The following is a 57671-nucleotide window of genomic DNA, read 5'->3' on the forward strand; positions in this document are numbered from 1 at the left end:
TTACCGTAAACAAAGGGTACATCTTTTTATCGTATATTACTTCGGGAAGTTCTTGGATTACGTTTCCATCCTGTATCTCTTTTGCCAGTGACTTATTGAGAGGAATGTTTCCTTTAGTCATACATATAGTAATTATTTGCTTTATATTCTAATTTATCTGTACTGTATGCTGATCAATACAAATAAAGAAGAAAGGCTAAGGGGTAAAACAGAAAATAATAAAAAGTCTCTTAATTATTGGTGGGATAAAAACAAAGTTATAAAACAAGAGCACTGATTTTCAGTCTTACAAATCAAGCTTAAAAAAGTAAGTCTGCGACTACTTCAAAATCACTTTTCTGAGTAAAGTCGTAATTAACCCATGTTTGGAAACGGTTGTATTCTTACTTTTTCTCGATAAAATCATCAAAGAAGTCTTCATTCTCTGTGTGAATCGGGATCAATATCTCCGCACTGATCTCCCTGATCATCTCCCTCAGCTCCTCACCATTTGCATGACCGGATGCATGTGTACTTTCATGCCTTATTTTAAAATGTCTTATCCAGTTCTGCTTTCTTTCCTCATCAAGTTCCATTTCATCACAGAAAGGATCACACGATGACTTTATCCAGAGAGCATTTGAGGGTTTGATATCTGCAAGCTGTCCTATTTCCCACATGCTCATGGAAACAACATAGTCTGCAGGTGAATCTTTAAGCTCATCACAGGTAATAGAATTGGGGCGCTGGATGTATTCACGCTCCCACGTAGCATAATCTTTCTCAACCTGTTCCTGCATCATACCTGTTTTAGTAACCAGACCCCAGCTTTTTCTTGGAACGAGTATCTTTACTTCATCCAGGCAGAATGGACAATGTGAACCTAGTTTCTCTACAAGATAGGCAAGTTTCAGAGGCACTACAAACTGTCTTCCGTTTGCTTTTGCAGCATTAAAGATGCTGTTGGTCCTGTCAATATCCCTTATAGGATGCTCAACAAAGACAATCCCTTCTGATTGGGAGAGCAGGCCAGTGATCTTATCCCTGACATCTGCTTCGCTATCTCTTTCATTGCTGTCGATACGCGTCCCTTCGCACAGTAACCATTTAGGTCTGGCTTCACGTGCCTTCTCAACAAATCTCCTGCTGAGATGTCCATTTGAACCATGGAACCTGATATCACCGGTGTAAACAATGTTACCTTCATCAGTATAGATGATAAATCCGCAGGCACCTGGAAGGGAGTGATCTACAGGGATCATTTCAACTTCAAGACTTCCGATGGATATTCTTCTGCCTGTTTCCATTACACAAAAATCCCTTTTGTGAATATAATCCTCTTTCTTTCGGTCAACTCTGGAGAGACCACCATTTCTGTTAGTATAGAACCGGAAAGCCTCACAGGCATCAATAAGATCTGAAAATGTATTGCTTCCGGTGTCCTGAAGACATTCAAGTATTATCTTAGTAGCATCAGTACAGTATATCGGAATATCCCACCTCAGAAAATGAATGTACTGTGCATGGTCTGCATGGGCATGTGACAGGAACACCGCATCAACTGACCTCTCCTCAGGAAATCTGCCCATATGGCACAAATAATCCTCCCTATAGATCCCTTCAATATCAGGCAGCAAGCCAAACTCAAAGAAATCCCCAAGAGCCGAACATTTCCTGGGATTCAGGAATTCCGAGAAGAACATCCCATTCTGCTTAAAGCTCATTCCAAAATCCAGGAATATCCTTGTACCTTTATGCTCAACAAGTATCTTGTTACCACCGATCTCTCCATCTCCACCCAGAACCTTGATCGATACCATCATTGCACCATTATAACATGATCTATTGTTGTCCTATGCCTTTAACGTTGAAAATATCTCTGATATTATTCAGAATGTGATCTGCTTCTGCTTTACAGAGCTCATGTATGTTGCGATCACCATACAGAGCATGTGCTGTCATCATACCTGCTTTCTTTGCAGGCTCTATATCCCTTCGAAGGCTGTCCCCTACAAAAAGCACTTCTTCAGCCCTGAGTCCTGTTCTGGACAAGGCATGATGAAAAACCTTTATGTCCGGTTTGCTTGAACCTGTCATATCAGAGGTGATTATATGATCGAACATCTCTGATAAACTCAGTTTTTCAAGACGAGCCCTGGCGTTAGCATGACTGGCATCCGTAACAATGAACAAACCTATTCGACGTTCCCTTAAAAGTGCAAGCGTCTCAAGAACATGCGGATAGAGCTTGATAGTATCGATTTTAGTATCATGATATATCTTACAGCAATTTTCAAAGGCAAATTCATTATAGACCTTTATATCCTTCAGATAATCGCGTATGTTCTCCGGACTCTCAAAGCCATGCTCAGACCTCAGGAAATACATCAGCAGCTCTTCAGGATCTCCTGTGCCAATGTGATCAACAATAGCATTACAGGATGCTGTCTTAGCCTCAACAAGATCAAAGAGCGTATTGTCCATATCAAACATTATGCCTTTTATTTTGCGATCTTCAGTTCCATCAGTCTTCTGCATATTCCAAGTTCCCGTGTAAAAATCTCAAATAATTTCCTGTCCTGGAACATAAGTTTCAGGGAGTCGTCGTCCCTGCCTTTATGTCCGAACTCACCACAAACGATAACAGAATTACATTTTATGAACCCGTTTACAATCGCAAGCCAGTAAACGAGCTTTACAAACTGGTCAGAACTGCATTCTCTGGCATCCAGAGTGGAAGGATATGTGAAATGGAAAAAGTCAGGCCCCTTCCCCTCGCACAGATTTGATGCATTTGTATCAGCGGTAAGGAATACAGGATAGGCATAATTGTTCTCTTCATCAAAACGACGTATCGCGTTGACAATTATTCTGTCGTTCTTCTCACTGTGGTTTGTTGAAGGTAGCTCGGCCTTGACCTCCTGGATATATTCCCTGATATAGTGGTATTCCTTCATTGCCACATGAGCAGCTTTTCTGGCCTTTTTCATTTTCCTGTTCTCAAGGTTTTCCAGCAGTTCTGCATGATAGTGGGCACACTCCTGCATCTCATGTATATGGAAAGGTTTGTACTTGTAATTGACAGAGCTTTCTATCTCGTCATAAACAGTATCAACAATAAGGTAACGAGGAGCTTTAATGTAACTGGCCTTTGAAGGGAAACCCTGATACAGCATATTGGTGTCAAGGGCAAGATAAACTATCTTACCAAGCTTTTCATAGGCTTTGAGCATATCTTTGAAATCATCTATATTGTCGTACTGAATGATCTCGCTCAAAAGCATGCAGTACCTTATATCATCAAAGGATGGCAGTTCATTGACATAAGTGCTATAATCCGCATATAGCTCTTCAAAATCTTCCTCATCAGACAGAACACGTATCCTGTACCCATCACCCGAGGTCTTTGCCTGTATAAGTTTAAGGTCAAAAAGCGGGTAATCGACCACAACTGACTGGTCACCAAAAAGGTTCAGCAGTATCTGCAATTCATCTCTCTGGATGACCACACTGTTCTCAACCAGTTCACTGTCCATTCATGGCCCTCACAACCTGTTCTTTGAAATCGTTCAACTGCTGTATCTGATACGGTATCATCATGTAGGGTCTGGGAACCGTCTCTTTGATGGATAGATAGAAAATATGGTCCACATCTGAAAGGTTAATGGGCAGAAGAGTGCCTGCAACCAGTGTCTTTTTTCCAGGAGTGATGTCAATTGCTATCACATCACCATCCTTTTTCCTTTTCTTGATCAGACCAAGAATGTGCTGGACCATCTTTACAAAATCAGCATCGAAACTTATCTCACATTCACTCTCGGAGATAACTTCGTATTTGATGGCCGGAGATATATGGAATTCTTCTGACAGAATAGCCAGACCTCTGACAGTTGCATCTATCTCTTTTAGAAGCTTCTCACTGGCTTTACCTTCTGCAAAGAGGACTATCTCATCCGGGAAGAACTCTTTTTCACGTAAAACTGCATGGTATGAGTTCAGAACTGCCCACACCGAACGTCCCAGCATGGTTATATAGACTTTCTTAGGGGAAGATTCCGTCATGTGATCACTTAATCCGAAGATGCTCAAATCCACTTATATTGATAGTATTGATATGATGATCCTATAAACAAAAACACTCACACGTCCAGCTCAACAACACCTACATCCGGCACAATGCTCCTGAACATCTCAACAGTCCCCGGATGGCAGGTGAAATAGAGCACCTGATTCGATTGACTAAGTTCATGGATAGAAACGATAGCATTTCTGCTCCTAACAGGATCGAAGTTGACCAGGATATCATCGAATATGATGGGCAGTGGTTCAGAGTGCTTGCCAAGCTCTTTGATGAAACCAAACCTAAGTGCTAGATAGAGCTGTTCAGCCGTTCCCCGGCTTAGCTCATCAATGTTTTTACGCTTTCCGCTTTTATCTTCAACAAAGATGTCCGAAGAACCCAAGGGGGAGTATATCCTTTCATATTTCCCGCCAGTGATATTGGAAAAGAAGTTCTGAGCTTCAGTAATAACAGCCGGCTGTCTTTCTTTCTCATATTTGTCCATGGCCTTTGAGAGAATATGCTGTGCAATTGAATATGTAGCCCACTCTCTGGACTTCTCATTGATCTCCTCTTTGAGAGTTTCAAGTTCCAGCCGCAGCTTAGAGCCTTCACTGTAACCCTCAAGCTGCCTTATCTGATTTCTGATGCGTCCCTTCTCATCGTTCAGGGATTCAAGGGCACTTTCTATTTCACTTATCCTTTCAGCAATTTCAGTTTCCTGTGTCTTCAGCATTTCAGGTTTTGAATTTTTCAGTTCATTAATGATCTTAAGATGATCGTCGTTATTTCCGGAAAGTTTCCTCACATGTGATTCTGCGATCTCGTATCCACTTCTTGCCAGGACAATCTCATCCCATATCTTTGCGTTCTTAACAAAATCTTCTTCACTACCCACATTTGCTTCATGAAGGAGGGCAGTCATGTCGCCGGAACAGCCAGATAGTTTATCTTCAGCTCCCCTGAGACTGAAAAGAAGTCTATTATTCTCTGAAACGAGGTTATCGAGCTGATTCTTTTTACTGAGCGTCTTTTCCAGATCCCCGCGGAGAATCTCAAGTTCAGTATCAGATCCAAGTCCTGTACTCTTTCTTTCACAAGCATCAAGGACAGATTTTATTCTGTTCCCATATAGCTCAATAGAACGGCCGTATATGCCGATCTTTTCAGTCAGTTCCTCTGTTTTATCCTGGATCTCATAGCAGCTTTTGATACCTGCAAATATATCAATAATACTTTCAGGTGTCATCTCAGAGGAGAGGTCGTACTTTGCAAGCCATTCGTGCCACTTTTCCAATACCACGCCTCTTTCTGCTTCCTTTTCCTTGAGATAAGCATCAAGCACTTCTAACTGCTTTTCAAGATCTTCACGATCTCTTTTCACCTGCTCAGCCTTACCAGATTTGGCATACTCAGCATCGGCCTCATCACGCAACTTTATAACAGCCTGGTCAAGAGAACGCTCCGACGCATCATAGTTACAAATTTCAAGGAGTTTCTTTGAATCCTCTTCAAACTCACCTATGGATATCTCACATGAAAGTATCTGAGAATTAAGCTCTGCTATAACAGCCTGTCTGTCCTTTGCTTCTCTAATAAGGGCAAGCTTATCATGAACATTCTCAGGCACTATATCAGCATCCAGGTTGCATGAAGTAAGCCAGTTCTTCCATTCATTTTTGGCTTTTCGAGAAGTAGATCTCATCTCACTCTGTTCTGTTTCAAGCTGAGCATACTTTTCTTTTGATGCAGCCCTGTCCTTTTCAAGTTCCTTCCTCTGCAAGGTGAGCTCTGAAACAGACTTAAGGCTAAGAGCGTATTCCTTAAGCTCGTCATATCTGTCCTCAAGCACAGATATCTCAGGTATGTCTTCAAAACCACATGAACTAGCATCTTTCATAATCTTTTCCTTAATGGCCAGGATATCATTCTCTATCTGTTCCTTTGCATTGCCAGATCGAGCAGAACCTGTGTTGTGCACAGGAAGATGTGTATTCTTAGCAGAGTTCTTCACAGATACTGAATAGACCACCGCTATAATGAACATCCCTGCACATGCGATAATGCCTCCCTGTAGGTTATCGTAGACATAGCCGGTTGCAAGGGCCGCAATACCTATTATCCCAAAAGCTCCTGCCGGCCACATGGGCATACGCTGGCCAACTGCAACAGGTTTCTGCGTTATCATAGAAGCAAACGTCTCATCCCTCTCCAAAGACCTGAGCTCCAGCTCCTTTTCCTTAAGAGATGGGTATCGTGCCCTAAGGTTCTTCAAACAAGCAAGCATCTCACGGTTTTTGTTTTCAGGGACCTGTACATCTATAGCACTGATCTTAGAATTGATACCATTGATACTATGACCTATCTTCTCAATTTCACTTTTCGACCATTCAAGCTGTGTTTCAAGTTTATGGATGTTTAATTCCGTCTCCTTTAAGGTAGATATTATGGAATTTAAGTGGCCTTTCAGACTGCCGGACAGATCAAAGCTTTCCAGCATGTTTTCATCCCACTCCTTGCCAATATCCTGCAATACTTGAGCAAGCTCTTTCTCCTTATTATCCAGTTTTATCTTATCAGAACTTACTCTCTCAATATTTTCTTTATAACCTGCGACCCTGTCTGCTATATTCAGGATTGAAGGCCTTTGTTCCAGTAACGCTCCAGAAATGTTTTCCGGGCCCTGGCTTTTGCTTGAAATGGAATCTCTGACAAACTCGATTCTCTGGCATAGCTCCGTGATCTCACCATCAATGCTCTGTAGCTCACCATGGCGTTTGCGTACACCATCAATTGCAGGTATCGACCTGTCAAAATTATTCAGTTTCTCTTCATCCCAGTCCGGTCCAAGTTCATTAAGTTTTGCCTCAAGTCTTTTCTTTTCAGCCTTTAATGAGGACTTCAGCTTTGGAAGTTCCTCTCTTTCTGCGTTGTATTTCTCGATCCCGTTACCAAGTTCAAATATAATGTCCTTCCGGGCCAGAAGGAGTTCATCTATCTCAATGCTGCTTTGTTCCTCACTGTTCCTTTCAATAGAATTTTTGAGATCCTCAATACTTTCATCAAGAATCTGGATCTTCTCCCTGATGCTGTTGTATCTGTTTAATCCGTTCTCAGGAAAACTGTCGATCAATGGAAGCTCTTCAAGTTTACTGCTATGGATCTGAAGGTCCACCCAGTCGTCCCAGACTGACAAAAGGGCCTTAATATGTTCCTGATCTTTCAGGAGAGCTGACTTCTCATCCTTAAGGTCAGCTATCTCTTTTTCTTTTCTCCTGATATCGCTGTGGAGCTGATCATATACATGCTGCCCGTCTTCAATTTCCTTTATCTGCGTCTCTAGTTCCTTTATTTGATTGAAAAGATCATTTATTGGTGGCTTTCTCCCGGATGGTTTGAATAAAGCTCCTTTCTTATTATCAAATAAATCGTTTATTTCCGGGATAGAGACTGCACCGATGCCAGTTCCTGCACTGTATAGTTTCCCACTGACGGAATTGCCGTTCAGTTTATTGAAATCCTGCAGTTCGTCCAGACCAAAGGCATAAACATTCTCAAAGACATCCTTGTCTGCACTACCAAGTATTTTCCGGAGTTCTTCTTCTCCTTTAAAAGTACCATCCGGGAGATACAGTTTCAACTCCTTGCTTACGTACCTTTCAATCGTATAACTGTCCCCGTCAGTTGTATTTATCAACAGCCTGCCACCATGGAGACCCCCGTTAAAAGGCGGATATTGATTATGATTACTTCTTTTGTTGGGAAAATCGAAAAACATTCTTCGGATGAATGAGAGCAAAGTAGACTTCCCTGCTTCGTTCTTACCATACAGTACGGTTAGACCTTCGCCTAAGTCTTGGATTGGAAAATCATTGAACTTACCAAAACCGTCTATGTTCAGATCAGTTATTCTCATGCTCAGTCTCCGGAATAAGTTTGTCCAGAAGCAGCTCTTCTGCAGTCTTTAGGATCCTTGTCCTCTCTTCTTCATCAAGAGACTTTAGTATGTGTCTTATTTTTCCTTTTCCAAAAAGATCATGTAAAGAACCGTCGAGTTCCATTAGGCAATCACTGTCAGAACATATCTGGTCGGTTATGCTCAAAAGATCAGAGATGAAGTCCTGTCTGCTTAAAAGGCCTGCGCGCTCAAAGGGAAAAGATGTTTCGTCCTTCAGCCGTTCTAACCAAACAGAACCAGGCCCCACATCATAGTTATCCCTTAAGTGTTGAACAAGATCGGGCAAAAAGCCATCTTTTATCAGAAGCCTTTTCAATGGGCTTCGGCCTGTGAGAACGAATCTGCAAATTAAATGCCTGCCATCTGAGATCTCAAAGAGCTTATCCATCTTTTCTTCAAGCTGTTCTATAAGATCAGCCTCTGTTTCCAATTCGCTGACAGATAACTCTTCAACACACCATCGAACAGAATCAACCGGGACAAAATCGACATTTGTGTTACCTTTTTTGTCTACTTCCACTACCATACATCCCCTCTCTCCCGGTTCACCCGGGTCTCTGCCCTGTGGATTACCGGAATAGACTATGAAAGGTTCTGTTTCGACGAACTGCGGTTGATGTATGTGCCCAAGGGCCCAATAATCATAATTTGTTTCTTTAAGGTCCTGGACACTGCAGGGTGCATAAGGATAATGCCCTTCTGCTGAGCCAACCGTACAATGAAGCATGCCTATTGCATATGGAGAATCGGGATCTTTTTTCTGAAAACCTTTTGCGAGGTTTTCTTTGATGTGTGTTGTCCGATAACTAATCCCGCTGATATTTGCTATCACTCTGCCATTCCTGCTAACTGAAAAGGTTTCTACATAATCACCACTGAATACTTTCACATTATCGGGCCATTCAAGACTTGCAGACCATCCATTAAGAGGATCATGATTCCCATGTGTGATGTATGTTGCAATACCTGCATCAGATAGTCTTTTAAGACCATCAAGGAATTTCAGCTGGGCATAAAGGCTTTTGTCAGCGCTGTCGTAAATATCGCCAGCTATCAGAAGAAAGTCTGCATTTTTCTCGATGCAAAGGTCAATGATCTTATTGTAGGCTGCAAACGTAGCCTTTGTCATTACATCACTTAACAGGGGATTGATATCAGAAAGTCCATGGAAAGAACTGTCCAGGTGAAGGTCTGCTGTATGCACAAAGATAAAATCAGTATCATTATTGCTTTTTGATCTTTTTTTAGCAGCCATGTGAAGAAGACCTTTTACTTTGTTCTAGTTACACAATATAAAAGTTAATATTTATACATTGTGTTTATTTTATAATTTTGACTGATATTTTTCTCATGTATTATAAAGCAAATGACTTCTACTTATAATTTAAGAATAGATTGGCTCTATAGAAAAACTGTAACTATTCAGTCTGGCTTCTTTCCACAAGCCGTTTTCCTCATTGTTGCGAATATTAACTAAGAAATAGTAGAACACTTTCACTTAACATTCTGAAGGCTTTTATAGTAGTTAATACAAAAAACGGTATGAAAATAATGATAGGTGATAGGTTTGGAGATTATAAACGAACCAGAAATAAAAGAAATAGAAGAAAGGACTGTAGCATATGTTTCATTTGTTGGAAACTATTTAGGAAACGCCAAGGTATTTGAAAATTTGTTTGGTAAACTTTGTGGCTGGGCAGGGCCTAAACAACTGATGGGAACAGATACTATTTTGATGTCTGCCTATTATGATGATCCAAGTGCTACACCACCGGAAGAACTCAAGCTGGATGTATGCATGGCCATTGAAGATGACATTGATGTTGAAGGAGAGATCAAAAAGAAAAAGCTTCCCGGAGGAAAGTATGTAGTAATGCGTGCAGAACTAACAGGAGCAGAAGAATATGGACCTGCATGGGAGAAGATAGTTCAGTGGCTAATAGAAAACAATCTTGAAATTGATATGTCCAGGGCAAGTTATGAAATATACTTAAACTCTCCCGATGAACACCCAGAAAAGCATCATATTGTTGAGTTAAACATCCCTATTTTGGCATGATAATTATTTTTTATCTACAAATACCTATCTTTTGTAGTATTTATAAGTAATAAGGCTACAAAATAAGCAATTCCAAGTGGGTACTTTATGGAGGAAGATGGTACATAACCCAATTCATGAGCTAAACATCAATTGTACTTCAAAATACGAATCATAAACATCTATACAGTATAAATATTATCTATCGAAATGTCGTCAAAAGTACCCATAATATAGTTATAGGTACTTTTCGGCAATTGAAAAAATAATTAATTTTAAATGTCAAAATGATACTTAAATTTTGGAAGAAAATAATTGAGATAATAAGTATTTCCTGATTTATTATCGAAACCAGGGATGACATACATCATTGATTAAATGAGGAAATAATTCTGCTAAGCAAACTTTTATGTGGTTATATCTTCAGTTAAAAAAGGTTAATTAAATAATTGTTAAATGTTAAAAGCACGAACAGATTCTGTAAATATTCCAATTCGACTATTAATCGAAAGATTTATGAATTTGTAGTCTTTCTAAGAAGTGAGTGTTTCGATTTGTTTTATGATTGTTTAATTGGAGGAGAAGATTTGCAGAATAACAAAGTAATGCCACCTAAATATTGGCTTTATATATGGGGGATATTGGTTGCTTTCTTTGCATTTTCATATGTAGCATATACGCCAAGTGAAGTTATTGCTGGAATTATAACTAGCATAATGGTTGCAGCAGTTTTCACCCTTTGGCTAGCGGTTATACACACGCTATGGTATGCAGGTCACATTATATACAAAATACTAGCAGTGCTTCTTGCCGGAATAGCTGCTTTAATTGTAGTTCTTTTAATTCAATTTGCATATGAAAATCTGATATGGAAGAAAAAGGCAATTAATGAGGTCTGAATATGAATTATTTCAAAAAGAAAAATATACAGTTACAATATTTCTTTAATAGATTCGTTTAAATCATGGAGGATTTTCAATGCAGAAATATGAATATAAATGTGTTTCTATATTTGGTATGGGTGGAAGAACTACAAGAGTATTAAATGAATATGGCCAACAGGGATGGGAGCTTGTTGATGTTGTATGGAATTGGCACTACTTTAAGAGACCGATTGAATAATTTAAAGTGCATTACCATCTCAGCAAATAGCAGCGCAGCAACCAAAAAAGGTTGGTTGGTATTTTTTGATATTGGTCGGGGTGCTGCGCCACGCTTCATCAAATATTCATATACTTATTTAGTCTTTTCTAAATAGATTCAATAATGACATAAAATAATTACTGCATATTACATCCCACATTATCCGATGCCCTCTTTATATATCAAACCGCATATAGAAACACATTATCTCAAGGGGATGAGAATATGAAAGCAAAACAAATACTCGCACTTACACTAATATTCTTGATATATGTATGCCTGTTAAGTGAATGAAAAATATGACCTTCTGAACTATTAGAACTTATCTTTACAACATGTAAGGGAGTCAGGAGGGAAAGGCAGATTAATCTTTATTTGGTTTTGGTAAGTATATATAGTTACATATTATGAGGACCTATATTTCACTATGAACTGTCCGGTATAAGAGCTCCAACCACAAAAAGAACGGTAAAATAGGTGAACACCAACGCTACAAATGCCATCATTGCGGATATAACTATACAGTCTGGATAAAATCAACAGCTAGTTCTAATTATGTTAAAAGACAGGCTTTGGAACTCTATCTCGACGGATTAGGATTTCGCTCAATTGGAAGGTTTTTGGGAGTAAGTCATGACCGATCACTGGAGGGCATATGCAGAGTTTCTTCCAGCGGCTATACATACTCAATCCAAAGCTGAAACATATACGTTGGAAGGATACAATAGCATATTTAGGCATTTCCTGGCAAGATTGAGAAAAAAGTCAAAGTGTTATACGAAGAGTCTTGAAATGGTGAAGTACTCTGTTCTTCTTTTGATGAAATATAGAAATAAAGAGTTCACTATATTGAGTTTATAATGCCAAGAAACATATACCACTGTACTTAAAACCAATTAATAATGATACAGTCTCATGGACACCTTTATGCAAATAGCCATAGATGAAGCACGTTATGGGATGAAACACAATCATGGAGGACCATTTGGGGCGATTGTTGTAAAAGATGGAAACATAATATCGAGGACTCATAACAATGTACTGAGAACCAATGACCCTACTGCCCATGCAGAGATCCTCGCCATCCGGGAGGCATCTGCTATCCTGGGAAAGTTCGACCTGTCAGATTGCGAGATATACACAAGTTCTGAGCCATGTCCTATGTGTCTTGCAGCCATCTACTGGGCACGTATAAAGACTGTATATTATGGTTCCGATAAAGATGATGTAGCTGCTATTGGTTTTGATGACAGTCTTTTTTACAGGCATATTCAGGGTGAAACACATGATATGACTCTGAAATTAATTAATACTGAAAGAGAGGAATGCCTTAAACTCCTTAGGGAATGGTCTGAAAAGAGCGACAAACAGATGTATTGACCTAAACTTATATGAAACACAACCATCTCATTTATGTATATACTTTATAAGATAGTCATTTTAAGCATAATAAAATATCAGTCAGGAGAAAGGACGTGGCTATAGAGCAATTCATACCAAGCACAATAACATTACTGGTTACCCTCTTCCTAATAATAATATTTGATTTCCTTTTCAGGAAAAGGAATGTATTCTCAAGGGATAAGATAATACAGCAACTGATCTTTTTTTCAATTCTTGTCACCGGAATACTTTTTACCGTTTTTACCCTACCGATAAATGTTGAAGATAAAAACCTGATACTTACTTTTGTGAGTATAGTCATTGGTGCCATACTCGCATTCTCGTCAACCACCTTCGTGGCGAACGCCATGGCAGGGATCATGCTCCGCTGGATACATCCATTCAGGGTAGGAGACTTCATAAAGACTGATGATACTTTTGGAAGGGTTACGGAAATGTATTTCCTTCACACACAGGTACAGTCCATGGACAGGGATTTGATCACCATCCCCAACCTTACCCTGAGTTCAAAACCACTCAAAACCATAAGATCTTCAGGAACGATCATCACAGTAAGCGTATCACTTGGCTATAATATACCCAGAAAGGATATTGAGAAAAGCATGTTCATGGCAGCAGAGCTTACAGGTCTTGAAAATCCGTTTGTTCATGTTGAAAAGCTTGGGGATTTCTCCATCACCTATAAAGTAGGTGGCCTTCTGAAGAATATTGAGGGCATGATAACCGCAAGATCTGAATTTAAAAAGAACGTTATTGATTCTCTTCACAGCTCTGATATCGAGATCGTTTCTCCTACGTTCATGAATCAGCGTGTATTCAGCGAGGATTATGTATGTATGCCGCCAAAAGAGATAGAGAAGGAAAAAACAGAAGAACAAGAAAAGGAGCCGGAGGTCAGGACTGAAGATATAATCTTTGACAAGGCCATCCTGGCACAAATGCTTGACAGGATCTATACTACTGCAGAAAGTCTGAACCCTCGCAGGAAGGAACTGGAAGAACAAATAAAGGAGATAAAGGACGAAAATATACACAACCGACTGAAAGAACAACTTGCTCTGATTGCTCAGAAAGAGAATAAGCTCAAACCTGTTGTCCAGGATCTCAGGAATCTGCCCGATATCACTTCCCTGCCTGCTGAGCAGCATGATATGTATGTTAAGACACTTGTTGATGCGGAAAAGGATGTTACATTGCTGGATAACAGACTTGCAGACATGGGGAAAAAAATCGGAACTAAGCTGGAAAAACAGCAATGAAAAGATTTTTTTAATTTGCAGTCATTGAGGAACAGAATGATAACCGGTGTACTTGGCCTTAAAGGATCCTACTCTGAGAAAGCTGCAAAGCAGTGGATAGCGAAAAATAATAATGCAGGAGAACAAGTTCTTGAATACTGCGGTGACATTCAGGACGTATTCACCCTGCTGGAAAGTGGTGCGTGTGATATAGGGGTCGTACCTCTGGAAAACTCTATCGAAGGTTCTGTGGGAGTTACACTGGACCTGCTTCTGGAACATGATGTGCACATCATAGGAGAAAGTATTGTTACAATAGAACACTGCCTGTTGTCCAGAGGGAAGAAAGAAGAGATCAGAGTGATACTTTCACATCCACAGGGCCTTGGACAATGCCGGCAATTCCTCAAAGAGCATTTTCCTGCTGCTGAGCTGAGGTCCACCGGAAGTACATCCCATGCGGCAAAACTTGCCACTGAGTTTGAGGAAATGGCAGCCATCGCATCACCTGAAACTGCTGATGTGTATGATCTGAATATAATCATGCCAAATATCCAGGACAGAAAACATAACCATACCCGGTTTATAGTGATCACACGACCCGATGCTCTGGAAAATGTCATGGAACATGTAAGGGATAACAAACAGGACATCCTTTACAAAACATCTATAATAGTCTATCTTGACCGTGACCGTCCGGGTGCCCTGTATGCAATACTGGGAGATTTTGCAAAGAATAATATCAATCTGACAAGAATAGAGTCAAGACCTTCTAAGAAAGTGCTTGGAGACTATGTTTTCTACATTGACTTGGAAGGAAATATAAGCGATACAATTATAAAAGATGCACTATATAATATGAAGTCTAATGTCGGGATGTTAAAAATTCTTGGTTCATACCCTAAATTCGATCATTATTGTGAATCTAATTGAATGTGTTTGAAAAGCAGATAATTTTTACAGGATAAAACCAACGGTGCCAAAATGGATATCAGGGATTTCATAAAAAAACAGGAAGCTTCCCTCAAAAAGTACCGGAGGACATATAAACTTGTAGATTTCCTGACAATAACATTGGTACTTTATACCTTGATGTTCCTGTTAAATTTCGACCAGGCATTTGCCTATATGAGCACTTTTGAAGTAAGGGCAGGAACAAGTTATGAAATAGCAGGCATGAGCGTTGCTTTTGAAACTGTTGCACTGGCACTAATAGCTGCTTTTTTTTCATTGATATTGACCTTAATGATCCACAGGCATGATGATAAGACCAAAGCTATCCTTTTAGTGGAACAGAAATATCCCAACCTATATGAAAAACTGCGTACTGCATACGATAATGAAAATACTGAAAACCTGATAGTCAATGACCTGTTAAGAGTCGTCTCTTCCAGTATTTCAAAAGTACAGTCTTCTGCTTTTCTTAAAAGAAGAAGGCTTACATTAGGAATAGTACTGATACTCCTCTCTGCATCAACGCTTGGCTATATCGTATCGAACAACATACGTACAGATGTCGACCCTGGAGAGATCATAAAAACAATAGAAGACCTCCCATTTATGCCACAGAGTGAAGATACTTCAGGTGACCTTTTTGATATTGAGGATACGAGCGGCGATTCGGAGAGTTCGGGTAATGAGGACCTGACAGGAGATACTGCGATCATTGTTGTGGAAGGAACTGAAGTTGACCTGACACTACCACCAGGATCAGGCGTGGGTTTTGGAAACCCGGAAGATGCTGCAGAGTCTGATGAGGACTTTGACCAGTCGTCACCTTATGAAATTAGTGTTATTTCATCACAGGCATATTATGAAGAGCTTCCTCAGGGCTATGAGACTGTAATCAAGTCGTATTTTGAGGAAATGGCTAAAAACTGACTTATTATATTCATCATTTACATTCATAGGACAAAGATAAAGGAGATAATAGATGGCTAGCGACCTTAATTCAAGGGACCTGTCGCAAACATACAAAATGGCCGGCGATATGTTTGCAACGCTTTTCAATGAGATTGGAAAGGTAGTTGTCGGCCAGAAAGCTTCAGTGGAACAGATAATCATTGCAGTGCTTTGTAACGGGCATGCATTGGTAGAAAGTAACCCGGGTCTTGGAAAGACACTCACCATTTCAACCATATCAAAAGCACTGGACCTTAACTTCAGCAGGATACAGTGTACACCTGACCTGATGCCTGCAGATATCACAGGAACACAGATAATTGAAGAAAGTGACGGACACAAGGAATTCAAATTCGAACCCGGACCCATATTTGCCAACATAGTACTTGCCGATGAGATCAACCGTGCATCACCAAAAACCCAGTCCGCATTACTTGAAGCAATGCAGGAGAAGCAGATAACTGTAGGTAATGATACTTACCTCCTTGAACAACCATTTTTTATCCTGGCAACCCAGAACCCTATTGAGATGGAAGGGACATTCCCTCTCCCGGAAGCACAGCTTGACAGGTTCCTGCTTAAGGTCCTTGTAGACTATCCTAACTACGAGGATGAAATAGAGATCGTGAACCGTTACACCAAATCCATTATGCCTGCCGTTGGCAAGGTGGTCAATAAGAACACATTGCTTGACCTGCAGAAACTGACAAGGGATGTACCGGTTGCCGACGATATCAGGAACAGGGCTATCAAGGTCGTCATGTCAACACGTATCAAGAGCGAATTCATCGAATACGGCGCATCTCCAAGGGCATCAATAGGAATTATCCTTGCAGCTAAAGCACGGGCTCTGCTACACGGAAGAAATTATGTCAGTGTGGAAGACATTGATGCCATGGCATATCCGGTACTAAGACACAGGATCGTGCTCACCTTTGATGCTGAAAGAAGGGGAATAAGCACTGACCAGGTAATCAAGAGCGTACTTGAGAAAATAAAGTAGAAATAGAATAGAAAAGCAGCTTTGCAGGGAAACTCAGGCAGAGTACTGGCAATGAGCGACAAGAGACATAATATCGATGTTGAATTTTTCAGGCAGCTTGACCGTTTTACCTTCATGGTGAGGAAAAGAATATCAACTGCCTATGCCGGTAGCAGACGCTCTATCCACAGCGGAAGGGGGCTGGATACCGTTGGTTACAGGGAATACAACCAGGGAGATGAACTCAAATCCATAGACTGGAAAGCTTATGCCAGGTCAGAGAAACTCTATATACGCCAGTTCGAGGAAGACAAATCCCTGACCACACACATCCTGCTGGATTCCAGTAAAAGTATGGACTATACCGGCGGAAGCGCTACAAGCAAGTTCGAGTATGCAACTATGCTTGCAGCCGGGTTTGCCTATCTTGTTACCAAGGACAACGACAAGTTCGCCATATCTACCTTCGCAGAAGATGTGGATATTACAAAACCCAGAAGAGGCAGGAAATACCTGCTCAATACCATTGAGAGGCTTGAGACAGCTAAGATCGGCGGGAAGACTGCCATTGATGAATGTACCATCCAGTATGGCAAAGCCATTCGTTCACGTTCACTTGTCATTATTATCTCTGATTTCCTTCAGGACCCGAAAGAAATCGAATCTGCAATTTATCGCTTTTCAGACCATGACCTGATGCTTGTCCAGGTGCTTGACAGAACTGAAAGCACCCTTACCATTCATGGCCACAGCCGGCTCATTGATCTTGAATCCGGGGTTAAGCTGGACACATACATTAGTGAGGAACTGAAAAGTGAATATCAGGAAAAACTCACAGAACACCTCAACCACATCAAGGACACATGCAGCAGGGTGGGTGCTGACTTCTATACATTCACAACCGATATCCCGATATTTGATGCGTTCTTCCATACCATTAGCAGGAGGAGATGGTAATGCCTTTTGAGAGTCCTCTTGCACTGGCAGCCCTTGCAAGTGTCATACCGCTGATTATTCTTTATCTTCTCAGGCCAAAACCATTACAGATCCAGGTTCCATCCCTTATGTTCCTTATGAACATCAAGGAAGAGAAGAAACGTTTCTACACATCGATCACAAAACTCATCAAGGACCCTCTGTTCCTCATACAGTTACTTGTACTGATACTCCTTGCACTGGCAGCAGCCGCACCTTACCTTGAAACACAGGAAGCACTTAGCGGTGAACATACAGTACTTATTATAGATGCATCGGCAAGTATGCAGACCGACAGCAGATTCAGCGATGCAATAGCAAAAGCAGAGGACTACGTGAGCAAGAAGAACAGCATCATACTTGCAGAAAGTACCCCTGTAACCGTACTTGAAGGAGAAAACTCACAGGCAACCTATGACACACTTAATTCTCTTAAAGCAAAAGCAACTGTTGCAGATCTGTCAAGCGCCATTTCAGCAGGCATGAGATTGCTATCAAATGAGGGTGGTAATATTGTTGTAATTTCTGATTTTACCAACTGGAATGGTGATGACCCTGTCAATGCCATGAAACTTGCAGAATCATACGGACTAACAGTCCAGTTTGTACTTGTTGGAAGGGAAGCTGACAACGCGGGGTTCATTCAGGGCGGCATTGAGGCTGTGGATGGGAGTTACACCTATACAGGGGTTGTGAAGAACTACCAGAACAGCAGGCAGATAGTAGATCTTGAGATCGAGAATCTTGACAGTGGCAAGAAAAATACCGTTTCACTTACAATTCCTGCACGTTCCACAAAACAATTCCAGCTTACAAATCTTGGAACCGGCATCACGGAAGTCAAGATTACCGATGATGATAGCCTGGTGGTGGATAATATCGCTTACATATCCATTCCAAAGGTATCTGACAGGCAGCTGCTCTTTGTAACTGATGTTGATGATCTTCCTTCACAGGTAGCACTCTCACTGATACCGAACATTAACCTTAACCAGCTTGAAGGAGTGCCTGAGGACCTATCAAAATACAGCATGGTCGTCGTTGCGAACAAGGAAAGAACACTTGCAAGTAATGAGATATCAACCCTTCAAAGCTTCCTCAATAGCGGCGGAAGAGCTGTTTTCATTGCCAGTGAGGCATTGTCATCAGAAAACACAAAGATAGAATTGCAGCAACTGCTTCCCGTAATACCCGGTTCAGTTGAAGAGACCGATGATGGCGTGACCCTTGAGGTTGTCCAGGACACAAGACTTAGCGAGGATATAAAATACGAAGAGGTTGCCGTTTATAGCTACCTTAATGTAACATCAAGAATTGATTCCACGACCCTTGTAGCTACTGAAGATGGCATACCTGTACTGGCTTATGGTTCTGTGGGTGACGGAACTGTTGTGTACTTTGGCATCAATGATATAACAGGCGAGGGTGCCTGGAATAACTTCCACAATCTTCCTGAGTATCCTGTATTCTGGTTCAAGCTGGCAGGATGGCTTGGCGGTACCGGCAGTGTGCAGGACTACAACCTTAAGACCGGAACGATCTCTGCACTGGCAAAGGAACAGGACATTAAAACTCCCGGCGGCATCCAGACCGTAAGCCGTGTCTTTTATGATGAGACAGGAATTTATCAGGTGGCCGGAAAAGAAATAGCTGTGAACCTTTACAACGACAGGGAATCTGATACCACTCTTGACGGAAGTGATGTCATTGAACGCTCACAGGCAGATGGTGAGCCAAATATTGTACGTGCCAGTTCCTATACTGCAAAGGACTATCTGGACACTTATATGATAATCATTGTTTTCATCCTGGTCATACTCGAACTGCTGGTTATAAGGAAGAGAGGTGAACTCTGATGGTCAACCTCGAGAAACCGGAGATGCTCTGGCTGATAATACCTGCTCTTGTTGCAGGTATTTATTTGTTGAAGAAAGGAAGAAAAAAAGGACTTATATTCTCACGCATAATTGTAGCTATACTGCTTATCGTTGCTCTTGCATCACCTTTTACACTGATATCAAGGATCACGACAGATGATAGCCCCGACCTTGTGATAATCTCAGATGAGACTGACAGTATGGCACTATTTGAGAACGGTACGGCATCTACGCTTTATGAGGCTATGACCGCGAAAACGTCCGCATCACTTGTCCGGCTCACCGGGGACAGTACTGCCCTTGGTGATGCCATTGTGCAGTATTCCACAGGTGACAACCAGATAGTGCTGGTCACTGATGGTAACAGCAATACCGGAGAGGATGTTGAGAATGCCCTGAAGTTTGCAAAGGAGACAGGAACTACGGTCTATCTGGTTCAGCCTGAAATGAAACTCAACGACCTGAGCGTGCAGATAGAAGGCGATAAAACTGTAATTTTCAAGAATGAAAACCAGTTTGATATTGTAGTATCCCAGGCAATGGAACAAACAGTAACATACAGCTACGAACTTTACAGTGATGATACCCTTATCAGGAGCGGAAAGGTTACACAAACCGAACGTGAGAAAGTAATACCTGTGACACAGGTCAAATTCTCCAAACTAGGGGCACATACGTTAAAAGCTATTATAACGCCCTCCGGCTCTGATGTTGACCCGATCAACAATGTATATTACAAAGCTGTGTACACCGTCCCGAAACCAAAGATACGTGCAATAGGACTTGAAACCGGCTCACCACTTGCTGATGTATTATTAAACCTCTATGAAGTTTCAACTACAGGGGAACTTAACAATATCGACACTAGGAAAGCAATCATTATCGATAATACTCATGCTAACTCTTTTACCGAAGCTGAGGTTGAAGAGCTTAAAAGTTACCTGAATGACGGAAAGGGCATTGTTGTTGTGGGAGGAGAACGTTCCTACAACTTTGGCGATTATCTTGACTCACCAATCGAAGAGATCCTTCCGGTAACCTCAAAACCCACAGACTGGAGTGGAGGAAGGAACGTAGTGCTTCTGCTGGATATATCGCAGAGTACATCTGCCCACGGAACACTTGGCGATATACTGGGAAATGCCATTAATATAATTTATAATGAAAACCTGAGGGATGCTTACCTTGGAGTCATTGCTTTTGGTACAGAAGGTAAAGACGTATCCGGGGGAATGTTATTCCTTGGAACAGCTTCTAATCTTGAATATCTGGAATCCGAAATAAAAACACTTACACCAGGCTCAACCAGTGAAACATCACTTGATCAGGGACTTGCAATAGCAGAAGAATGGCTGGATAGTGAAATTGGAGAACTTGAGATCATCGTCATTTCTGATGGTGGCATCGAAAAATCATATGATGACAGTCTGCAGATAGCAGAAAAGATTGTGGGCGAAGGTGTGAACCTGTATTACATACATATCAGCTCAAGTGCACCATCACAATATGATAAATACAGCAATAGATATGCTGAAATGTTGATGAGTGAAATTGGAGGTACTTACTTCTATCTTGAGCAGGGAGAAAGGGCGAACATAAATTTCGAAGACCTTCAGCAGACCCCGGATGAAGAGACTGCTGACCTTGGAATTTATCCACTTATAGAACTCAATACCAAGCATTTCATCACAAAGAACATTGACATAGAAGGTAGCATCACAGGTTACAACGACGTTACTCCCAAAGCCGGAGCTGACAGGCTTATTATTACAAGCACCGGAAAGCCCGTATTGACAACGTGGAGATACGGACTTGGAAGGGTCGCAGCCCTGACAACGGACAACGGACGAGGGGGAACTAATATGTGGGCCACACAGATGTATTCAGGCAACAATTCAAAGCTCATATCCTCAACCGTGAACTGGGTCATCGGAAACCCACGGGAAGAGACGGGAGCTGTTGTGGAAGCTGAGGACACATGGTATGGTACACCTGTAACCATTGAACTGACAATGTATGATGAAGGTATACCAACCCTTAAACTGGATGGTGATGCACTTGATCTGTCACTTACAGGAAACAATGTCTATGAATCTGTAATCAATCCCAGCCCCATCGGTATCCACGATCTTTCAGGATACCCGATAGCTGTGAACTATGCTCTGGAGTACCGTGATGTCGGGCTTAATGAGGAACTTCCGGCACTTATCAAAGCATACGGCGGCAGTACATATTCTGTAAATGAAGCAAGAGCTCAACTGTTTGAGGAAGCAAAGGGGAAATCCGAAAAGATTGTGCGTGACAGTGTTAGCCAGAAGATATATTTCTTGCTTGCCGCTCTTATTATCTTCCTCGGTGAAGTCATTCTGAGGAGAATAAAAGAGATCAGGGAAATGAAGAAACTACAGCAGGAAATTGGGGCATGAATGTTACATCTGATATATTCTGATAAGATGCCAACCTCTTATTAAGCGGGCAAGAAGGACCTATAGAATAATCTCCTTTTAATTTTATTTTCTCTGAATTTTTCTTTGGGATTATGTTATTGATTATCAATACCTGTAAGTATATTAATAAGCAGAACATAATAATAGAATAAGCTTTATTGTAAAATAAATTATGCAGTTTTTTTGCACTGTGGGGGTACTGGAAGACTGCAAAATAGAACATCTGACTCTAAATCTAAAGGCAGCAGGAACGATCAGATGAGGACATTTGATATGGGGTATTTAAATGACAGAAAATCAGGTATTGAAGATTTTGTTTATTGATGACATGCCTGAAGACTTGGAACTTGCCAAAAGGATAATAAGTCGTTGTAAAATTCCATTTGAATCATACATGGCACAGAATGAAGATGAATTCTTAAAAGGATTATATGAATTCAAACCTGATATAATATTCTCTGATCATTTGCTTCCTGAGTTTGACGGAATGCGGGCACTTAAGATCTCACTTACATATAACAACACAATCCCATTTATCATCCTGACTGGAGCTATGAATGAGGAAATTGCTGTCGATGCTATGAAGGCAGGAGCAACTGACTACATACTAAAAGAACACATCAGCAGATTGCCTTTTGTTATAAAAGAAGCGATCCGGAAGAAAAAGATACTCCTGGAAAATAAGCAGGGTAGAAAATCCCTGGAACTGACCTCTGAAATATTGGAACATTATCCCTTTTCCATAATTTCTACTGACATGGAAGGAATTATAATAAACTGGAACAAGGGAGCTGAAAAGATTTTTGGATATACTTCCAGGGAAGCTTTAGGTCAGCATATATCCCTTATTTATAGTGACAGTGACCTTGAAAATCTCAACAGTGACATCATAAAACCTCTTCTTGAAAAAGGAGATCATCAGGAACAGGTACGATTAAAACGAAAGAACGGAGAATTATTCATTAGCTCTTTATCCCTGCGGATAATCAAAGATAAGAACGGACAGGCTTGCGGGATGGCAGGATATACGCTTGACATAACTAAAACAGTAAAAGCAGAAGAGGAACTTTTTATAAGAAACCAGGCCATCGAATCCAGCGTAGATGGTATTGTCCTTCTTGATCTTGAGGGCAGGATCACTTATACAAATAAAGCTGCCTTAGAAATATGGGGATATGGGACAAAGGACGATGTGATTGGAAAGTGTGCTGAAGATTTATTTTATACGGATTATGAAAGAACCGAAATCCTGGAAATACTAAAAGATCAGGGGTTCAAAAGTGAACGTAAGGCCCGGAGAAAAGATGGATCTATGGTTTCTGTGTGGTTATCTACAACCATCATTAAGGACATTGCAGGCAAACCGATCGCATACATGGGCTCATTTATGGACATTACTGAAAGAAAGAAGGCTGAAGAAGAGTTAGAGGAAAGCGAAGAGAGACTTAGGCTTGCAATGAAGGTTTCAGAACATGGTTTTTGGGCATGGGACCTGCAAAATGATAAATTCTACTTTAATCTGAGTCTGTTAGGCTATAATGAAAAAAAGTTTCCAATGGGCCTTGATACATTGAGCAGTTTGATGCATCCACAAGACAGGAATAACATAATGCCAGAGATTATAAGATCTGCAAAAGAAAGTAAACCCTTCAATTATGAGATAAGGATGCTTTCAAGCTCTGGGGAATGGAAATGGGTACTGGCAAAAGGAAATACATTCGATGCAAAAGTAGGAACTAGAAGAACGATTGGTACTCTTGTAGATATTACCGATAGGAAGATAACTGAGGAACAGATGTTTCTTGCACGTTTAGCTGCGGAGGAGGCAAACCGGTGCAAAAATGAGCTGCTTGCAAACATGAATCACGAGTTAAGAACTCCTCTTAATTCAGTTATTGGCTATTCAGATGTTCTGATAGAACAGAACATGGGAGAACTTAATGATGAACAAAAGAAATATCTGCAAATTGTCAATGATGCAGGACACACGCTACTGGAACTAATTAATCGTGTGCTGGATCTGGCAATAATGGAATCTAATGGAATGGAACTGAGGTTTTCAGCTTTTGACCCGGTTAAGAGTATTGAAGAAGTCATAAAATCAACAAAAATGATGACTCTCAAAAAGAACATAATGATAAGTGTCAATATTCATCAAAATGTTGTAGAAATAACTGCGGACGCTGACAAGTTCAAGGAAATACTCTACAATCTGATAGAGAATGCTGTAAAGTTCACACCATCCAGAGGAACCATTACCATCGATGCAGAGATTAAAGATGAACACATTGTGGTATCTGTAGAGGATAACGGTATTGGAATTGCAGAAAATGACAAGGAAAAAATATTTAATTCATTTGTACAGGTCGATAGTTCCAATACCAGGAGATTTGGAGGAGCAGGCCTTGGACTTGCACTTGTCAGGGAATGCCTGAAACTGCAAAGTGGAAATATACAGTTGGAAAGTGACTTGGGAAAAGGTAGCAAATTCACATTCCGTATTCCTGTTTACCCAAAAGGCAGAGGTACCGATATATACTGATTGGGAAAAAGATTATATGGAAGTTTCAAGGATTCCCGATAATAGAAGGAGTGTATAGAATGAGAGTCAGCATCATAGGTGGAGCAACGGGCAGTGGTAAGACAACAATGATCCTTGATATTGCAAAATATCTCAACTTAAAAGGAGAAAAGATAGGAGTTATCGTGCAGGAAACAGGAGAAGTGGACTATGATGAAAAGACACTTTCAAAACTGGGCATCAAGACAAAAGAAGTAAACAGTGTTTGTATACCTTGTTCCCTTGATACCGACATAAGGAGCAATTTGTTAACGATACAGAAAGAGTTTGATCCGGATACTGTATTCATTGAAACTGAGGAAACTGTGCTTCCCCACAAACTAAAAGCGGATCTTGAAAGAATGGCACTTGCAGATACAGAATTGCTTCCATCTGTAGTGCTTATCAATCCAAAAGAATTTGAAATGTCAGCAGACCAGCTTATAGAATATACAAAAAAGCAGATAGAAGGTGCAGAGATTATCTGCATCAACAAGACGGAACTCGATACTAAGGAGCATATCACTAACGTGCGAAAACTGGTGCACGCGCTAAATCCATCTGCAAAGATACTTGAAAATCCGAATTTCAGAGACGGAAAGTTCTTAGAAATGATTGTGGCTTAACTCTTATATTTTTGTATTTATCTTTAAACCAACTTGGAGTAAGGGCTTCTTTTCTGCCCCTAAAATGGGGAAGTTACACAGGGATATATGAGATTACAATAACCTAAAACAAAAACATATAATATAACCGCGGGTTATCTTCACAAAGTGAATTATGCAAATATTTATATCAAAAAACGCCAATTAGGTAATATCACAACTGAGTTCTGTTGAGGAAATACAAGAGGAAACAACATGGATAAGAAGAAATACGGATTTAACACACTTGCCTTGCACGCAGGACAGGAACCTGACCCTGTGACAGGGTCGCGTGCCGTACCGATATACCAGACAGCATCATATACTTTCAAGGATGCAGAACATGCAGCAAATCTTTTCGGGCTGAAAGAGTTCGGAAATATTTACACAAGACTCATGAACCCTACAACCGATGTCCTTGAGAAAAGAGTAGCTGCAATTGAAGGAGGCACTGGTGCACTTGCTGTTTCTTCCGGAATGTCCGCTATCACTCTTGCAACCCTTGGGGTCACATGCCTGGGAGATGAGATAGTAGCAGCCAATAATCTCTATGGAGGGACATACCAGTTATTCAACAACACATTTCCTGGACTTGGAAGAAAAGTACATTTTGTAGACTCCACAAAACCTGAAGAGTTCAAAAAAGCCATCACCCCAAAAACAAAAGCTATCTACGCAGAAATAATCGGGAACCCCAAACTTGATGTACCGAATCTTGAGGAGATCTCAAAGATCGCACATGATGCCGGAATACCACTCATTGTGGATAATACAGTAGGAATTGGTATTACCAGACCAATTGATCTTGGAGCTGATATTGTTGTACTCTCTGCAACCAAGTTCCTTGGAGGACACGGCACTTCCATCGGCGGAATAATTGTAGATTCCGGCAAGTTCAATTGGGGTAACGGGAAATTCCCGGGACTGACAGAACCGGACCCTGGATATCACGGACTGAAATACTGGGAAACTTTCGGTGATTTCCCCGGACTCGGGAACATTGCTTTCATTATCAAAATGAGAGTTCACCTCCTTCGTGACCTTGGACCTGCACTGAGTCCATTCAATTCATTCCTGTTCCTGCAGGGCCTGGAAACATTGCCTCTGAGAGTTGAACGGCATAGCAGCAACGCACTGAAGGTCGCAGAATTCCTTAATGGACATCCTGATGTTAAGTGGGTGAACTATCCGGGACTTAAGGACCATCCAAGCCATGAACTTGCTACAAGATACCTCAACGGCAAATACGGGGCAATTCTCGGCTTTGGAATAAAAGGCGGTCTGGAAGCCGGAAAGAAATTCATTGATAGCGTTGAACTGCTCTCGCATCTTGCAAACATCGGTGATGCAAAGACACTGGTTATACATCCGGCTTCAACAACACACCAGCAACTGACGGTCGAGGAGAGAAAATCCACAGGAGTGACTGATGATTTCATCAGAATATCAGTGGGACTTGAAGACGCAGAAGACATTATAGCAGACATAGACCAGGCATTGAAGAGGTCACAGATACAATGAAAAAAGAAAACATCGGCATTGTTGAAACACAGCTCTTCAGCCTGCCTGACGGACTGGTACTGGAGAATGGTAAAAAGCTTCGGGATGTGAAGCTGGCCTATGAAACCTACGGAAAGCTGAACCCTGAAAAAAGTAATGCTATTCTCATCTGCCATGCACTCACAGGTGATGCACATGCAGCAGGATTGCATAAAGGAGAAAGCAAATCAGGATGGTGGGACATACTCATCGGACCGGGGAAGGTCATTGATACGGATCGGTACTTCGTTATTTGCTCCAATGTCCTTGGGGGATGTAAGGGTTCTACCGGACCTTCATCCATAAACCCTGAAACCGGCAAACCGTATGGGAAGGATTTTCCTTTCATAACCATTGCAGACATGGTGAAAGCCCAGAAAGAGCTTGTGGACCATTTAGGGATACGCAAGCTTTTTGCGGTTATCGGAGGGTCCATGGGAGGTGTACAGGTGCTCCAGTGGACGGTCTCATACCCGGACTATGTGACAAAAGCAATAGCTATAGCAACCACAGCCCGTTCATCGCCTCAGCAGATAGCATTCAACGAGGTTGCAAGGATAGCCATATTATCCGACCCGAAATGGAATAACGGGGACTATTACTGCGGGCCTGCCCCAGTACACGGACTGGCGCTGGCAAGAATGATAGGGCATATTACATACCTGAGCGACGCTTCAATGCACCAGAAATTCGGCAGGAAACTGCAGGACAAAGAAGAATATGATTACAAACTTGGATTTGATTTTGAGGTTGAAAGCTACCTGCACTATCAGGGACAATCATTTACCAGACGGTTTGATGCTAATTCATACCTCTACATAACCAAAGCACTGGATTACTTCGACCTATCCATAAAAAGCTCCCTTATAGAAGGCATGAAAGCTGCAAAAGCAAAGTTTCTTGTTGTTGCTGTCAGTTCTGACTGGCTGTACCCGCCCTACCAGTCCAGAGAAATAGTGGCTGCATTAAGTGCAAACGATATAGATGTAACTTACAGGGAAATAGAATCCAATTACGGACACGATGCATTCCTGCTGGAATCCGGGCAGTTGGGCTACCTGATCGGTAATTTCCTTTCACATACTGTTGTTTCTGATGTGATGAGAACTGACATCGTATCTATCAGGCAGGGTATCAGCATCGAGGAAACAGCCAGGGTAATGTTTGAAAAAGGAATAACACACTTACCGGTTGTTACTGATAACAATGAACTGATGGGCATTGTTACCTCATGGGATATTTCCAAGGCAGTGGCATTGAAATGCAAAACCCTGGATGGTATAATAACAAAAAATGTCCTCACGGCAAAAGGGGATGAAGAGATTGGAAGTGCTGCAAAGAAGATGGAACAGAATAACATATCTGCCCTTCCGGTGATTGATGATGAAAAAAGGATAATGGGCATCATAGGCAGTGAAGAAATTAACAGGCTGATAGGCGGATACAGATAATTCCGTTTTCATTTTAATTACTTTTTTTTTAGTACTTCTGTTTTCATGCAGTAATCAACAGTACTCACAATTCTTTATATACTGTTGGTACTTTAGTGCAGTACTGTCGAATACGAGAGGTAGTATAATGGTTGATTTTGCCTGCAAAGAATTTGAAATTGAAGCTGTCATCAAGTGTGGCCTGAACCTTACAAAAGCTGAACTTCAGATATTGAAATACTTCCTGCAATACGGCCAGGACTGGCTTACAACAGAAACTATAGCTGAAGAACTTGATCTCAACCTTTCAACTGTCCAGAGAAGTGTGAAAAAGCTCTACGAAAGGAAGATACTCATCCGTTCCCAGAACAATATGGATGGTGGAGGATATTTCTTTGTCTACAAGATCCGCAGCAAGAAAGACATCCATGAATTAATTATGGATACGGTGAACAATTGGGTTAAAAGAGTAGACAGCGAGCTTCGTTCGTGGGCAGATGAAAATCAGTGAATGATCAAAATCACATATACAATACCGATTTCAGTTCATCAAATAAAAAATCATAGATAAAGGGTGATAATAGTGCTAAAAATTACTCCGCACCTTGGAATTCTTGTCATTATCGTATCAATCGCAGGACTGTGGTTCCCATTGCTGGGGTATTTCCTCCTATTTGTATTTGCAACACTGATGATAACAAGCTTGTTCAGAGGAAGATGGTTCTGTGGGAACCTCTGTCCAAGAGGAAGTTTTAACGACTTCTGGGTTGGAAAAATAACCCGTAAGAAAAAGATACCTGCAATTCTCAGGAGCTACTGGGTAAGAATACCACTGTTCCTGATGATGATGGGATTTATGGGTTACAGACTGCTTAACACACAGGGAATCATCAACCAGATAGGGATGGTATTTGTAATAATGTGTCTTATAACAACAAGCATTGCACTGGTCGCAGGTGCCACTGTCAGCCCCCGCACATGGTGCACATTCTGTCCTATGGGAACTGTCCAGAACCTCATAGGCGGTCACAAATACCAGCTAAAAGTCGATGATTCAAAGTGCATCAGTTGCAAGAAGTGCGATAAGAGCTGTCCAATGCAACTTGAAGTTCACACCAACAGCAAGAAGCCTGATTGTATCAAGTGCGGAAGATGTATAACTGCATGCCCCGTAAATGCACTGGCATTTGAAGCCTGAAGTGAGATTCAGGCACTACATCTTTTTTTTGAATGTTTGGCATATTGGCATGATCAATATTCACTTCAGTTCTGCACTGTCCCTGCAAATGCAGAATTCACAGAAGGAAATGCCGGTTTCTGATTGCTTGTCCTTAACCGGACAATAATACTTCTGCTCTTTTTGTGTGATCTCACTACCTCCTGGAAAAAGCATTCCCACAGGATGAAGTGGTCTTTTTGCAATAAAAACAAGATATGCAAGGATTAGACGCGTAAAACGGTTCAAAGCTTCTTTTTTTGTGTCATGCAAATAACTTTTCCCGCGGATACTGCGCAAAAGTGAATCATATACCTCTGCATCTATTTCCCCATTGGTTCCTGTACTATCACAGTTTTTCAGTTCAAGGAAATTCATATAAAGAAATTTAAAATATTCTGCAGAATATATCGTTTTGTATGGCTCAGGGACATAACGTACAGCTTCCATAACAGCAACCCTGGCAAGACTGATGTCTGAATTGGAAATGCAGAAGCTTTCTTTTTTCAGGCTGATGAGCAATTCTGATGTATCCATCTTGTTCAGTACCAAGTCTTCAGTAAAAGTACATAAGCCTTTATTCCCAATTCCCGGGAACTACGGCAACGTTATATATTTTTTTATACATATTAAAAAAGCCAAAAATAGCTTTCGATAAAGCATTTAATCCAAGAAACACAATTCTTTTATGGGCAGATCACTAAAAAGGGGGAGTGTACTATAAGAAATGAATTTCTAATGTTATTGGAATTGATTTTAATTATCTTTATACTTAGCTATCCTGCATCAGCTTTTACAATCATTGAAGGTAAGGATACGATAATAATAGATAACGAAATACATGATGATATTTATGTAGCTGGCAATAATATCATAATCATTGGAACTGTTTATGGGGATGTTGTTGCTGCTGGCGGCACGGTCGATATCCGGGGAAACATCACACAGGATCTGATAGTAGCCGCCGGGGATGTCATCATAACAGGTAATATAGGTGACGATGTCAGAGTCGCTTCGGGTAAACTGACAATTTCCGGGGATGTGCATGACGATCTTGTTTTGTTTGCAGGTGATACAATAATATCCTCAACCGGAGCTGTTGGTGGTGATCTTACATCCATGTCAAGTAAACTCAACATACTTGGTGACGTCAATGGGAATGTCACCGGATCAGGCGGTGAGGTCACATTCGGTGGCATGGTCGGCGGAAATGTTGATCTGACCACAGAAAAGCTCGTATTACTACCCGACGCACACATCAATGGTAACTTTAAATACCAGAGTCCTGCAAGCATTCACGTTCCTGCAGGAACCGTTGGTAAAGAGGTTCAGTTCCTTGAGAAGCAATATTACACGGAAAGAAATAGCTCGTTTTCATTTATGTGGTGGTTCATAGGTTATCTGTCACTGGTGCTGATAGGCCTTCTGGCAATGTCAATATGGCCTGAGCAGATCAGTAATATAGCTTCAAAGACCCCGGAATCGCCTGGAAAATCATTCCTCATCGGTCTTGCAATATTCATAGCATCCGGGATAATTGCATCCTTTTTGCTTATCACACTAATAGGCATTCCGCTGTCGATGATACTCATAGCATTGATATTGCTAGGTCTCTACACAGCAAGGATATTCACAGCATTATGGCTTGGAAAGTATCTGTTCACGAAAATAGACAAAAAACCAAAAACGTGGATATATCTGGTATTTGGAATATTTGTCCTTCTTCTTGTAGGTGAAATACCGGTTATAGGAAGCCTTGTCTATATTGTTGCCACTTTCATACCGATAGGCAACATTTACTATGCGGTAAGAGAATAATTAAAGGACACAACTCAAATGTCCTTTTCATTTTTTGATCAATTGCTGCCTTTAATAGTAATGCATCGGATCCTGTGTTAAAAGTACTACAAAAACAGAGTTTGAAGAATTAGGATCGGAGCACTTTTTTAAACTAATTAATATAAACATTTAATTAGCATGAATGCATAATAAACGCCAGATGTTTTAGGCAAAATAAGAACCTAGGGATTTAAAACAAATATTTCTTTGGCTGTGTTTTGAGGGATGAAAGAGTATACGTTTTAGACTAGACATTGTTATTTGATTATTATGAATTTTTCACGGAGCTGTATTTAAATGAGTGAAAAACAGACTTATGATGCAAGCAATATTCAAGTACTTGAAGGGCTTGAGGCTGTTCGCAAACGTCCAAGTATGTACATTGGAAGTATTGATGGCAGGGGTCTTCACCACCTTGTTTATGAAGTGGTGGATAACAGTATTGATGAGGCACTAGCCGGATACTGTACACGTATAGACGTATCGATAAATCATGACGGGACTATTACAGTTCAGGACAATGGAAGAGGTATTCCGGTCGGAATACTTGCCAAATACAAAAAATCAGCACTTGAAGTGGTCATGACTGTTCTCCATGCAGGCGGTAAATTTGACAAGAACACCTACAAGGTTTCTGGTGGGCTTCACGGTGTTGGTGTATCTGTTGTCAATGCATTATCTGAATGGATGGAAGTCGAAGTCCAGCGTGATGGCAAGGTCTACTACCAGCGCTATGAGCGTGGAACGCCTGTTGATGATTTGTTGGAGATAGGTGAAACCGAAGGTACGGGAACAAAGTCTACTTTTATGCCGGATCCAAAAATATTCGAGACCACAAGATTTGCGTATGAGACTCTGGTCACAAGGCTTCGTGAGCTTGCATTTCTCAATCGAAACCTAATAATAAGCCTGACAGATGGCAGGGAAGAGGAAACGGTTGGAGAGATCTTTGAGTATGAAGGCGGCATTGTCTCTTTTGTGAAACACCTCAACAACAACAGGAACGTCCTGCATGACTCTCCTATATACTTTGAACGGACAAAGGATGATACAATTGTTGAAATTGCAATGCAGTATACGGATAACTATGCCGAGTACGTTTACTCTTTCGTTAATAATATAAATACCCATGAGGGCGGTACTCACCTTGTTGGTTTTAAGGCGGCACTTACCAGGGTTGCTAATGATTATGTAAAGAAGAACAACCTTTCAAAAGGTGAGGAAAAACTCTCAGGCGAAGATATTCGCGAAGGACTTACTGCGATTATAAGTGCCAAGATTACAGAACCACAGTTTGAAGGGCAGACAAAGACCAAGCTTGGTAACAGTGATGTAAAGGGAATCGTTGAATCCATGGTTTCAGAAGGACTTTCCGAATACATGGAGGAAAATCCCAAGGTTGCCACTGCGATACTGCAAAAAGCACTGGATGCACAACGTGCAAGGGAAGCTGCAAAGAAAGCAAGGGAGCTTACCAGGAGAAAGAGTGCTCTTGACGTAGGTACACTGCCCGGGAAACTCGCAGACTGTTCAGAAAAGGACCCCTCACTCAGTGAACTATACCTTGTGGAAGGAGACTCTGCAGGAGGTTCTGCAAAACAGGGCAGGGACCGCAGATTCCAGGCTATTCTGCCTTTAAGGGGTAAGATCCTCAATGTAGAAAAATCCCGTCTTGTAAAGATCCTCAAGAACAATGAGATACTTTCATTTATCACAGCCATGGGAACCAGCATTGGTGACGATTATAATATTGAAAAGGCACGTTACCACAGAGTTATAATCATGACTGATGCCGATGTAGACGGAGCTCACATCAGGACACTTATATTGACATTATTCTTCAGATACATGAAGCCCCTGATAGATGCCGGTTACGTGTATATAGCACAGCCTCCCCTCTATCGTGTCAAGAAAGGCAAGGCTGACTATTATGTATACTCGGATCGTGAACTTACAGAAAAACTGAAAGAGATTGGCGATAAGAACGTAAGCATCCAGCGTTACAAGGGTCTTGGAGAAATGAACCCTGACCAGCTCTGGGAAACAACAATGAACCCGGATACGAGGACGTTGCTGCAGGTGACCATGGAAGATGCTGTTGCTGCAGATGAGATGTTCTCCATCCTGATGGGTGATGAAGTTGAACCTCGCAGGGTATTCATAACCACCCATGCGAAGGAAGTAGTTAACCTAGATGTGTGAGGTTAAAGAATGTCAGATAACATTGATGATTATAACGACGGGAACGATGTTCCTGAAGAGGAACCTTCTGAGATATATCCGGATGATTCTTTTGATCCACAGCCATCAGATACAGGTGAAAGGGTCGTTCCAATACTCATTGAAGATGAGATGAAAAAATCCTACATCAGTTATGCAATGAGCGTAATTGTCGGACGTGCTCTTCCCGATGCAAGAGACGGTCTCAAACCCGTTCACCGCAGGATACTCTATTCTATGAAGGAGTCAGGTATCACATATGACAAAGCCTACAAAAAATCCGCCCGCGTAGTGGGAGACGTTCTTGGTAAATATCACCCTCATGGTGATACTGCTATTTACGATTCACTTGTAAGGATGGTACAGGACTTTTCATTGAGGTATCCACTCATAGACGGACAAGGTAACTTTGGTTCTATTGACGGTGACTCTGCTGCTGCCATGCGTTACACCGAAGCCCGCATGGACAAAATAACCGATGAGATGCTCATTGATATTGATAAGGAAACTGTTGCTACACGTCCCAACTATGATGGAACCCTTGAAGAGCCAGTAGTACTTCCGGCAAAGCTTCCAAACCTGCTTGTCAACGGTTCCACCGGTATTGCTGTGGGTATGGCCACCAACATGGCACCTCACAATCTTACCGAGGTTATCAATGCAACTTTAATGCTTATTGATAATCCCGACGTGACAATTCCTGAGATGATGACCGTGATCAAAGGACCTGATTTCCCAACTGCCGGCATCATACTTGGTACCCAGGGAATTAAGTCCGCCTATGAGACCGGTCGTGGAAAGATACAGATCAGAGCTGTTGCTGAAATAGATGAGATGAAAAAGGACAAGTATCGCATAATTGTCACAGAACTGCCTTACCAGGTCAACAAGGCAAAACTTATTGAGGATATAGCAACTCTTGTCAGGGAAAAGAGGGTCATCGGAGTTTCAGACTTGCGTGATGAGTCTGACCGTGATGGAATACGTGTTGTTATTGAGCTGAGCCGCGGTACCAATGCAAATGTGGTGCTAAACCAGTTATATAAGCACACCCAAATGCAAACAACCTTTGGTATAATCAATCTTGCACTTGTGGATGATGTGCCACGGGAACTGAACCTTAAACAAATACTACGCATCTATCTGGAACACCGCATCGATGTAATCCAGAAACGCACCCTGTTCCTTCTTAAGAAGGCAGAAGAAAGAGCTCACATACTGAAAGGGTTGAAGATAGCTCTTGACCATCTGGATGAGGTCATATCACTCATACGCGCTTCCAAGACAGTGGAAGATGCAAGGGAAGGACTCATTTCCAGATTCGGGCTTGATGAACTGCAGGCAAAGGCTATCCTTGATATGCGCCTGCAGAAGCTCACAGGTCTTGAAAGACAGAAGGTTGATGATGAGTACAACGAACTTCTCAAACGCATTGCAGAATTTGAACTGATCATCGCAAGTGAGGAAATGAAGTATGGCATCATCAGGGATGAACTTGAAGATCTGAAGGAACGTTTCGGCGACGAACGCAGGACTGCTATCAAATCCTCTGTGGAAGAACTGGACAATGAGGATCTCATACCCGTAGAGGAAATGGTATTAACAATCACTAACAGTGGTTATATTAAGAGACTTCCTGTTGATACTTATTCCCAGCAGCACAGGGGTGGAAAAGGCGTAATCGGCATGGACACCAAGGAAGAGGATTACGTGGTGGATATCTTTGTTGCCTCTACACATAATTATATCATGTTCTTCACCAACAGAGGTCGTGTGCACTGGCGTAAGGTGTATGAAATACCGGAAGGCAGCAGGCAGTCCCGTGGCAAGGCCATCGTGAACCTGCTTGAACTTGAGGAGGGTGAACTGGTTACAGCCATGATACCTGTAAGTGAGTTTAAGGATGATGTATTCCTTTTCATGGCTACACGCATGGGTACCGTCAAGAAGAGCCAGCTTTCAGATTTCAGCAACCCGCGCAAGAAAGGCATAATCGCCATCAACCTTGACGAGGAGGATGAGCTTGTAAATGTTGCCCTGACAGATGGCTCACGGGATGTTGTCATGGTTTCAAGGCATGGCAAAGCAATACGATTCCAGGAGAGCGAGGTACGTGTAATGGGTCGCAGTGCAAGAGGTGTCCGCGGAATGAACCTGGAAGCAGGTGATATTGTCGTCAGTCTTGATCTGGTGGATGAGAAAGCTTCATTGCTCACTGTAACGGAGAATGGTTTTGGAAAGAGGACAGAGTTTGAAGAATACAGGTCAATGCACAGGGGTGGCCGGGGTGTCATAACCATAGTTACCAGCCTGCGCAACGGACCGGTCATCAACGTAAAAGCAGTCTATGAAGATGACGACATTATTCTAACCAGTTCCGAAGGCATTATCATTCGTATTCCGGTGAAGGATGTACGTATCCAGGGCAGGAACACACAGGGAGTCAAGATAATGAATGTTCGCGCCAGCGACAAGGTTGTTGGTGTTGCAAGACTTAAGGCTGATGAAGTAAAAATAGATGAAGCAAAAATAGACGAGATAAGAGCTGATGAAGAACATATGTAAATGCGTTTAAGCATTAACTTTATCTAGTAGTCTGAGTAGCTAGGCGTAAAAATCGTATAAATTGATTAAGGATGATATTATGGAACTCGATAAATTAAGACACGGTACCGAGCTTATCAAGCGCGGCTTTGCAAAGATGCAGAAAGGCGGTGTAATAATGGATGTCACAACACCGGAACAGGCCCGCATAGCAGAAGAAGCAGGGGCTGTTGCAGTTATGGCTCTGCAGGCAGTGCCTGCAGATATCAGGAAAGAGGGCGGTGTTGCCAGGATGGCAGACCCACAGATGGTCGCAGAGATCATTGAAACCGTAACAATTCCTGTAATGGCAAAGGCTCGTATAGGTCATTTTGTAGAGGCAGAGATCCTTCAGGCTCTTGGTGCTGACATGGTCGATGAGTCCGAAGTGCTCACACCAGCAGACAATAAGTACCACATTGATAAAAGTCAGTTCACTGTTCCTTTTGTCTGTGGTGCAAGGAATCTTGGTGAGGCCCTTCGCAGAATAAACGAAGGTGCTGCCATGATCCGCACAAAAGGAGAAGCAGGAACCGGCGATGTGAGCGAGGCTGTTAAGCACATGAAACAGATAATGGGTGAAATTCGCGCTCTTAAGGGCATGACAAAGGAAGAAATGATCCGTGTTGCCCGTGAGATCGAAGCACCTGTTGAGCTTGTTATCGAGACCGCAGAAATGCAGCGTCTTCCGGTTGTAAACTTTGCAGCCGGCGGTGTTGCAACACCTGCTGATGCAGCTCTTATGATGCGCCTTGGTGCTGACGGTGTATTTGTTGGTTCTGGAATTTTCAAGGCCGAGAACCCTGAGAAAATGGCAAAGGCAATTGTAGAGGCTGTAAACAACTATGATAACCCTGAGGTACTTGCTAAGATCTCAAAGGGAATCGGCTCAGGTATGAAGGGTATCAGCGTTGATACTATCCCTAAAGAACAGGCTTTACAGAATCGTGGATGGTAGTCCCATCCCTTATTCTTTTTTAATACTTAAAACGGGATCTTTATGCGACTTGGTGTAATTGCCATTCAGGGTGATGTTTCTGAACATGTGGAAGCCCTTGAAAGAGCACTCGTGCAGCGTGGCGAAGAGGCTAAGATCGTCACTATCAAACATAAGGGCATTGTCCCTGATTGTGATGCTCTTGTACTTCCAGGCGGGGAGAGCACTACACTTGGAAAATTGCTGATACAAGAGGGTATTGCAGATGAGATACGGGAAATGAATACAGCCGGAAAACCTATCATGGGCACCTGTGCAGGCCTTATACTGCTTGCAAAGGAAGGCGATGAGCAGGTAAAAAAGACACACCAGCACCTTCTTGGCCTTATGGATACAAGAGTGAACAGGAATGCCTTCGGCAGACAGCGCGATTCTTTTGAGATAGAACTTGATGTCGCATTTCTGGATGAAGCGTACAATGCAGTATTTATCAGGGCACCCGGAATTGTAGAAGCTGGAAAGGATGTTAAAGTCCTGGCAAAAATAGATGAGATGATCGTGGCAGCCGAACAGGGAAATGTACTGGCACTGGCTTTCCATCCTGAACTTACAGAAGATCTGAGGGTTCACCAGTATTTCCTTGACAGAGTATTCTGATCGTTCTTTTTGTTTCTTTCTGTTATAATTTACATTTTTTTCTTTTTCCCTTTTTGGAACATCACTGATGAAAAAGTTTAAACTTTATTGCCGTGTAGATAACTGTACTTTTAATTTTGATTCGTAAAGGTGAAACAATGGTAAAGTTAACAGATGAGATAAAAGAAGAGTTCGCAAAGATGAAGATTTTCCCTTTCGCAACAGCCTCCAAAGAGGGTGTACCGAATGTTATCCCTATTGGTATGTGCTACCTTCAGGAAGATGCGGAGACCATCTGGATCGTTGACAACTACTTCCATAAGACAATGGAGAATCTCAGGGCAAACCCTAAAGGCGCTATCTACGTGTGGGGAGCTGAGATAAAGGGATGCTTCCAGATAAAGGGAGATATAAAGATAGTAGACCGCGGAGAGGACTATGAGGAAATGCGCAAGATAGTAAAGGCAAAGAGCGACCACTTCCCTGCAAAGTTCCTTGTGAAAATGAAGATAACGGATGTCTTTGAATGCAAAGGTGGACCTGACGCGGGGAAGAAGCTACTCTGAGTTTCCAGCAACCTTTGTTTTTACGGTTTGCCGACCTTTCGGCACTTTTTTACTTGAATAATATTTCAGAATATACGCAGAATGGATGTTATGCCATTTAGGTACAACATCATTCTAAGTAGTAATGTTTGGAGTGTTATGTGCAACAAAACATAACGATAGTTCCTTGGCAGATTTAGTATAAATAATTTTCTATTAGAGGATTCTGTTAAGCCAAAACCATTCAATTATCATTTTCCTTCAAAGATTCCCTGATCGACGATATCTTTGTCTGGTCAAATAATCCTTCAACTGCATCGCACATTGACATTATCCGATCCATATCTGATGGCTCCGGGTTGCCATGATAATAATCCTCAAGGGAACAGATATCGAATATCTTATCCAGGGATCGGATCTCCCTGTTCAGTTCCTCAGGCACGTCAATGACCATTTCCACGGTATCCATAAGACATGTGTAATTGTGGTTGTATGGTTCCATATCATAAAGATAGCACAAAGCAACAAGATAACGTTCAAGTGCAAGTGAAGCTACGTTGAATACCACACTATGCTCCTGTCCATTTGCCTGAAACTGCCTTGCTCTTTGAAGATATGCCTTTGAGTCACGATATTCCTTTTCAAACTCATCAAATCTTGACTTTCTTTCCATAAATTCCAGTCTCATCCGGTAACCTCCTCAGGGCGATTCCGTAAGCCATATACTTTCTGTTCAATATACACGGAATGCTATTTCCGTATTATAATAATTGTAGATTGTGGTCAATGTCTTGAAAAAACGAAAATCAAATAAGACAGATACCGGAAATAAAGAACCAATCTCAATCAAGTTTCTGCCCGCAATTGATACAGAACTTCTCGCTGCCTTCGGCTTCCCGTCCGCACTGAGGACATTTTCTTTTACCGGTGCCGATATTCGAGCGCTGGATAATGCTATCCTGTATTGTTGTATTGCTTATATTGTATTGGGTAACGGAATCATCAACAAAGAGCTTGATGTCTGTTCTCTTTTCGATCTCCTCAAGGATCTTGTGATAGAAACCGGTAAGCGCCTCTTCCTTCTCAGCCCAGGCTTTTACTATCAGACGGGATTTACGCTTACCCACCACTTCGACATAGGCGGCATACTTCAGACCTGCCACACCCTCAGCATAGAACCTTGCCACACCTGTGAAAAGTTGCTGTGTGGATGTCACCTCAGGTGTTATCATATACATGTTCATATCTTTCAGGATACGCGTTGCCATATCAAAGAGATTCTCTGCCGGTATTTCCAGATCTTTGGTATCCTCTTCCGCGATCATCATAGAACCGACATTCATCCTCCAGGCAGCTTCATCGATCTCCCTTACCCTGAGCACAGGACAGACTATATCCACCATTTTGTTGCTGAGATCTACCTGAACGTGCTTTTTCTGGCTATAATCATAGTAACGTATATTGCCTGCAAGTACACAGTTTCCACACTCACCTGTGGGTCTGATTATAAATGTTGCAGTTTTTCCTTCTCCAGGCTGCAGCATAGAGATATTCTTCTGACTTTCTTTGACATGGAAGACTTCAGGAACAAAGAGGCTTATCGTTATATCTCCCATTGGCTCTTCAGAAGTGTTTTCGACCTTGATTTTGTAAAGTATGTTGGCTCCTTTGTACTGAATAGCAGATTTGATGACAGCAGGCTCCTTTGAAGCTGCTTTTGCGGCAACGGCAGATTCTGCAGCCTCAAATGTTTGTGAAGTCCTTTCCTTTAAAGATACAGGCGGGATAACAGTTATCTTTTCCTGCTTCTTTCTCTCTTTTTTCTTTTTATCTTTCCCGGACATTTTGCGCAGCACTAGAACTGCTACAAGAATGACTAACAGAACCCCTATAAGTTCATAGAATGCATCTTCTGCCGATGTGTCCGGGTAGTCATAATGATCAGTATTATAATCGGACCGACTGCTCACTACTCCACTTTCATCGTAAGTAACAGTGTAATCAGGATAAATGTAGACGTCTGAGAGAACTACGTAATCATAGTAGGAATCGTAATATAGATCATTTATTTTGAATTGAAGAGTCAGATAATTGTCCTGATAATAAAAATAATCGCCTCTGGCATAGTACTGATTCCAGAGCATGGTATCATAATAAGATACTGCAAAACTTACCGTTTCATCATAGGTATCGATATCCATTACAGTCAGATAGTAACCATTCTGGATCTCTGCGATCTCACCTTCAGTAAGAGTGATCTCATAGGCACTGGAGGGAGCTATAGCAGTACCTGAACTAAAGAAACTGCATACGAGAACAAGCATAATCAGGAGTTTGAGATACTTTTGTACCAATCTTCCACCCATACCATTCCATATTACTGTTTTTTGCCCCGGTGATATTTAACCTTCGCTTAAAGAGAAGGAAGAAATAAATTCAAACGGCAACTATCATACATCAATGAGCCTTTTTCCACACTGGCTGCAAAAACTTGCTTCTGAAGGAATTGTTGAACCGCATCCCGGGCATTTTCTCACAGTTGATGAACTCTTACCCTGTGCTGCCCCCATCATGCCGGCGTCAAGCTCCTGCCTGCGATATGAGTCTGCCCGCTCCCTGTCCTCAACCTCCATCATGAAACTGACCCTGTCCTCTTTTGCCAGCACTTCACTCTGTTTGATCTTTGCCAGGGCTTCCAGTTGCTGTGGTGACATTCGACCATATTCACGACCTTCGCTCACGGTCTTTGCAACATCAGACCCACCTGCCTGGGTTATATGTTTCAGGTATTCCATATCACGGCCATGTTCACGGTCTTTCATGTCCTGCTCAACTTCCAGTTCAGCACGCATGCCTTTTGCTTTTGCAAGTTTTAATTCTTCCTTAAGACGAATGGCTTCCCTGGCTTCCTGCATATCAGCTTCATACTGCAGCCTTTCCATCTCAAGATCAGATTTTACATCCTTCTGTTTCTGATCACGGTGGAAATCCTTTTCAGTTGTTACAGCAGCATGACCAGCACGCAACCCAGCCACATCTATCCTTCCCCTACGCTCAAGATCACCTTCTACCACAAGAGTGTCGAGTTCTGCAAGCTCCTCTCTTGTCTGAAAATCATTAGTAGCCTGCATTACCTTACCATAAGAACCAAGCTCCCACTGGACAGTGTATTTCAGCATTTCCAGACCCCACATAGATAGTGTGGAACGAATCCTCATCTCAAGTTCATTCTCAATGTTCAGGCGCAGGTCCATGTTACCGTAAAGTTTTTCTATATCTTCCTGCCGGACCTCCGGCTCAAGAACAAGTGTAAGCACTTCGCTTTCAAGGCGCTTGTATATATCTTGTATAGAGAGTGCCCTGATTCCTTTTTTATCAGGAGTGGAATAGGCATAAAGCATCTGGAAAAAGCGTTTAGGATCTAGTATCCTGAAGCGGAGAAGACCATTACATGCCACTCTTTGGTTGTCCCGGGTCCATAGTTCTGGTTGCGCCCACTGCAGATCCTTGGGAGATGTATCCATCATGGCAACATCCACATCCTTCCCAATATTGCCAGGCTTTAAGAGACCACCAACCTGCAGTTTCCCGCTGTCCACTATTTCATCAACAACACCATTCTTTACCATAGCTGCCTTTTCATTAGGTGAGAGTATCACTGCTTTACTGAAAAAACCCCCAACCTCCCTTTTAGGAACCACCCTGGCAATATCGTCTGCTTCTTTTTTCCACTTGAATGCCATGATCTTGACACCTTTCATTTAAAATTGATTTTTACTCCTATTTAGGTATTGGGGAAATATTATATATATTGTTTTCCATTGTATACATAGGCATACAAAATAGATGTCAAGTTGGAATAACTATGACTAATTCTTATCCTGTAAGCGCAAGAATCTCAGAAGATAGTAAAGTATATCTGGATACATTGGTAGAAATGGGAATAGCAATTAATAGATCTGAAGCCATGAAACTGTGTATTAGATATGCAAAACAGAAAAAAATGGAGGAGGAATTATAATGGGATTAACAAATCCATTTAAGAAAGTGTCTCCCGATGAGCTAAAGACAAAACTGGCTATTTCCGAGCAAAGACTATCAGCACGCGAAAAGGAATTGATCAAAAAGCAAAATAAATCCAGGGAAGAGGCAAAAGAAGCCCTCTCAAAAGGAAATGACAGGGAATTCAGGGTTGCGTCGCGAAGGTATTCCCTCGTTGAAGGGCAGGTCAATACTATCAGCAGTATGGTGGAAATGGCACAATCTATGACCGATGTCATTGAGATGCAAACCGGACTCAAGGAAGTTGTTGAGATTGGCGAGGATCTGGGGAAGTGGCAGAAACAACTTGGTTTTGATACCTCAAAACTCGAAGGTGCTGTAACAAACATAAGGACCTCCATGGAAAAGGTAAACAGTGCAACGAGTATGATGACAGCTTCCATGGATGCTGCAATGAGTGGTGGCAGTGAACTCAGTGAAATGCAGGATTCACTACGATCTGAACTACTTGCTGAGCTGTCAAGTGAGCAGCCTGCAAAGGATGAGCTTTCAAAGAAGATAGAATCAGAAATGGCAAATACCGAATGAGCAGGATTTGATTTTCTGATATTTATCCTGGTTCACAATTAAGGGGTGCCTATTTGAACTCAGCTATCACTTTCGCTGCCCAGGCTCGCGGTTATGCAAAAGCCGCAAAGGATCTGGAAGACAGAGGGGAATCTGAAAGAGCACGTGAGTTGTACCTGAAAGCTGCTAAGCTCTACAACGATGCTTCTTTGATACCCGGTGACGGCATTGACAAGAATACACAACGTGACCTTGCAGAACATCTTTTTACCAAAGCACAGTCACTTAAGAGTTCAACAGTTTTGTCCGCAGGCGGAAATCTGGAACGGAAAAGAGATAACGCAAGCAATGACGAATCTTCCATTTCAAAAGATGAAGTTTTTCTCAAAGAGACACCAAACATTGGTTTTGCAGATATCGGTGGTCTTGAACAGGTAAAGGAAGAGATACGTAAAGCTATAATCTATCCTTTTACCCATAAGGAGCTCTACCATATGTACGGCCAGAGAGCAGGAGAGGGTATTTTACTCTATGGCCCCCCTGGTTGTGGCAAGACCATGATGGCAAAGGCAGCCGCGAAGGAATGCGGGGCGGATTTCATCAGTGTCAAGACCAGTAGCATTGTCAGCAAATGGGTAGGCGCTTCGGAAAAGAATGTCAAGCAGGTCTTTGACATAGCCCGGCAGGGAGACAGGTCTATTATATTTTTTGATGAGATAGATTCAATTGCGGTAAGGCGCAGTGAAAGCGAGGATTATGCAAAAAGAGTGGTCAATGAACTCCTGGCACAAATGGATGGTGTGGACACGACATCTGATAATCTTCTTGTGCTTGCAGCAACAAACGAACCCTGGGCAATTGATCCTGCCCTGAGACGTCCGGGACGTTTCAGCAAAATGGTCTTTGTTGCTGAACCGGACCTGGATGCAAGAGTAGCCATTTTGGGCATACATTTGAAAAAGCGACCTGTTGATCCCGATGTTGACATAAAGCACCTTGCTTCTATTACAAATTCATATTCAGGAGCAGACCTTGCAGCCATATGCAAAGAAGCTGCAGACATCCCGCTTGGTGAAGCTCTCAGAGGTGCTGAGCCACGAAAAATAAGACTTCAGGATTTTGAAATGGTACTACAGAAAAGAAAGCCATCCATTATCAGCTGGTACATAGAAGCCAGATCTGCCATCCAGAAAACCGGTGAGGAAGAAGTCTTTGCAGAAATGCTGAAAAAGTGATCCTGATGTCATTGAAACTTTCATATTTTGATCCCCGGAACAACTTGCGTATTGGAATATACATAGGTCTCTTTTTTAGCCTTGAAAAAGGAATTGGAGGTTTTTTAGCGGGTGGAATCATAGGATTAATACTGGCATTCACGACCGCATATGTTGTTCAAAAAACACTGGGGAAAAGGCTGGAGCAGGAAAGACAGGAAGATGATATACTGTCACATGCATTTGTTCTGGGCCTCATAATAGCCATATTTGGATCATTATTGTTCGCTTCATTTGAAACTACCCCTGCAATTGCACTTCTTGTATGTACAATAGTGGCCCTTCGATCAGGTTCAAAAATAAGGAACGTTGTAAAAGAAAAGAATGTCAAGAAAGAAAACGAAAGGATAAGGAAACTTGAGCTTGAAAAAGAGGCCAGTGACTCGGTTGAAGTTATCGTGGATGTGCAGCAACCATTGAGAACAGAAACCGAGAACCCTATCAAGATAACTGTTATGAATCCTTCCGATCTGCCAATAACAAATATTTCAATCCTTGCGGAATGTTCCCGCCTAGTCCGTTGTGACGAGCCCGAAGTAAATATTGACGTTATAGCGCCTGGATCATCAGGTTACACTGCTATTTTTCTGTATCCAAGGATTCCAGAACAGATAGACCTTGGAAAAATTTATGTTGCATATGTAATCAATGGGAATTATTACAGGAAAGTACCCATTGATATGGGAGTTTATGAAGCAATACAGGGACAGCCTGTGGACAGCACTGGCATACAGAAACCTGAAAAACATTTGCAGGTGGTCAGGGAAACAGAGTTCTATCAGGGTTTTGTCCGTTTGAAAATGGCAGTCAACAATATATCACCCCTGGTTGTAAATGATGTAGCGCTTGAGTTCGATTTTGATGAGCAACTTTTCAGGATAGACAGATTTGAACCGGCATATTCTGTTAAAAATAACAGACTTGTGCTTGGAAGCATTCAAGGTAACAATTCAAAATCAGTCATGGTTTATTTTGATCCTATGGTCTGCTCAAAGTCCTCTGAAATAAAATGCAGGATATTCTACAAGGACGCAAAAGGAAAGCTATTGAATACAGAAATGAACCCAAAAAGAATAGAAGTGACATGTCCCATCATGAAAACCGATTCTGATATTAATATCGGAATGTTGCGAGAACTTTTAACTTCCCTTCCTTTCAGGGACAGTAAAGTTTACAGGATAAAATCAGACCTCGCCACTGCAACACTTATGAACATTTGCCGTGAAATGATACAGAGACACGATATAAGGCACATACGGACTTTGAGGACAACAGATAGAAAGAATTATGAAACATGGTACTATGGCAAAACAAAAGTAAATGATCATGATATTATCCTGAAGGTAACAATCTCTGAAGAGACAGACAGCATCGAACTTTTCGGTGCAACGCAGACTGCAGAATCACTTGTTGGTATGCTCGCAGAATTCGGTCGTGAATTTTGTAAAGAGATGGAATTACATTCAAAGGGAAAAAGCGATGTCAAACCGGTTGTGAACGTGATTATCAAAGATTCCATAATCCAGCGTAGCAATCTCCTGAATTCATGTGACCTTGCCGGTAATTGTACCGGGGATGTAATTGTGGAGGATAGCATAATACAGAGAACGGAGTTTATGGCAAACTTTTGCCTATCGTGTGGTTCAAAACTAGCCAAGGATGCAAATTTTTGCAGTGAATGTGGTACAAAGATCTTTTAAAAACATGAACTCAATAATATATTTAAATCTGAATCGCATAACTTGATTAATCGTTCCTATAGGTGGCCTAAATGAAGTTTGGAGCTCTGGATGATATTGCCAAATCGTTTTCTCATGCTCTCCTGAACGAGGCAGGAGGTAGGAGCGGACTTTTTTTCTGGTCTTACGTATTCCTATGGATAGCGCTTACCTCGTATTTTATCGTAAGCCGCCTACTCTCCCTTCATGAAAGAACCGATCTTATATATCTTGCCAGTGCACCGATATACATTATTCTTCTTTATGTTCCAATCTATATATTCTGGCTCTATGAAAAAAAAATAGGCATTGAAAAAAGAAGAATAAAAGAAATTCAACTTGTTGATACTGTAAATGCTGAGTATAAATTTGCCGAGCCTGTTGAAACAGGATTTAATAGTATGCTTTTCCTCAGGTTGAATAATCCCACTGAAAAGCTGATAGAGAATATATGGATAAGAGCGGTATTTCCTGTAACTGTTCGTTGTGATAAGCCTGTTTTAAGCCTTGGTTCACTTGAACCAATGTCTTCACTTACCGCCTCTTTGCCTTTTGTTCCCCTTACATCGGGAACTTTGTCAATGGGTTACTATGACCTATATTTTGAGATACACGGGCATAAACACCAAAAACCTCCTGTTTTTTTAGGAAATATTGATATTAGCTACTCATTTCTTAAAGTAGATGTGAAGATCCCCGAGCCACTTAGATTAGGACACAGTTCTATTATCACCACAAAAATAGAAAATCGCTCAAATGTAAATCTGGATAAACTGCAGATAAAATGTTTTTTCCATCGGGGACTAAGCTATGATACAGCATTTTCTGACACAAAATCCATGGCCCCTGGTTCTGATTATAGTGTTATATACAGTATAACGCCCACGATCGAAAGCAAAATTGACGTTGGACATTTTGATATTCTGCTTAACATAGGAGGGAACAATTGTAAAATAGGACCTGTGGCTTTTGGAGAATATTATGTACAGGTTCCAAATATAAATATAAAGATCAATATCCCAAAAACCCTATACAGTGAAATCGGAAATTCCATTGGTATCTATGTAGAGAACAGATCGGATGAAATGATCCATAATATTTGTTTTAATAGCTGTTTTTCTTCCTTTGTAGAGTGCCATAATCCAGGAGTCTGCATCCCCGAAGTCCAGCCTTATTCATCCGGATATACATCCCTTGTAATAAAACCTGCAAACACCGGGAAGATAGATCTTGGAAACCTTAATTTTTCCTTTGAAGTAAATGGAGCCCTTTGTCAGCAGGAGCCGATTGTACTTGGAATACATGGAGTTGTGTGAACCGGACAAATGATTTTACTAATTATTAAATTATAAAACATCTAATTAATAAATGAGATATTTCTATTTGAGTGAAATATAATATGATCAATAATGGTCTGGAAGTGATTAAGATGGAAATACTACAAGACCCCGGAGATATGGAGAAGGATAACCGGCAAACAATAATCAAGAACTTGAATGATGTTTATAGTTCTGTTGAAAAACTCATTCAGCAAACGTATTTAAAGAAAAAAGCAGAACTGAATTTCCAGCTTCGCAATCTAAGGACAGCTGTATCCCAGCTCCGGTCTGATATCACAAACAGAAACCTTGATGGTTTTTCCGGCAGGAAGGGTACACTGGACGATTTTTACAGGACCGAAGATAATTTACTGAATGCTTCTGCAAAAATGAAAGATACTTTTGCTTCATTAATAACTTCATCCGACCCTATTGATATTTTCTTGCTGGAAGCACTCCTGGACAATTTCAAAAAAGGATTTAATGACCGCATTATTGTGGATAAAGATATGCAGAATGAATTCAAACTAAAGAAAATAGAAATGTCCAGTGCAGATCGTGTAATCTCGAATGAGAAACAGCTTCCAGATAAAAAGGATACAAATGTCTTAGTACATCTCGAAACTGAGAAAAATAAAAATTTGTTCACCACCAACATCTCAAAGTCAATCTTGACCTCATCATTAGATCCTGGGAAAACTGCAGGAGATATACCGGAAAGAACAGATAAAGAAGAAATTGAAACGAATATGCTTTCAAAACTTTATAATTATATGAATGTACTTGAACATAAGTATTCTACATACCAGCCTGAATTGGCATTTAGCGGAGAATACACCGGAGAAAAGAGATGGAAATTCAGTATATCGGACAGATCAATTTCCGGAAGTATAATAGATGTTTTAAAGCCATTCCTGACCTTTAAGACTTGCTGGCATCCATTTAATGACCTGAGAACGATTATGAACTTCGTGCAGAAAGATGCAAATGCAGTTCCAACAGGCCAGTATAAAAGCCTGTGCTTTTTGAATTCTGGATGGAGTTCTGACATTAAGGAATGGGCACAAAACTATGTGCATCCACGCCTGGTTCTTTATCTTTATGATCTTGGAAAAAGTGAAATACTATTTAATCGGAATGTTAGGAATGCAGACAGGCTTATGGTCTGGCATAATTTGGATACATATGTAACTCTTGAGGATGAAATTGAACCTCTTATCGATCAGGCTGACCCATTTGATGCTGCAGAGGTGGCTGAAAGAACTGGTTTGAGCATCGATGGAGCAAAAAGATTGATTGCCATAATGCTTTCTAAGAACAAAGTAATGGATATAGGATTTGGGACATCCCGGTACGCAGGGATTAAAAATAAGTAAAAATGAATGAGAGAGTGAGAAACTCACTCTTCTGCTGCTGCTTCGACAGGCTCTTCGTCGCCGCCGAGGATCTTTGCTATGGTCTTATCACCATATTCTGCAACGACGGTGTTGATCTGAACTATGTCAGGTGCAATTTCCCTTCCACGCATCATCTTTCTGCGGCGTACGCCTTGTGCAACCGGAGAGTAACCAATTCCACTTGCAACGAGTAATTTCTGTCTCCTTGGTCCTGGGAGGTCCGGTCTCATGACCATTCCGCTCTTGTCGCTTCCTCCGGTTATTTTCAGTTTATATCCGGATAAACCGACGATTGCTCCATCTACGGTTTCCCCGATAGATTTTCCAATTAATTTGTTGGCTTCAACACCTGCTACATTGAACTGGTAGGATTTTGCCTTAGGGTCTGCTACCACTACTTTAAAATCTGCCATATATTTTCCTCCTTATTAGTTTTATTGTTCCTGCTGTTATGATCCGTCATATGAAAATGCATTCGAATTATTTTGCCCAGAATGGATTATCCCTTCTCTTGATTGCAAGGAACGCATCCAATGCCTCTAATTCATCTGCCGTCATTGAGTCGTAAATTTCATGTTCGATCTTCTTTGCGTGCCTTTCAGGGACATTCACAAAGAGTGTATCCTCTTCCTTAATCTGCCTTCCAACTGTAGGTCCTTCGATGGCCATTGCAACTTCCATGCCGACCTTTGCTTCGGAGATATTCTCCCCCCTCATCTGAAGACCTTTTACCTTACCAACAACTTCACCGTTTGTGTTTACAACTTCTACATTAGTCTTCACCACTCCGCCAATTATCTTCACACCTACAACTGCAGGTTTGCTCTGGCGGAAAGTACAATCCGGCATGATTCGGAATCTTCCGGGTTTGATGATGGTATCGGATATCTCTTTTTCAGCAAGTTCCTTCTGCTTCTTAACCCAATCCTTGTAATCATCTATCAAACGATATATCACATCGTTCCTGAACAAGGTTACTTCTGTGGACTGGATCTTTTCCTTTGCATCCGGAAGAACTTTAACGTTGAATCCGACAATGACCGAGTAGAATGGGTCCTCTATTGCCGAAACTTCCACGATATCCCTATTACTGATATCACCTACGTGTGCTTTTCTGATAGGGATCTCTTCTTTCTTAAGCTCATTTACAAGAGCTTCGAGAGAGCCTATAGTATCAGCTTTTATTGTGATACCGACAGAATCGGTGTCTATCTGGACGTCTTCGATCTCGCTCTTAATCTCTTCAGTGATAGCATCGATGGTTTCCGGACTTGCGACCCTTACAGGAGAACCTGCAAGTGCACCTTCCAGATTCGGAGCTGATATCTTCACACCAACCGCAGCTGTGACTTCATCCACCTGCTGGAATCTTTCCTCTGATTTGATCTCTGAAAGCGGACGTGGTTTCAGTAATGCCCTGACTTTTGTCTGGATTGGATTACCAAGACTTCCAACAACTATAGTGTCACCTTTTCTGATAATACCATCATAAAGTATAGTATCAATAGTAGTTCCAAGTCCTTTTTCTTCCTTTACTTCAAGAACAGTACCAACCCCAGGACCCTTTGCATCATAATGCAAGCTGCTCTCAAGGAATCTTTGGGCAAGTCCAAGAAGTACCATTAACACATCAGGAATGCCTTCGCCTGTCGCAGCACTTATCGGAATAATTCCAATATTACGCTGGAAGTCGCTGATCCTGTCATATCTTTCAGAATTGAATCCAATTTTGTAAAGCTCACCAACAACTTCATAGAACTTATTGTCAAGATCAGTTTTTACACGTTCACTCTGTTTATTATAAGTTGCAAGGAAAGGTTTATTCTTATTGGGGTTCCAGCCATGGATCCTGTCTATCTTGTTTGCAACAACTACAAAAGGAGTCTTGAATCTCTTAAGAATTTGAAGACTTTCTATGGTCTGAGGCATAAATCCTTCATTTATGTCAACGATCACGATAGCAAGGTCTGCAAGTGCGCCTCCTCTGCTTCGCAGGGACGTGAATGCATGATGCCCGGGTGTGTCTATAAACAAAAGTCCCGGGACAATAAACCTGTCCTTAAGTGATGGATCCCCACATTTACTCACAATGTTTTCGATGGGAACCTCAGTTGCACCTATGTGCTGAGTAATGGCACCGGCTTCTCCTTCGGCAACGGCACTTCCCCTGATCTTGTCAAGTAAAGTCGTTTTTCCGTGATCGACATGTCCCATCACAGAAACTATTGGTGTACGTAGATTTTCTTTTACAGCCATGTGCAAACCCCTTCAGAGATAGTTAGGATAGTTGGAAAACAATTTCAGTAAGGATATTTCAGGACATTTGCTATATAATTATTGCAAACATCCTGAGTCCCTGCTTACTCGTAGAGACAAACCTCATCGATCTTTGAATAGTTAACTATATCTGAATCCTTGAAGTGGATAGCTATTTCGCGCTGTGCCGATTCAACTGAATCTGAAGCGTGTACCACATTTCTGCCTGTTTCAATTGCATAGTCTCCCCTTATAGTACCAGGGAGTGCATCAACAGGATTTGTTGCACCGTTCACTGCGCGCATGATAGCAATGGAGTTCTTTCCTTCCACGACCATGGATACAGAAGGACCTGATGTCACATATTCAATAAGTGAAGCAAAGAAAGGCCTTGCTGCATGTTCCTTGTAGTGCTCCTTTGCACTATCTTCACTCATGACACCGAGTCTCATGGCTGCGATCTTAAGACCGCGTTTCTCTATCCTTGAGATGATCTCACCCATTAGCCCGCGCTGTACCGCGTCGGGTTTGATCATAATGTATGTCTGTTCCATTTAGAACACCCAATCATGCTTTCTTCAAGTGTATTCTGCCCTGTTCGGTCCAGACGGTACGTCTTGGCAATCTACCGAGATCGAAGTTGCTTTCGCATTTGGATGAGCAGAAATAATAAGATGAGCCATCTTTCTTTACGAAAAGCTTGCCTGTTCCCGGTTCAAGAAATTTACCGCAAAAAGAACATTTTCTTTGTTCCATAGTAGTCACCTCATCTGGTAGTCAGTTTCTTGGCTTCTCTGGAAGTCTCGATCAACATCATAATGTCGCCGATCCGTATAGGACCAACACAGTTACGGGTGATTATGCGGCCCTTGTCACGTCCTTCAAGTACGCGGCACTGGATCTGGCTGGCTTCACCATGCATACCGGTATTACCGATAACATCGATGACCTCAGCCGCATAGCCTGTATCTTCATCTGCCATAGTGATACCTCATGTATCGGATTATTTAAGTGCACTGACTTTCTGTGCAATGTCTTCAATAAGTTCGCTACCCTTGCCAGCGTCGATAATAGCGACAGCTGAACAAGCAACACCTATTCCACAGGCAGCACCGAGCTCTTTCTGCTCTTTTACATAGATGTATGGAGTGTTCTTCTCTTCACAGAGTGGTGCAATGTGTGCAATAACTTCTACCGGGTCAACATCCTCTGCAATTACTGCAAGCTTTGTGATGCCTCTCTCAATAGCTTTTGTCACTTCATTTATTCCTTTCTTTAATTTACCTGTGTCTCTTGCCAGTTCTACACTCTCAAGTGCTTTGTTTACGAGTTCTTCTGGAACATCAAATTTAGCTGCCATATTATAATCTCCTTCGAAACCACGATGTATGATCATGGTTTTTCATTATTCATTGTACACCGGAAACTCCGGCTAATTTGGCCAATTACGATTGTAACAATGTTAACCAATAATTAACTGACACAAAGTCCAATGCCAAAGTAATATTTAAGAATTACCGCACTTGCAACCCATTACTGCAGAATGCGCAATTGGAGTCTTTAAATAACCTGTTCATGTATAAACCTTGTGGCAGAAAAACCTAAAAAAAGAAGGGGGAAATGAATTCACCAGTATTGTTCCATTGCAAGATTAAAGAAGTTTGATGCATTGGTTGTAACAACGACTTTTGCAATTCTTCCATCATCCACAATGGTTGTATTGTAGAACAGATCCCTTTCAGTACTGTTGCCTTCTAGAGCTGATATAATAGCAAGTGTACTGTCTAGTGGATTGAGGAATATCTCAGTCTTCGAGTAATTTCCATCGCCCATGTTCCTGAATTCCATATAGTGCTGTTCTGCAAGGGAATCCGTTGAACTTACCATCTGATACTCTGCTCCTGAATCCACATAGCTAAGCAGTTCTGAAAAATCAGTTGTACCCTGAGTGTTGCCAGAGGCCACATCGACCACTTTTACAAGAGTGTCTTTATCTCCTAAAAGAGTAGGTGTTCCAATTATATTGTATAAGTTAGAACTTCTCATCAAAAAGGAGTATCCATTGTAAGTATCAGTTACAGCATATTCAAAGTTAATAACTTCAGGATTCAGCACATGTGCTTCAAACCCAAATCCGGCGGAAGCATTATAAGCGGCGAACCTTCTGATCATCAAAGTATTGTAATAAGCATACAGATCAGATATGTTATAATCCTGAAGGGGTGTTCCATATGTTCTGGAATAGTCAACATATACTGCATTTGACACACCCTCCGGACTGATTGCAAGCCCTCCTGAAATTGAGTTAACTTGTGCGTTAAAATGTGTGCCTTCTATTATCTCAAAACCCGGCGCATTTTCCAGGTCAGTGATTTCTTCATCACCCTTGGAATTGTTTCCGTTGCCACTAAAGAAAAATGGTAATATTGACATTACCATTATGAGCGCCAGAAAAATTCCTATGATCTTCACAGATTTTTGGTCCATTCATTCATTCTCCTCATATTATCAATATAACAAAATAGCATTAAAACAAAAAATGTATCAGATAGCACTTTCTCCTATCTTCGCTATTGTGGCATCGATATCAGCTTTTAACTCATCTGGAATACCCTGGATACCAACATCAAGGAATCCCCGTACAATCATACCAACAGCATCTTCTTCTGTAAGCCCTCTTGCCATAAGATATTCTATCTGCTCCCGTGCTATCCTGCCTACAGCAGCCTCATGTGACAATTCGATATCCTCAACATTTGCTTCAAGTATGGGGATTGCTCTTTGCATTCCGCCTTTACCCAGTACCAGCCCATGACATTCAAGATGTCCTTTGGCCCTATCCGCATTGCCTATCATCTCACCACGGGCAATAACCTTACCCCCAGTTGTAATTGTTCTTGAGATGAGTTCCGCCTTTGTGTCCTCTGCATCAAATATGACCCTGCTTCCAAGATCAAGCTCAGACCCTGGATGTGCTACAGCAATCGTATTTAATCTTGCAAAAGCTCCCTTGCCTTTAAGGACAACCGTCGGATATGCCTGTATAGATTTGACCGGTTTGAGAGTCACATAGTTATTGATGTATGTTCCATCTTCTTCAACATGGACAACAGTCCTTGGCCTGACACCTATCTGTTCTGCCCAGTTATGGATCATTGTGAATTTTAAGGTTGCTCCCTTCTTTACGTATATCTCTGAAATTCCCAGATGAAGTCCCTTTTCGATTCCATGTTTTGTGGAGCATCCCGTTATAACATCAAGTTCCGCCCCCTCTTCAACAATAATTATATTGTGAACTGTCTGGGAAACCTGCTTTGAACCCAAAAGTAAACATGTCTGGACAGGCATCTTTAATTTCTTGCCCTTTGGAGCCCTTATGAAATATCCATCTGCTTCCTGAAGATAACTCATTGCGGTATATTTGTCTGCATCCGGTTTAACCAGTTTCCATGAATAATCCTTAAGCCAGTCGTGGACTTTCATTGCATCTTTAAGGGACATGAGTTCCACAACATCCTTATCACGCATGGACGTGTGTGAAACTGCATTATCAAGCATAATAAAACTACCAGCCCTGTTTTCTTCCGAAGGCGTGAATCCTACATTCAAGAGAGTCCTCTGATCCTCTTCGCTAAGTTCTGAGAGATTATCAGTACTTTCCACATCATGCGGAGCAATCCCATACTCATCAAGATCGAAATCCTCTCCATAAGCAGCAGTCTTCTTGAGTGCCTCCTCCACTTTCTTCCTCATATCTTCATCAGCTTGCATTTGATACACTCCTCATATCCCTGTTCTTTGATCTCTGTAAGCATCTCACGTGGGTTTCCTGAACACATGACAGTTCCATTACACAGTATGTATCCCCTATCGGCTTCTACATAGTCAAGGACCTGTCCGGTATGTGTGATCACCAATGCGGATTTACCGTGTTTGCACCTGTCACCGGCACATTTACAGTCTTTTTGCAAGAGTTGGTTTATAGTTTTGCCAATCTGCTCAATGCTTACAAGGTCCACGCCGGACTCAGGCTCATCAAGAAGAACAAAATCCGGGTTCTGTGCAGAAAGCTGGAGAAGCTCTGATCTTTTGATCTCCCCTCCTGAAAAACCTACATTCACATCCCTTTCATAGAACCTTACCATATCCAGTGTTTCAGCCAGACTTTCAGTCTCCTTGAGGTCCTTGGAAATGACATTCAAAAGATCATAAAGTTTGACACCACTCATATTAGGAGGTCTCTGTGTCATGATACCCATTCCCATTTGTGCCCTTTCAAATACCGACATGTGGGTGATATCCTCCCCTTTGAAGATAATTTCTCCTTCTAAAACATTATAACCACTGAATCCCATTAGTGTCATAAGAAGTGCAGACTTGCCTGCTCCGTTTGGCCCGAAAAGAACGTTAGTATACCCAGCTTCAACAGTAAGGTCAACGCCTTTCAATATCCTTCGGCCGCCGATTTCAACTGTTAGATTATTGATCTCCAGCACAATATGGCCTCCTTTTATGATAATTGATGCCCATGAAATGAATAATTCATGAAAATCCTGCTCTATTATACAGGTTATCGGTTAAAAACCTATTGAAATTTGAAAAAACAGTATGCTAATTCAAGGTCATGCTACAGATATCAAATATATAGTCCCTTAGATGAGTAAATATAACTCACAATCCCAGTTCTCTGGCAATCTCCTGGAACTCTTTTCCCTTTTCAGTTGTAATATAAATATTATCATTTTGCTCAATCAGACCCTTTTCTTTTAACAAGGCCAAGTATTTGTTAACGACTTCAAAATTTAAATTAGCACTGTACACTATATGTGTTTTTTTTGCCCCCTCTAATGCAGCCCTTAAAATTTCCACACTTATAGCAGTTCTGCTCCTTCTGATAATAACACATCCACACCTGAATATATAATTGGAATGATATCTTTTGTCGCGTTTTCGGGATGGGAACTTCATTAATACTCCCACATTAATAACCCCACATTAATAACCCCACATTAATAACCCCATCATTCCCAACCAAATAGTTCTGAAAGGATTTTATCACTTTTTCCGGCATCCGTTATAAATATATAATAATATATACATAGATATTAAATGCTCCCGCTTTTGACTACCTTTTCTATCCACATTAACATGAGCAATACTATCAGAAAGATGAATGTTACCTGCCACAGATAATAATGCACATAACTGAAAAATGCAGGATAGATCATTCCGACAAAGGAAAGGAGTACCAATCTTAGCATGTTTATAATTAACATTGCAGGTAGTCCCAGAATTATGCCAAGTAACTTGTTACGCAATTTCGTAGGATAGGCAAGCACACATCCGGCATAGACTAACAGTTCATACATTCCTGTGCATTCATCTATCACCATCATAGAGAAGCCATTCATGTAAACAGACTGGCCATAGGAAGAACTTTCCACCCCTAAAATAGACAGAAGTACTGAAAGAGTATTTGCAGTCAGAGTGCTAAGGAAAACGAACTTCTCCTGGAAGATCACATATGTCCCAGTGAAAAGTGCTATGTAGAATAGATACTGGCCTATGAATTTAATGACATGCACATTCTTTTTTAAAAATTGCCCCACATTATTTTTAGTGTAAACAGACTGAACATCTGCCCTCTCTACAGTTTGATGTTTCCTGGCGCCTTTTAAATTCCTGCTTTTTTTAGCCATACTTCCTCCAAGAAAAAAGAAACTTAAAAAAAAATGTGGAATTAATCACGGCGTCTTAGCGTGACAATTCCAAGGACTCCAAGTATGCCTATCATAGCCAGTATACCAACCGGTGTCAGTAATGGAACAACAGGCTGGCAGTGATAATGACTTGGGTCCGTATCATTTACAGTGTTGCCGGCATCGTCTTCTCCCGTCACAGTAGCAATGTTCTTGTATAGTGGGACACATTCCTCAACAGTAGCGGTGACCTCATATGTCCACGTCTCCCCGACATCCAGGATGTTGTCAGCATTCATGCTCTTTGAGACGATATTTGCAGCGGGGATAACTCCAAGCTTGTCATCGACAACAACAATGTTCTCCAAAGGCACATTTCCGGTGTTCGTGACGAAGTATTCCCATGTAACGGTTTCACCCACTCCTATCTGAGGACCACTCGGGAAATCAGCATCAAAGCCATTGGTATGTTTCTCTATGTCGATATCCGGCTCACACCTTACTATATAGTGGCTTGGATCACTGTCTGTTACGGGAATTCCCAACCAGTCTGCGTCGACTTCACCGATGTTGGCATACTGTCCGCAGTCTGCTGTACCTGTCATCTGGTACACCCACAGCTCACCTACATCCAGAACATCGTCATTGTTAATGCTCTTGGAGATTATGTTTGCAGCCGGTACGACTCCAAGCTTATCGTCAGTAACTACCACGTTGCTCAGTGGTACATTTCCATCGTTTGTTACTCTGTATGTCCAGGTAACTGCCTGTCCTGGTGCAAGGCTTGGACCTGTTGGCGTATCTGCATCAAAGCCATTGGTCCACTTCTCAATATCAACATCCGGATTCGGTATAGTGAAATAGATAAATGCCTGATCTTCACCGGGGATATCAAGATTTCCTCCTGCAACTACCCTTACTTCAAAGTCATTTCCCGGAGTCAGATCAAATTGATCCTTAAGACCCGATATGGATATCTCATAGACAGCATTTGAGGCCTGACTAGTCGCCGCTAATACATTTCCTACACCAAATCCAGGGAAAGCACCGCTAAGAGGATTTACCGTCCAGTCATTATTTGAAAGTTTTATCTGTACACTCTTGCCACCCTGAGTTAATACAATACTGAACTGCTCTCCCGGACCGATACCATTTATCGGCTTTCCGGTTACATCGCCTATTGTATCACCGTTGGATATCAAAGAGGATATACTTCCGTCACCATCGAGATCACCTGGCAGACCATACACAGTACACATACCATATAGAGTGTCAGTTCCAAGGTCA

At 41.5% G+C, this 57671-nt stretch carries 50 protein-coding genes and 1 pseudogene (1 of these 51 running past the window's edge); 29 read left to right on the forward strand and 22 right to left on the reverse strand.

Annotated elements, in window-relative coordinates:
* Positions 1-383: 383 nt before the first annotated feature.
* The 6 genes from BB781_RS08885 to BB781_RS08910 form a co-directional block, all read right to left on the reverse strand.
* On the reverse strand, positions 384-1802 hold the full coding sequence (locus BB781_RS08885; RefSeq protein ID WP_094228146.1) for an MBL fold metallo-hydrolase: 1419 nt from the start codon (positions 1800-1802) through the stop codon (positions 384-386).
* Between the two features lie 19 nt (positions 1803-1821).
* The gene (locus BB781_RS08890) at positions 1822-2517 is read right to left on the reverse strand and encodes an HAD family hydrolase (protein ID WP_242492593.1); all 696 of its coding nucleotides are present in this window, start codon (positions 2515-2517) and stop codon (positions 1822-1824) included.
* On the reverse strand, positions 2481-3515 hold the full coding sequence (locus tag BB781_RS08895; protein WP_094228147.1) for a PIN domain-containing protein: 1035 nt from the start codon (positions 3513-3515) through the stop codon (positions 2481-2483). The genes BB781_RS08890 and BB781_RS08895 overlap by 37 nt, the downstream gene beginning before the upstream one ends.
* A complete protein-coding gene (locus tag BB781_RS08900) occupies positions 3505-4041 on the reverse strand; it encodes a hypothetical protein (protein ID WP_094228148.1) in 537 nt (178 codons plus the stop codon). The genes BB781_RS08895 and BB781_RS08900 overlap by 11 nt, the downstream gene beginning before the upstream one ends.
* A gap of 77 nt (positions 4042-4118) precedes the next feature.
* Positions 4119-7955: an AAA family ATPase gene (locus tag BB781_RS08905; protein ID WP_094228149.1), complete on the reverse strand. Its 3837-nt coding sequence runs from the start codon at positions 7953-7955 to the stop codon at positions 4119-4121.
* Positions 7942-9252: a metallophosphoesterase family protein gene (locus tag BB781_RS08910; RefSeq protein WP_094228150.1), complete on the reverse strand. Its 1311-nt coding sequence runs from the start codon at positions 9250-9252 to the stop codon at positions 7942-7944. The genes BB781_RS08905 and BB781_RS08910 overlap by 14 nt, the downstream gene beginning before the upstream one ends.
* Before the next feature lie 312 nt (positions 9253-9564).
* On the opposite strand from BB781_RS08910, the gene BB781_RS08915 reads away from it, so the two are divergent.
* The 18 genes and pseudogenes from BB781_RS08915 to BB781_RS09000 all read left to right on the forward strand — a co-directional run bounded on the left by BB781_RS08915 (position 9565) and on the right by BB781_RS09000 (position 29374).
* Positions 9565-10056: an AraC family transcriptional regulator gene (locus tag BB781_RS08915; protein ID WP_094228151.1), complete on the forward strand. Its 492-nt coding sequence runs from the start codon at positions 9565-9567 to the stop codon at positions 10054-10056.
* A 566-nt stretch (positions 10057-10622) separates the two neighbouring features.
* Entirely contained in the window at positions 10623-10934 is a 312-nt protein-coding gene (locus tag BB781_RS08920; protein WP_094228152.1) for a hypothetical protein, read from the forward strand.
* Between the two features lie 79 nt (positions 10935-11013).
* Positions 11014-11157, forward strand: a complete 144-nt coding sequence (locus BB781_RS08925) for a DUF4177 domain-containing protein (protein ID WP_094228153.1) — start codon at positions 11014-11016, stop codon at positions 11155-11157.
* 448 nt (positions 11158-11605) lie between these two features.
* A pseudogene (locus BB781_RS08930) lies at positions 11606-12039 on the forward strand (IS1 family transposase).
* 66 nt (positions 12040-12105) lie between these two features.
* Positions 12106-12558, forward strand: a complete 453-nt coding sequence (locus tag BB781_RS08935) for a nucleoside deaminase (RefSeq protein ID WP_242492594.1) — start codon at positions 12106-12108, stop codon at positions 12556-12558.
* A 95-nt stretch (positions 12559-12653) separates the two neighbouring features.
* Positions 12654-13841 (forward strand): mechanosensitive ion channel family protein, encoded by a 1188-nt coding sequence (locus BB781_RS08940; protein WP_164997835.1) that lies wholly within the window; start codon positions 12654-12656, stop codon positions 13839-13841.
* Positions 13842-13877: 36 nt separating this feature from the next.
* Complete coding sequence (pheA, locus tag BB781_RS08945; protein WP_094228156.1) at positions 13878-14753, forward strand: prephenate dehydratase; 876 nt, start codon at positions 13878-13880, stop codon at positions 14751-14753.
* Positions 14754-14804: 51 nt separating this feature from the next.
* Positions 14805-15701 (forward strand): DUF7502 family protein, encoded by an 897-nt coding sequence (locus BB781_RS08950; RefSeq protein WP_094228157.1) that lies wholly within the window; start codon positions 14805-14807, stop codon positions 15699-15701.
* A gap of 52 nt (positions 15702-15753) precedes the next feature.
* Positions 15754-16725: an AAA family ATPase gene (locus BB781_RS08955; protein ID WP_094228158.1), complete on the forward strand. Its 972-nt coding sequence runs from the start codon at positions 15754-15756 to the stop codon at positions 16723-16725.
* A 51-nt stretch (positions 16726-16776) separates the two neighbouring features.
* On the forward strand, positions 16777-17661 hold the full coding sequence (locus BB781_RS08960; protein WP_094228193.1) for a DUF58 domain-containing protein: 885 nt from the start codon (positions 16777-16779) through the stop codon (positions 17659-17661).
* Positions 17661-19535: a vWA domain-containing protein gene (locus BB781_RS08965; protein ID WP_094228159.1), complete on the forward strand. Its 1875-nt coding sequence runs from the start codon at positions 17661-17663 to the stop codon at positions 19533-19535. The genes BB781_RS08960 and BB781_RS08965 overlap by 1 nt, the downstream gene beginning before the upstream one ends.
* Positions 19535-21982, forward strand: a complete 2448-nt coding sequence (locus BB781_RS08970) for a vWA domain-containing protein (RefSeq protein WP_207205263.1) — start codon at positions 19535-19537, stop codon at positions 21980-21982. Before BB781_RS08965 ends, BB781_RS08970 begins: the two co-directional genes overlap by 1 nt.
* Before the next feature lie 307 nt (positions 21983-22289).
* The gene (locus BB781_RS08975; protein ID WP_094228161.1) at positions 22290-24545 is read left to right on the forward strand and encodes a hybrid sensor histidine kinase/response regulator; all 2256 of its coding nucleotides are present in this window, start codon (positions 22290-22292) and stop codon (positions 24543-24545) included.
* Between the two features lie 59 nt (positions 24546-24604).
* Positions 24605-25189 carry a GTP-binding protein gene (locus tag BB781_RS08980; RefSeq protein WP_094228162.1) on the forward strand — a complete coding sequence of 195 codons (585 nt, stop codon included), beginning with the start codon at positions 24605-24607 and terminating at the stop codon, positions 25187-25189.
* A gap of 234 nt (positions 25190-25423) precedes the next feature.
* Positions 25424-26728: an O-acetylhomoserine aminocarboxypropyltransferase/cysteine synthase family protein gene (locus BB781_RS08985; RefSeq protein ID WP_094228163.1), complete on the forward strand. Its 1305-nt coding sequence runs from the start codon at positions 25424-25426 to the stop codon at positions 26726-26728.
* Positions 26725-28197: a homoserine O-acetyltransferase MetX gene (metX, locus tag BB781_RS08990; protein WP_094228164.1), complete on the forward strand. Its 1473-nt coding sequence runs from the start codon at positions 26725-26727 to the stop codon at positions 28195-28197. The genes BB781_RS08985 and metX overlap by 4 nt, the downstream gene beginning before the upstream one ends.
* A 127-nt stretch (positions 28198-28324) precedes the next feature.
* Positions 28325-28687 (forward strand): HTH domain-containing protein, encoded by a 363-nt coding sequence (locus BB781_RS08995; protein ID WP_094228165.1) that lies wholly within the window; start codon positions 28325-28327, stop codon positions 28685-28687.
* A 72-nt stretch (positions 28688-28759) separates the two neighbouring features.
* Positions 28760-29374, forward strand: coding sequence for a 4Fe-4S binding protein (locus tag BB781_RS09000; RefSeq protein ID WP_094228166.1), 615 nt, complete (start codon positions 28760-28762; stop codon positions 29372-29374).
* Between the two features lie 60 nt (positions 29375-29434).
* Here BB781_RS09000 and BB781_RS09005 read toward each other — a convergent pair whose 3' ends face one another.
* Positions 29435-29944 (reverse strand): DUF2115 domain-containing protein, encoded by a 510-nt coding sequence (locus BB781_RS09005; RefSeq protein ID WP_164997836.1) that lies wholly within the window; start codon positions 29942-29944, stop codon positions 29435-29437.
* 192 nt (positions 29945-30136) lie between these two features.
* On the opposite strand from BB781_RS09005, the gene BB781_RS09010 reads away from it, so the two are divergent.
* From BB781_RS09010 to BB781_RS09035, 6 genes are all read left to right on the forward strand, one after another.
* Positions 30137-31210, forward strand: coding sequence for a polymer-forming cytoskeletal protein (locus BB781_RS09010; protein ID WP_164997837.1), 1074 nt, complete (start codon positions 30137-30139; stop codon positions 31208-31210).
* A gap of 318 nt (positions 31211-31528) precedes the next feature.
* Complete coding sequence (gene gyrB, locus BB781_RS09015; protein ID WP_094228169.1) at positions 31529-33433, forward strand: DNA topoisomerase (ATP-hydrolyzing) subunit B; 1905 nt, start codon at positions 31529-31531, stop codon at positions 33431-33433.
* Positions 33434-33442: 9 nt separating this feature from the next.
* Complete coding sequence (gene gyrA, locus BB781_RS09020) at positions 33443-36016, forward strand: DNA gyrase subunit A (RefSeq protein ID WP_094228170.1); 2574 nt, start codon at positions 33443-33445, stop codon at positions 36014-36016.
* Between the two features lie 79 nt (positions 36017-36095).
* Complete coding sequence (gene pdxS, locus BB781_RS09025) at positions 36096-36992, forward strand: pyridoxal 5'-phosphate synthase lyase subunit PdxS (RefSeq protein WP_094228171.1); 897 nt, start codon at positions 36096-36098, stop codon at positions 36990-36992.
* A 42-nt stretch (positions 36993-37034) separates the two neighbouring features.
* Positions 37035-37628 (forward strand): pyridoxal 5'-phosphate synthase glutaminase subunit PdxT, encoded by a 594-nt coding sequence (gene pdxT / locus BB781_RS09030; protein ID WP_094228172.1) that lies wholly within the window; start codon positions 37035-37037, stop codon positions 37626-37628.
* 137 nt (positions 37629-37765) lie between these two features.
* A complete protein-coding gene (locus BB781_RS09035) occupies positions 37766-38173 on the forward strand; it encodes a pyridoxamine 5'-phosphate oxidase family protein (protein WP_094228173.1) in 408 nt (135 codons plus the stop codon).
* Between the two features lie 223 nt (positions 38174-38396).
* On the opposite strand, the gene BB781_RS09040 is transcribed toward BB781_RS09035, so the two are convergent.
* From BB781_RS09040 to BB781_RS09050, 3 genes are all read right to left on the reverse strand, one after another.
* A complete protein-coding gene (locus BB781_RS09040) occupies positions 38397-38840 on the reverse strand; it encodes a HEPN domain-containing protein (protein WP_207205264.1) in 444 nt (147 codons plus the stop codon).
* Between the two features lie 154 nt (positions 38841-38994).
* Positions 38995-40506 carry a zinc ribbon domain-containing protein gene (locus tag BB781_RS09045; protein ID WP_129582672.1) on the reverse strand — a complete coding sequence of 504 codons (1512 nt, stop codon included), beginning with the start codon at positions 40504-40506 and terminating at the stop codon, positions 38995-38997.
* Positions 40507-40602: 96 nt separating this feature from the next.
* Positions 40603-41913: an SPFH domain-containing protein gene (locus BB781_RS09050; protein WP_094228175.1), complete on the reverse strand. Its 1311-nt coding sequence runs from the start codon at positions 41911-41913 to the stop codon at positions 40603-40605.
* 259 nt (positions 41914-42172) lie between these two features.
* Between BB781_RS09050 and BB781_RS09055 the strand changes: the two genes are divergently transcribed.
* From BB781_RS09055 to BB781_RS09075, 5 genes are all read left to right on the forward strand, one after another.
* Positions 42173-42742 (forward strand): hypothetical protein, encoded by a 570-nt coding sequence (locus tag BB781_RS09055; protein ID WP_094228176.1) that lies wholly within the window; start codon positions 42173-42175, stop codon positions 42740-42742.
* A gap of 53 nt (positions 42743-42795) precedes the next feature.
* Positions 42796-43956 (forward strand): AAA family ATPase, encoded by a 1161-nt coding sequence (locus BB781_RS09060; protein WP_094228177.1) that lies wholly within the window; start codon positions 42796-42798, stop codon positions 43954-43956.
* A 5-nt stretch (positions 43957-43961) separates the two neighbouring features.
* Complete coding sequence (locus BB781_RS09065; RefSeq protein ID WP_094228178.1) at positions 43962-45695, forward strand: zinc ribbon domain-containing protein; 1734 nt, start codon at positions 43962-43964, stop codon at positions 45693-45695.
* A 71-nt stretch (positions 45696-45766) separates the two neighbouring features.
* Positions 45767-47029 (forward strand): hypothetical protein, encoded by a 1263-nt coding sequence (locus BB781_RS09070; RefSeq protein ID WP_094228179.1) that lies wholly within the window; start codon positions 45767-45769, stop codon positions 47027-47029.
* Between the two features lie 83 nt (positions 47030-47112).
* A complete protein-coding gene (locus BB781_RS09075) occupies positions 47113-48408 on the forward strand; it encodes a hypothetical protein (protein ID WP_094228180.1) in 1296 nt (431 codons plus the stop codon).
* Positions 48409-48431: 23 nt separating this feature from the next.
* On the opposite strand, the gene BB781_RS09080 is transcribed toward BB781_RS09075, so the two are convergent.
* The 12 genes from BB781_RS09080 to BB781_RS09135 all read right to left on the reverse strand — a co-directional run.
* Positions 48432-48842 carry a 30S ribosomal protein S6e gene (locus BB781_RS09080; RefSeq protein ID WP_094228181.1) on the reverse strand — a complete coding sequence of 137 codons (411 nt, stop codon included), beginning with the start codon at positions 48840-48842 and terminating at the stop codon, positions 48432-48434.
* Positions 48843-48909: 67 nt separating this feature from the next.
* Complete coding sequence (gene infB / locus BB781_RS09085; protein WP_094228182.1) at positions 48910-50685, reverse strand: translation initiation factor IF-2; 1776 nt, start codon at positions 50683-50685, stop codon at positions 48910-48912.
* Between the two features lie 104 nt (positions 50686-50789).
* A complete protein-coding gene (gene ndk, locus BB781_RS09090) occupies positions 50790-51239 on the reverse strand; it encodes a nucleoside-diphosphate kinase (RefSeq protein ID WP_094228183.1) in 450 nt (149 codons plus the stop codon).
* A gap of 13 nt (positions 51240-51252) precedes the next feature.
* Positions 51253-51441: a 50S ribosomal protein L24e gene (locus tag BB781_RS09095; protein ID WP_094228184.1), complete on the reverse strand. Its 189-nt coding sequence runs from the start codon at positions 51439-51441 to the stop codon at positions 51253-51255.
* A gap of 10 nt (positions 51442-51451) precedes the next feature.
* Complete coding sequence (locus tag BB781_RS09100) at positions 51452-51667, reverse strand: 30S ribosomal protein S28e (RefSeq protein ID WP_094228185.1); 216 nt, start codon at positions 51665-51667, stop codon at positions 51452-51454.
* Positions 51668-51688: 21 nt separating this feature from the next.
* Positions 51689-52045 carry a 50S ribosomal protein L7Ae gene (gene rpl7ae / locus BB781_RS09105; RefSeq protein ID WP_094228186.1) on the reverse strand — a complete coding sequence of 119 codons (357 nt, stop codon included), beginning with the start codon at positions 52043-52045 and terminating at the stop codon, positions 51689-51691.
* A gap of 266 nt (positions 52046-52311) precedes the next feature.
* Positions 52312-53172, reverse strand: a complete 861-nt coding sequence (locus BB781_RS09110) for a hypothetical protein (protein ID WP_094228187.1) — start codon at positions 53170-53172, stop codon at positions 52312-52314.
* Positions 53173-53229: 57 nt separating this feature from the next.
* Positions 53230-54456: a SufB/SufD family protein gene (locus BB781_RS09115; protein ID WP_094228188.1), complete on the reverse strand. Its 1227-nt coding sequence runs from the start codon at positions 54454-54456 to the stop codon at positions 53230-53232.
* Entirely contained in the window at positions 54435-55181 is a 747-nt protein-coding gene (locus BB781_RS09120; protein WP_094228189.1) for an ABC transporter ATP-binding protein, read from the reverse strand. The genes BB781_RS09115 and BB781_RS09120 overlap by 22 nt, the downstream gene beginning before the upstream one ends.
* A 175-nt stretch (positions 55182-55356) precedes the next feature.
* On the reverse strand, positions 55357-55665 hold the full coding sequence (locus BB781_RS09125) for a winged helix-turn-helix domain-containing protein (RefSeq protein WP_242492595.1): 309 nt from the start codon (positions 55663-55665) through the stop codon (positions 55357-55359).
* Positions 55666-55790: 125 nt separating this feature from the next.
* Complete coding sequence (gene artB / locus BB781_RS09130; protein WP_094228190.1) at positions 55791-56384, reverse strand: archaeosortase B; 594 nt, start codon at positions 56382-56384, stop codon at positions 55791-55793.
* 41 nt (positions 56385-56425) lie between these two features.
* A protein-coding gene (locus tag BB781_RS09135) for a DUF7507 domain-containing protein (protein ID WP_094228191.1) crosses the window boundary here: on the reverse strand, positions 56426-57671 show its 3' portion. 305 nt of this gene lie beyond the right edge of the window; 1246 of the gene's 1551 nt are visible here — the last part of the coding sequence; its start codon lies off the right edge, out of view; it ends in the stop codon at positions 56426-56428.

The organism is Methanolobus psychrotolerans (genome assembly GCF_002243045.1).
GTDB classification, from domain to species: domain Archaea; phylum Halobacteriota; class Methanosarcinia; order Methanosarcinales; family Methanosarcinaceae; genus Methanolobus; species Methanolobus psychrotolerans.

Excerpts from the sequence above, each read along its gene's own strand:
- BB781_RS08895 (WP_094228147.1), bottom strand. The coding sequence starts at position 3,515 with ATGGACAGTGAACTGGTTGAGAACAGTGTGGTCATCCAGAGAGATGAA.
- BB781_RS09050 (WP_094228175.1), bottom strand. The coding sequence starts at position 41,913 with ATGAAAGGTGTCAAGATCATGGCATTCAAGTGGAAAAAAGAAGCAGAC.
- BB781_RS08995 (WP_094228165.1), top strand. The coding sequence starts at position 28,325 with ATGGTTGATTTTGCCTGCAAAGAATTTGAAATTGAAGCTGTCATCAAG.
- gyrA (WP_094228170.1), top strand. The coding sequence starts at position 33,443 with ATGTCAGATAACATTGATGATTATAACGACGGGAACGATGTTCCTGAA.
- BB781_RS08980 (WP_094228162.1), top strand. The coding sequence starts at position 24,605 with ATGAGAGTCAGCATCATAGGTGGAGCAACGGGCAGTGGTAAGACAACA.
- BB781_RS08970 (WP_207205263.1), top strand. The coding sequence starts at position 19,535 with ATGGTCAACCTCGAGAAACCGGAGATGCTCTGGCTGATAATACCTGCT.
- BB781_RS08960 (WP_094228193.1), top strand. The coding sequence starts at position 16,777 with ATGAGCGACAAGAGACATAATATCGATGTTGAATTTTTCAGGCAGCTT.
- artB (WP_094228190.1), bottom strand. The coding sequence starts at position 56,384 with ATGGCTAAAAAAAGCAGGAATTTAAAAGGCGCCAGGAAACATCAAACT.
- BB781_RS08900 (WP_094228148.1), bottom strand. The coding sequence starts at position 4,041 with ATGACGGAATCTTCCCCTAAGAAAGTCTATATAACCATGCTGGGACGT.
- BB781_RS09070 (WP_094228179.1), top strand. The coding sequence starts at position 45,767 with ATGAAGTTTGGAGCTCTGGATGATATTGCCAAATCGTTTTCTCATGCT.
- BB781_RS09055 (WP_094228176.1), top strand. The coding sequence starts at position 42,173 with ATGGGATTAACAAATCCATTTAAGAAAGTGTCTCCCGATGAGCTAAAG.
- BB781_RS08925 (WP_094228153.1), top strand. The coding sequence starts at position 11,014 with ATGCAGAAATATGAATATAAATGTGTTTCTATATTTGGTATGGGTGGA.
- BB781_RS08885 (WP_094228146.1), bottom strand. The coding sequence starts at position 1,802 with ATGATGGTATCGATCAAGGTTCTGGGTGGAGATGGAGAGATCGGTGGT.
- BB781_RS09040 (WP_207205264.1), bottom strand. The coding sequence starts at position 38,840 with ATGAGACTGGAATTTATGGAAAGAAAGTCAAGATTTGATGAGTTTGAA.
- BB781_RS09065 (WP_094228178.1), top strand. The coding sequence starts at position 43,962 with ATGTCATTGAAACTTTCATATTTTGATCCCCGGAACAACTTGCGTATT.
- BB781_RS08935 (WP_242492594.1), top strand. The coding sequence starts at position 12,106 with ATGCAAATAGCCATAGATGAAGCACGTTATGGGATGAAACACAATCAT.
- BB781_RS09115 (WP_094228188.1), bottom strand. The coding sequence starts at position 54,456 with ATGCAAGCTGATGAAGATATGAGGAAGAAAGTGGAGGAGGCACTCAAG.
- BB781_RS08950 (WP_094228157.1), top strand. The coding sequence starts at position 14,805 with ATGGATATCAGGGATTTCATAAAAAAACAGGAAGCTTCCCTCAAAAAG.
- rpl7ae (WP_094228186.1), bottom strand. The coding sequence starts at position 52,045 with ATGGCAGCTAAATTTGATGTTCCAGAAGAACTCGTAAACAAAGCACTT.
- BB781_RS09095 (WP_094228184.1), bottom strand. The coding sequence starts at position 51,441 with ATGGAACAAAGAAAATGTTCTTTTTGCGGTAAATTTCTTGAACCGGGA.
- BB781_RS08890 (WP_242492593.1), bottom strand. The coding sequence starts at position 2,517 with ATGCAGAAGACTGATGGAACTGAAGATCGCAAAATAAAAGGCATAATG.
- BB781_RS08985 (WP_094228163.1), top strand. The coding sequence starts at position 25,424 with ATGGATAAGAAGAAATACGGATTTAACACACTTGCCTTGCACGCAGGA.
- pdxT (WP_094228172.1), top strand. The coding sequence starts at position 37,035 with ATGCGACTTGGTGTAATTGCCATTCAGGGTGATGTTTCTGAACATGTG.
- BB781_RS08910 (WP_094228150.1), bottom strand. The coding sequence starts at position 9,252 with ATGGCTGCTAAAAAAAGATCAAAAAGCAATAATGATACTGATTTTATC.
- BB781_RS08965 (WP_094228159.1), top strand. The coding sequence starts at position 17,661 with ATGCCTTTTGAGAGTCCTCTTGCACTGGCAGCCCTTGCAAGTGTCATA.
- pheA (WP_094228156.1), top strand. The coding sequence starts at position 13,878 with ATGATAACCGGTGTACTTGGCCTTAAAGGATCCTACTCTGAGAAAGCT.
- ndk (WP_094228183.1), bottom strand. The coding sequence starts at position 51,239 with ATGGAACAGACATACATTATGATCAAACCCGACGCGGTACAGCGCGGG.
- BB781_RS09110 (WP_094228187.1), bottom strand. The coding sequence starts at position 53,172 with ATGGACCAAAAATCTGTGAAGATCATAGGAATTTTTCTGGCGCTCATA.
- BB781_RS09035 (WP_094228173.1), top strand. The coding sequence starts at position 37,766 with ATGGTAAAGTTAACAGATGAGATAAAAGAAGAGTTCGCAAAGATGAAG.
- infB (WP_094228182.1), bottom strand. The coding sequence starts at position 50,685 with ATGGCTGTAAAAGAAAATCTACGTACACCAATAGTTTCTGTGATGGGA.
- BB781_RS09080 (WP_094228181.1), bottom strand. The coding sequence starts at position 48,842 with ATGGCAGATTTTAAAGTAGTGGTAGCAGACCCTAAGGCAAAATCCTAC.
- BB781_RS08975 (WP_094228161.1), top strand. The coding sequence starts at position 22,290 with ATGACAGAAAATCAGGTATTGAAGATTTTGTTTATTGATGACATGCCT.
- BB781_RS08955 (WP_094228158.1), top strand. The coding sequence starts at position 15,754 with ATGGCTAGCGACCTTAATTCAAGGGACCTGTCGCAAACATACAAAATG.
- BB781_RS09100 (WP_094228185.1), bottom strand. The coding sequence starts at position 51,667 with ATGGCAGATGAAGATACAGGCTATGCGGCTGAGGTCATCGATGTTATC.
- gyrB (WP_094228169.1), top strand. The coding sequence starts at position 31,529 with ATGAGTGAAAAACAGACTTATGATGCAAGCAATATTCAAGTACTTGAA.
- BB781_RS08905 (WP_094228149.1), bottom strand. The coding sequence starts at position 7,955 with ATGAGAATAACTGATCTGAACATAGACGGTTTTGGTAAGTTCAATGAT.
- metX (WP_094228164.1), top strand. The coding sequence starts at position 26,725 with ATGAAAAAAGAAAACATCGGCATTGTTGAAACACAGCTCTTCAGCCTG.
- pdxS (WP_094228171.1), top strand. The coding sequence starts at position 36,096 with ATGGAACTCGATAAATTAAGACACGGTACCGAGCTTATCAAGCGCGGC.
- BB781_RS09075 (WP_094228180.1), top strand. The coding sequence starts at position 47,113 with ATGATCAATAATGGTCTGGAAGTGATTAAGATGGAAATACTACAAGAC.